General features: G+C 38.2%; 47 protein-coding genes and 1 riboswitch (2 of these 48 running past the window's edge). Of the genes, 31 read left to right on the top strand and 16 right to left on the bottom strand.

The window, feature by feature from the left end; genetic code table 11:
- From BME96_RS17370 to rarD, 3 genes are all read right to left on the bottom strand, one after another.
- Positions 1-344, bottom strand: the 5' portion of a protein-coding gene (locus tag BME96_RS17370) for an SGNH/GDSL hydrolase family protein (RefSeq protein WP_019376716.1). Its footprint begins 547 nt before the window's first position; only the first 344 of its 891 coding nucleotides appear in the window; it begins with the start codon at positions 342-344; the stop codon falls past the left edge of the window.
- Positions 345-574: 230 nt separating this feature from the next.
- Positions 575-2,278 carry an O-acetylhomoserine aminocarboxypropyltransferase/cysteine synthase family protein gene (locus BME96_RS17365; RefSeq protein ID WP_071649757.1) on the bottom strand — a complete coding sequence of 568 codons (1,704 nt, stop codon included), beginning with the start codon at positions 2,276-2,278 and terminating at the stop codon, positions 575-577.
- Between the two features lie 98 nt (positions 2,279-2,376).
- A riboswitch (SAM riboswitch) is annotated at positions 2,377-2,493 on the bottom strand.
- Between the two features lie 55 nt (positions 2,494-2,548).
- On the bottom strand, positions 2,549-3,463 hold the full coding sequence (gene rarD, locus BME96_RS17360; RefSeq protein WP_019376714.1) for an EamA family transporter RarD: 915 nt from the start codon (positions 3,461-3,463) through the stop codon (positions 2,549-2,551).
- Between the two features lie 184 nt (positions 3,464-3,647).
- Between rarD and megL the strand changes: the two genes are divergently transcribed.
- The 5 genes from megL (at position 3,648) to BME96_RS17335 (ending at position 10,472) form a co-directional block, all read left to right on the top strand.
- Entirely contained in the window at positions 3,648-4,835 is a 1,188-nt protein-coding gene (megL, locus tag BME96_RS17355) for a methionine gamma-lyase (RefSeq protein ID WP_071649756.1), read from the top strand.
- A gap of 226 nt (positions 4,836-5,061) precedes the next feature.
- On the top strand, positions 5,062-6,504 hold the full coding sequence (cls, locus tag BME96_RS17350) for a cardiolipin synthase (RefSeq protein ID WP_019376712.1): 1,443 nt from the start codon (positions 5,062-5,064) through the stop codon (positions 6,502-6,504).
- Between the two features lie 122 nt (positions 6,505-6,626).
- On the top strand, positions 6,627-7,148 hold the full coding sequence (locus tag BME96_RS17345) for an acyl-CoA thioesterase (RefSeq protein WP_019376711.1): 522 nt from the start codon (positions 6,627-6,629) through the stop codon (positions 7,146-7,148).
- 163 nt (positions 7,149-7,311) lie between these two features.
- Positions 7,312-8,736: an alanine/glycine:cation symporter family protein gene (locus BME96_RS17340; protein WP_019376710.1), complete on the top strand. Its 1,425-nt coding sequence runs from the start codon at positions 7,312-7,314 to the stop codon at positions 8,734-8,736.
- Between the two features lie 491 nt (positions 8,737-9,227).
- On the top strand, positions 9,228-10,472 hold the full coding sequence (locus tag BME96_RS17335; RefSeq protein WP_019376708.1) for an aminopeptidase: 1,245 nt from the start codon (positions 9,228-9,230) through the stop codon (positions 10,470-10,472).
- Positions 10,473-10,552: 80 nt separating this feature from the next.
- Here the strand turns inward: BME96_RS17335 and recQ are convergent, their stop codons facing one another.
- Together recQ and brnQ are read right to left on the bottom strand one after the other, a co-directional pair.
- Positions 10,553-12,688, bottom strand: coding sequence for a DNA helicase RecQ (gene recQ / locus BME96_RS17330; protein ID WP_071649755.1), 2,136 nt, complete (start codon positions 12,686-12,688; stop codon positions 10,553-10,555).
- A 281-nt stretch (positions 12,689-12,969) separates the two neighbouring features.
- The gene (brnQ, locus tag BME96_RS17325) at positions 12,970-14,274 is read right to left on the bottom strand and encodes a branched-chain amino acid transport system II carrier protein (RefSeq protein ID WP_071649754.1); all 1,305 of its coding nucleotides are present in this window, start codon (positions 14,272-14,274) and stop codon (positions 12,970-12,972) included.
- A 333-nt stretch (positions 14,275-14,607) separates the two neighbouring features.
- Here brnQ and BME96_RS17320 point away from each other — a divergent pair, with 333 nt between their 5' ends.
- A complete protein-coding gene (locus BME96_RS17320; RefSeq protein WP_071649753.1) occupies positions 14,608-16,473 on the top strand; it encodes a cation:proton antiporter in 1,866 nt (621 codons plus the stop codon).
- 39 nt (positions 16,474-16,512) lie between these two features.
- Here the strand turns inward: BME96_RS17320 and BME96_RS17315 are convergent, their stop codons facing one another.
- Positions 16,513-16,692, bottom strand: a complete 180-nt coding sequence (locus BME96_RS17315) for an SE1832 family protein (RefSeq protein ID WP_040956607.1) — start codon at positions 16,690-16,692, stop codon at positions 16,513-16,515.
- 103 nt (positions 16,693-16,795) lie between these two features.
- Here BME96_RS17315 and BME96_RS17310 point away from each other — a divergent pair, with 103 nt between their 5' ends.
- Entirely contained in the window at positions 16,796-17,632 is an 837-nt protein-coding gene (locus BME96_RS17310; RefSeq protein ID WP_071649752.1) for a GNAT family N-acetyltransferase, read from the top strand.
- A 48-nt stretch (positions 17,633-17,680) separates the two neighbouring features.
- On the opposite strand, the gene BME96_RS17305 is transcribed toward BME96_RS17310, so the two are convergent.
- A complete protein-coding gene (locus tag BME96_RS17305) occupies positions 17,681-18,763 on the bottom strand; it encodes an AI-2E family transporter (RefSeq protein ID WP_019376702.1) in 1,083 nt (360 codons plus the stop codon).
- Positions 18,764-18,945: 182 nt separating this feature from the next.
- On the opposite strand from BME96_RS17305, the gene BME96_RS17300 reads away from it, so the two are divergent.
- The 3 genes from BME96_RS17300 to BME96_RS17290 all read left to right on the top strand — a co-directional run bounded on the left by BME96_RS17300 (position 18,946) and on the right by BME96_RS17290 (position 22,315).
- Complete coding sequence (locus tag BME96_RS17300; protein WP_071649751.1) at positions 18,946-20,688, top strand: phospho-sugar mutase; 1,743 nt, start codon at positions 18,946-18,948, stop codon at positions 20,686-20,688.
- Between the two features lie 274 nt (positions 20,689-20,962).
- Complete coding sequence (locus BME96_RS17295) at positions 20,963-21,745, top strand: TerC family protein (protein WP_019376700.1); 783 nt, start codon at positions 20,963-20,965, stop codon at positions 21,743-21,745.
- A gap of 210 nt (positions 21,746-21,955) precedes the next feature.
- Positions 21,956-22,315, top strand: a complete 360-nt coding sequence (locus BME96_RS17290) for a DUF488 domain-containing protein (RefSeq protein WP_019376699.1) — start codon at positions 21,956-21,958, stop codon at positions 22,313-22,315.
- Between the two features lie 80 nt (positions 22,316-22,395).
- On the opposite strand, the gene BME96_RS19695 is transcribed toward BME96_RS17290, so the two are convergent.
- Together BME96_RS19695 and BME96_RS17285 are read right to left on the bottom strand one after the other, a co-directional pair.
- On the bottom strand, positions 22,396-22,563 hold the full coding sequence (locus BME96_RS19695) for a hypothetical protein (protein WP_019376698.1): 168 nt from the start codon (positions 22,561-22,563) through the stop codon (positions 22,396-22,398).
- Between the two features lie 108 nt (positions 22,564-22,671).
- Positions 22,672-23,364, bottom strand: a complete 693-nt coding sequence (locus tag BME96_RS17285) for a Na-translocating system protein MpsC family protein (RefSeq protein WP_019376697.1) — start codon at positions 23,362-23,364, stop codon at positions 22,672-22,674.
- A gap of 198 nt (positions 23,365-23,562) precedes the next feature.
- Between BME96_RS17285 and BME96_RS17280 the strand changes: the two genes are divergently transcribed.
- Both BME96_RS17280 and BME96_RS17275 read left to right on the top strand, forming a co-directional pair.
- The gene (locus BME96_RS17280; protein ID WP_071649750.1) at positions 23,563-24,009 is read left to right on the top strand and encodes an OsmC family protein; all 447 of its coding nucleotides are present in this window, start codon (positions 23,563-23,565) and stop codon (positions 24,007-24,009) included.
- A gap of 958 nt (positions 24,010-24,967) precedes the next feature.
- Positions 24,968-26,362, top strand: a complete 1,395-nt coding sequence (locus BME96_RS17275) for an L-cystine transporter (protein ID WP_071649749.1) — start codon at positions 24,968-24,970, stop codon at positions 26,360-26,362.
- Positions 26,363-26,432: 70 nt separating this feature from the next.
- Here the strand turns inward: BME96_RS17275 and BME96_RS17270 are convergent, their stop codons facing one another.
- On the bottom strand, positions 26,433-28,229 hold the full coding sequence (locus BME96_RS17270; RefSeq protein ID WP_071649748.1) for a DNA ligase D: 1,797 nt from the start codon (positions 28,227-28,229) through the stop codon (positions 26,433-26,435).
- A 144-nt stretch (positions 28,230-28,373) separates the two neighbouring features.
- Between BME96_RS17270 and ku the strand changes: the two genes are divergently transcribed.
- The 3 genes from ku to BME96_RS17250 all read left to right on the top strand — a co-directional run bounded on the left by ku (position 28,374) and on the right by BME96_RS17250 (position 31,819).
- Positions 28,374-29,231, top strand: a complete 858-nt coding sequence (ku, locus tag BME96_RS17265; RefSeq protein ID WP_071649747.1) for a non-homologous end joining protein Ku — start codon at positions 28,374-28,376, stop codon at positions 29,229-29,231.
- A 707-nt stretch (positions 29,232-29,938) separates the two neighbouring features.
- Positions 29,939-30,958 carry an acyltransferase family protein gene (locus BME96_RS17255; protein ID WP_019379199.1) on the top strand — a complete coding sequence of 340 codons (1,020 nt, stop codon included), beginning with the start codon at positions 29,939-29,941 and terminating at the stop codon, positions 30,956-30,958.
- Positions 30,959-30,991: 33 nt separating this feature from the next.
- The gene (locus BME96_RS17250) at positions 30,992-31,819 is read left to right on the top strand and encodes a sugar nucleotide-binding protein (protein WP_071649745.1); all 828 of its coding nucleotides are present in this window, start codon (positions 30,992-30,994) and stop codon (positions 31,817-31,819) included.
- Positions 31,820-31,914: 95 nt separating this feature from the next.
- On the opposite strand, the gene BME96_RS17245 is transcribed toward BME96_RS17250, so the two are convergent.
- Positions 31,915-33,258, bottom strand: coding sequence for a YjiH family protein (locus BME96_RS17245; protein ID WP_019379201.1), 1,344 nt, complete (start codon positions 33,256-33,258; stop codon positions 31,915-31,917).
- A gap of 132 nt (positions 33,259-33,390) precedes the next feature.
- Here BME96_RS17245 and BME96_RS17240 point away from each other — a divergent pair, with 132 nt between their 5' ends.
- The 6 genes from BME96_RS17240 (at position 33,391) to BME96_RS17215 (ending at position 38,821) form a co-directional block, all read left to right on the top strand.
- Entirely contained in the window at positions 33,391-35,037 is a 1,647-nt protein-coding gene (locus tag BME96_RS17240; RefSeq protein WP_231478654.1) for an ABC1 kinase family protein, read from the top strand.
- A gap of 13 nt (positions 35,038-35,050) precedes the next feature.
- Positions 35,051-35,356 (top strand): phasin family protein, encoded by a 306-nt coding sequence (locus tag BME96_RS17235; protein ID WP_019379203.1) that lies wholly within the window; start codon positions 35,051-35,053, stop codon positions 35,354-35,356.
- A 221-nt stretch (positions 35,357-35,577) separates the two neighbouring features.
- A complete protein-coding gene (locus tag BME96_RS17230) occupies positions 35,578-37,152 on the top strand; it encodes an FMN-binding glutamate synthase family protein (RefSeq protein ID WP_139342824.1) in 1,575 nt (524 codons plus the stop codon).
- 127 nt (positions 37,153-37,279) lie between these two features.
- Complete coding sequence (locus BME96_RS17225) at positions 37,280-37,483, top strand: hypothetical protein (protein ID WP_019379205.1); 204 nt, start codon at positions 37,280-37,282, stop codon at positions 37,481-37,483.
- A 655-nt stretch (positions 37,484-38,138) separates the two neighbouring features.
- Positions 38,139-38,432: a YwdI family protein gene (locus BME96_RS17220; RefSeq protein ID WP_019378259.1), complete on the top strand. Its 294-nt coding sequence runs from the start codon at positions 38,139-38,141 to the stop codon at positions 38,430-38,432.
- A gap of 20 nt (positions 38,433-38,452) precedes the next feature.
- Positions 38,453-38,821: a DUF423 domain-containing protein gene (locus BME96_RS17215; RefSeq protein ID WP_019378258.1), complete on the top strand. Its 369-nt coding sequence runs from the start codon at positions 38,453-38,455 to the stop codon at positions 38,819-38,821.
- Here the strand turns inward: BME96_RS17215 and BME96_RS17210 are convergent.
- The 3 genes from BME96_RS17210 to hemQ all read right to left on the bottom strand — a co-directional run bounded on the left by BME96_RS17210 (position 38,816) and on the right by hemQ (position 40,866).
- Positions 38,816-39,067, bottom strand: a complete 252-nt coding sequence (locus tag BME96_RS17210) for a hypothetical protein (RefSeq protein ID WP_019378257.1) — start codon at positions 39,065-39,067, stop codon at positions 38,816-38,818. The two genes, BME96_RS17215 and BME96_RS17210, sit on opposite strands and share 6 nt — an antisense overlap.
- Before the next feature lie 107 nt (positions 39,068-39,174).
- Positions 39,175-39,627: a spore coat protein GerQ gene (gene gerQ, locus BME96_RS17205; RefSeq protein WP_019378256.1), complete on the bottom strand. Its 453-nt coding sequence runs from the start codon at positions 39,625-39,627 to the stop codon at positions 39,175-39,177.
- Between the two features lie 489 nt (positions 39,628-40,116).
- Complete coding sequence (gene hemQ, locus BME96_RS17200; protein ID WP_019378255.1) at positions 40,117-40,866, bottom strand: hydrogen peroxide-dependent heme synthase; 750 nt, start codon at positions 40,864-40,866, stop codon at positions 40,117-40,119.
- 238 nt (positions 40,867-41,104) lie between these two features.
- Here hemQ and pta point away from each other — a divergent pair, with 238 nt between their 5' ends.
- A complete protein-coding gene (gene pta / locus BME96_RS17195) occupies positions 41,105-42,076 on the top strand; it encodes a phosphate acetyltransferase (RefSeq protein ID WP_071649743.1) in 972 nt (323 codons plus the stop codon).
- Between the two features lie 117 nt (positions 42,077-42,193).
- On the opposite strand, the gene BME96_RS17190 is transcribed toward pta, so the two are convergent.
- Positions 42,194-43,045, bottom strand: a complete 852-nt coding sequence (locus BME96_RS17190) for a lipoate--protein ligase family protein (RefSeq protein ID WP_071649742.1) — start codon at positions 43,043-43,045, stop codon at positions 42,194-42,196.
- A 97-nt stretch (positions 43,046-43,142) separates the two neighbouring features.
- Here BME96_RS17190 and BME96_RS17185 point away from each other — a divergent pair, with 97 nt between their 5' ends.
- The 3 genes from BME96_RS17185 (at position 43,143) to BME96_RS17175 (ending at position 45,540) form a co-directional block, all read left to right on the top strand.
- A complete protein-coding gene (locus tag BME96_RS17185) occupies positions 43,143-44,462 on the top strand; it encodes an HD domain-containing protein (protein WP_019378252.1) in 1,320 nt (439 codons plus the stop codon).
- Positions 44,452-44,946 (top strand): YwgA family protein, encoded by a 495-nt coding sequence (locus BME96_RS17180; RefSeq protein WP_060681199.1) that lies wholly within the window; start codon positions 44,452-44,454, stop codon positions 44,944-44,946. The genes BME96_RS17185 and BME96_RS17180 overlap by 11 nt, the downstream gene beginning before the upstream one ends.
- A gap of 72 nt (positions 44,947-45,018) precedes the next feature.
- Positions 45,019-45,540 (top strand): YwhD family protein, encoded by a 522-nt coding sequence (locus tag BME96_RS17175; protein ID WP_019378250.1) that lies wholly within the window; start codon positions 45,019-45,021, stop codon positions 45,538-45,540.
- Between the two features lie 621 nt (positions 45,541-46,161).
- Here BME96_RS17175 and BME96_RS17170 read toward each other — a convergent pair.
- On the bottom strand, positions 46,162-48,183 hold the full coding sequence (locus tag BME96_RS17170; RefSeq protein ID WP_071649741.1) for a transglycosylase domain-containing protein: 2,022 nt from the start codon (positions 48,181-48,183) through the stop codon (positions 46,162-46,164).
- A gap of 197 nt (positions 48,184-48,380) precedes the next feature.
- On the opposite strand from BME96_RS17170, the gene speE reads away from it, so the two are divergent.
- The 6 genes from speE to BME96_RS17140 all read left to right on the top strand — a co-directional run.
- Positions 48,381-49,208, top strand: a complete 828-nt coding sequence (speE, locus tag BME96_RS17165; protein ID WP_071649740.1) for a spermidine synthase — start codon at positions 48,381-48,383, stop codon at positions 49,206-49,208.
- Between the two features lie 13 nt (positions 49,209-49,221).
- Positions 49,222-50,094 (top strand): agmatinase, encoded by an 873-nt coding sequence (gene speB / locus BME96_RS17160; RefSeq protein ID WP_071649739.1) that lies wholly within the window; start codon positions 49,222-49,224, stop codon positions 50,092-50,094.
- Between the two features lie 970 nt (positions 50,095-51,064).
- Entirely contained in the window at positions 51,065-51,499 is a 435-nt protein-coding gene (locus tag BME96_RS17155) for a YwiB family protein (protein WP_040956579.1), read from the top strand.
- Positions 51,496-53,166, top strand: a complete 1,671-nt coding sequence (argS, locus tag BME96_RS17150) for an arginine--tRNA ligase (protein WP_019378242.1) — start codon at positions 51,496-51,498, stop codon at positions 53,164-53,166. The genes BME96_RS17155 and argS overlap by 4 nt, the downstream gene beginning before the upstream one ends.
- A gap of 1,074 nt (positions 53,167-54,240) precedes the next feature.
- Entirely contained in the window at positions 54,241-56,349 is a 2,109-nt protein-coding gene (locus BME96_RS17145) for a (Fe-S)-binding protein (RefSeq protein WP_071649738.1), read from the top strand.
- Positions 56,350-56,543: 194 nt separating this feature from the next.
- Positions 56,544-57,671 carry the 5' portion of an acetyl-CoA C-acetyltransferase gene (locus tag BME96_RS17140; RefSeq protein WP_019378240.1) on the top strand. The gene runs 60 nt beyond the window's last position, so the window shows 1,128 of its 1,188 coding nt (coding positions 1-1,128); its start codon is at positions 56,544-56,546; the stop codon falls past the right edge of the window.

The raw sequence follows: 57,671 nt of genomic DNA, 5'->3' as shown, positions 1-57,671 counted from the left end.
TCTAATATACCAACATAACCACCTTGCTCTGTGCTATCTCCGACACCCTGTGTTAAAGAATCTCCAATTGCTAAGATTTGGGTTTCTTTCGTAGAGAAGAAGTCAACAGTTTGTTTAACAGCCTTTACTACTATTTCTTTTAATGGAGCTGAATTTTCGGAGTCTTCCTCCTGCATATTTTCTTCTTCGTCATTTGCAGGTTGCTGAGTAATTGTTTCCTCATCTTCATCTGTAATCCGTACATTTTTAAAATCGGGCTCAGGTTGATTCATGTTTATTATAATAACTGCAATTCCTATTAGCATGACCACGCCTGTTATTAAAGCAATAATTTTCTTATTCATTCCTACCACACCTAATGTTGTTGTACTATATTTATATGACTGAAATAGCTTGTATTATATCCATTCGTTACTTTATAACTGTATATGTATGTATATTATTATACATTATAAAAGAAAAAATCGCCTTCATATAAAAGGCGATCTTTAACAGGGAAGGGTTAATACAATTTTTCCCCATTTGCTGATTTATAAACATCTAATCTATAAGTTTATTAGCAGAGCGTGTCAGCTTAAACTTCTACCGGAATATTCAATGACCCTCCACTCCTAGTACGGATAGCTTCATTATAAGGGTCGGTTTCCGTAATTACGGTAATCCCGGCAGCTGCAGCATTCTTAACTAGGTTTTCATGTAGAGAAGGTTGCTCCACAAAAAGAATAGCTACTTGTTTATTTATTAACTCTTCTATACTAGTTTTAGTGTTCTCTTTGCCTGGAATCCAAACTGCGTCTATTTTTTCCTCATTCGTGGATAACGAGCTGACTTCAAATCCAAGTGATTGCAGTTTAGCCACTTTTTCCTTCGTTTCTTGTTTTTCTGCACCTGCCACTGTAATAACTTTTTTACGTATTCCTCCATTACTTCGGTCAAAAGGAGAGGAAACAAGCCACTTCACAGCATCATCTTCTTTAAATGTAATTGTTACAGGTTCATCTGTAGCTTTTGCAATGGCTTGATCAAGTGTAAAAAGAATATCATTCGATGATTCAAGCCCTATTGATAGGCGGATTAATTCTTCAGAGACACCACTCTTTACTAAATCTTCTTCTCCCAATTGTTGATGTGTGGTTGAAGCAGGATGAATAATTAATGATTTAGCATCACCTACGTTTGCTACATGGGACCATAATTCAATCGAATCAATTAGTTTCCTGCCAGCCTCACGTCCTCCTTTAATGCCAAAGGTAATAACAGAACCATACCCATTCCTAAAATATTTTTTGGCAAGTTGGTGAGAAGGGTGGTCGGCTAAGCCAGGATAGTTTACCCACTCTACAGCTTGGTGATTTTCCAAGTAATTAGCTACTTCTATTGCATTCTGAGTATGTCTTTCAATACGTAAGTGCAATGTTTCCAATCCTTGCAGTAAAAGAAATGCATTTTGTGGGCTGAGACAAGCTCCGATATCGCGTAATAGCTGTACGCGTAGCTTAATCGCAAAAGCAGGAGCCCCTACATCTATAAATCGTAAGCCATTATAACTTTCGTCTGGTTCTGTGAAACCAGGGAATTTTCCATTATCCCAATTGAACTTGCCGCCATCTACAACAACTCCCCCAATAGCTGTTCCATGTCCACCGATCCATTTTGTAGCAGAGTGAACCACAATATCTGCTCCCCAGCTAAGTGGCTTCGTAATATATGGAGCGAATGTATTATCAATAATTAGAGGAATCTCATGCTTATGGGCAATATTTGCTATATTTTCTACATCAAATACATTTAAACTAGGGTTTGTGATGATTTCTCCATAAATTGCTTTTGTCTTATCTGTTATCGCTGCTTCAATTGCTTTATGGTCTGTACCGTCAACAAAATTCACTTGAATACCATAGCGTGGCAGTGTGTTAGCAAATAAATTATATGTTCCTCCATATAAATTACTATCAGCAATAATTTCATCACCAGCACTGGCAATATTTAATATAGCGAAAGTTATGGCTGCCATACCGGAAGAAGTGGCCACCGCTGCGACACCATCTTCTAGTTCTGCAACCCGCTGTTCAAATGTATCGACAGTTGGATTCCCAATACGAGAATATATATTGCCTGGTTCAGCTAAACCAAATAAATTCTGTGCATGCTCTGTGTCACGAAATACATAGGAAGTAGTTTGATAGATAGGCACAGCGCGTGAACCTGTGGTCGGGTCAGCTGATTGCCCTCCGTGTAGTAATACTGTTTCCGGATTTTGAAAATGAAATTGAGCCATAATAAATTCCTCCTAGGTTTAATTTGTTATCTGGAGGAAGAGGAGATAATCAAAACGCCCTCTTCCTAAGAAGAGGGCGTTTAATTTAACCGGTCCTCCTCTTATCTTCCAGATCTGTTTTGATCTGTAGGATGTAGCACCTTCAAAGCAAGAATTATTGCTTTCAGGTTGCCGGGCTTCACAGGGCCTATTCCCTCCGCCACTCTGGATAAGAGATTAAATTTTCTAAATTATGAATAGTATAGGTCCTTTCTTTTCTTCTGTCAACCATTAATTTAATAATTTTCTATTTTTTCTGGTTTTATTAGGCCGATATGCTGCTCCCATATAATTGATAAGTGCTATCCATATTAATGAGAAAGCAATAAGGTGAGCTGACGTGAACGTCTCTTCATAAAGAAATACACCAAGTAATAGCATAATAGTAGGGGCAAAGTATTGTAAAAAGCCGATCATCCCCAATGGAATATGCTTGGCACCAGCAGCAAATAGGAGCAAAGGAATTGCAGTCATTATACCAGCGCCCATTAGAAGCAGGTTTGTTGCTGTTCCTACCTCCACCCATTTAAAAGTAGTTTCAGGCAATAAAAATAAATAGAGTAAGGCAAAAGGAGTAACAACAAATGTTTCAATTGTCAGGCCGGTCATTGCCCCCACATCAACCACTTTTTTTAATAAACCATACACACCAAAACTAAATGCTAATGCGAGTGAGACCCATGGAAATACCCCGTAGCTGATAGTAAGATAGATCACTCCCAAAGATGCAAGAATAAAAGAAAAGATTTGTCTCCGTGTCATATTTTCCTTTAAAAAAATTATTCCCAAAAGAATGCTGACAAGAGGATTAATATAATATCCTAAGCTTGCCTGGATGACATGGTTGCTGTTAACCGCCCATATATATGTTAGCCAATTTAAGCTAATAACAATGGCTGCTAAAGAAATAAATATGACTTTCTTCTTGCTTTTGGTAAATGATTTACATTCTTTTATAAATGCAGGCCACTTTCCGGTAATAAGTAAAATAATTAGCATAAAAACAAAAGACCAGATAATTCGGTGTGCCAGAATTTCGCCTGCTGGGACCGATTCTACCTGTTTCCAATATATCGGCAAAAATCCCCAAATGATATAAGCACCTATAGCATAAATAATACTGTTTCTTACTTGATTCGTATTCATACAAACCCTCTTTTATGTGAGATTAAATGATTTTGTGTAATTCCATCAAATTAAACTTATTCTAGAAATAAAACATCAATAAATCAATAGAAGTTTAGAAATTTTCTAATTTAAACGCTTTCATAAATTAGGTTAATGGCATAGTATAGGAGTATGTACATCTATTACATAAGGGGGAGAAGTAATGCAAAAAAAGAATAATAGATTTGAAACAGCAGTGATTCATGATGGATACGACGCCAAGGATATGCTAGGAAGCCTGACTACCCCATTGTTTCAAACATCTACATTTACGTTTGAAACTGCTGAGCAGGGAGAAAAACGTTTCGCAGGAGAAGAGGAAGGGTTTATTTACTCAAGATTAGGAAACCCAACAGTGAGAGCCTTGGAAGAAAGAATTGCCACATTGGAAAATGGAGAAAGAGGCCTGGCATTTGGGTCAGGAATGGCTGCTGTATCAGCCATTTTATTCGCATTAACAAAGGCAAATGATCATATATTGTGTTCGTCAGGTTTATATGGCTGCACGTTTGGTTTGCTTCAAATGCTCCATGAGAAATTCAATATATCCTATGATTTTTCTTCCATGGAAACAAAAGAAGAAATTCGTTCACTGATTAAAGAGGAAACAGCTTGTATATACGTAGAAACGCCAATAAATCCAACAATGAAATTGATTGACCTTCAGCTTGTGGCTGAAGTTGCCAAAGAATATGGAATTCCTGTTATTGTTGATAATACATTTTCTTCACCATATTTACAGCGTCCATTGGATTTAGGCTGTGATGTGGTTGTTCACAGTGCTACAAAGTATATTGGAGGACACGGGGATGTAGTAGCAGGACTAGCTGTTGGAAAAAAAGACTTTTTTGACTCTGTTGCTATGACAACGCAAAAGGATATTGGCGGGATAATATCACCGTTTGATGCATGGCTCTTGTTAAGAGGATTAAAAACATTACCAGTGAGAATGGATCGTCACTGTGACAATGCAGAGAAAATAGTTGAGAAACTGGAAAGCCACCCGAAAATTTCAACTGTATATTACCCGGGAAGTAAGAAAAATCCTGATTTTTCTATTTGCGAAAAGCAAATGAAACGTGGTGGTGGAATGATCTCCTTTGCTGTGGATGGGACGAAAGCAGATGCCCAGGAACTGCTGAATAAGCTTAACTTTATTAAAATAGCTGTCAGTCTTGGTGATGCAGAGACGTTGATTCAACACCCAGCAACGATGACCCACTCCGTAGTACCTGAAGAATCCAGAGAGAAAATGGGAATTACAGACCAGCTTATCCGATTATCCGTTGGTTTGGAAGCTTGGGAAGATATATGGAGCGATTTGGAGCAAGCCTTAAACCAATTGAAGTAAGTAAAGTGACATAAACATACTATACAAAACAATAGTCGAACCTAATTCGAACCTTTATACAGGCCTTCGAATTAGTTCGGCTTTTTTAATGGATTTATATTCACTCATGTCTCGTTACAACAGTAATTTTTAACATGATTTGATATTGTGTGCTATATTATGGATAATATAATGATGATATAAATTTCATGGCTAGAGAAACCAGGGCCATAAGGGGGATCTTATATTGGGGATACTTTCCTACTTATTAGGGTTTGTTATTTTCTTTAATATTGCACTAGGTATTTCTATTATATTTCTTGAACGAAAAGATGCTAGTTCAACATGGGCCTGGTTAATGGTGTTGCTGTTCATTCCTATTGCAGGCTTTTTCCTTTACTTGATATTTGGAAAACCCATTAGCAAAAGACGTATTTTTACGTGGGATACAAAAAGCCGTTTAGGGGTGAAGGCTGCAGTACAATCGCAGCTGAGGGCATTAGAGGAACAGCGTTTTGACTTTAAAGATAAACAGATTGCTGAGCATGAAGACCTTGTGTACTTACATTTGCGGAATGATGACGCTATTTTTACACAGGATAACAAAGTTAAGATATTTACAGATGGAAAAGAAAAGTTCGATGCCTTAGCTAAAGATCTTGAAAAAGCGACAGACCATATTCATCTATTGTACTACATTATACGTAGTGATGAATTAGGACAACGAATTGCAGACATCCTAGTAAAAAAAGCCAATGAAGGTGTAGATGTCCGGGTTCTTTATGATGATATGGGTTCAAGAAGCTTAAAAAGATCTTACATCAAACGGTTGAGAGCTGCAGGAGTTCAGGTTGAAGCATTTTTTCCGCCTAAAATACCAAAGATTAATTTTAAGATTAATTACCGAAACCATCGAAAGCTAGCGATTATTGATGGGAAAGTGGGCTATATTGGGGGTTTCAATATAGGAGATGAATATTTAGGGAAGGATAAGAAATTCGGTTACTGGCGGGATACACACTTACGCATTTATGGAGATTCTGTTAATAACATGCAAACACGCTTTATTCTTGACTGGAATCAAGCTTCAAGGAATCATATATTATATGAAGAGCGTTATTACGCCGCAGAACCCGCAGGTGATGTAGGGATCCAAGTTGTTTCCAGTGGCCCGGATTCGGATTGGGAGCAGATTAAAAATGGCTATATTAAAATGATTATGTCGGCAAAGGATTACATTTATATACAAACACCATATTTTATTCCTGATGAGAGCCTTCGAGATGCATTGCGTATTGCAACACTTTCAGGAGTGAAGGTCAAGATAATGATTCCCAACAAGCCGGATCATCCTTTTGTGTACTGGGCGACACTATCGTATATTGGAGATTTATTGAATGCAGGTGCAGAGATTTATATTTATCAGGACGGATTTTTACATGCCAAGACAATTGTGGTCGATGGCGAGATAGCATCTGTTGGAACGGCAAATATTGATGTACGAAGTTTCCGTCTTAATTTTGAGGTAAATGCATTTCTTTATGATAAAGAGGTTGCTGCCAAATTAGAGGATGCGTATAATGCCGATATTCTTCTTTCTACACAAATGACAAAGAAATTATATCAAAAGCGGTCCCTCGGCATTCGATTTAAAGAATCCGTTTCTCGCTTGATATCACCTGTTTTATAAGGTGGTTTTTGGAAGGGATTGTTGATAGGCTTGATTTTACAGTGTAGAATAGTAAGAATTGACAATGTGTATAACGGGAATAAAATAGACCAACATAGAATTTAACAGGAGGAGAAGAAAATATGACAGCAAAACCTTGTTCTAATTCACTTGCAGTAAAAACCTCTCATGTGTTACCACCAGATACAAATTATCATGGGACTTTATTTGGTGGGAAATTGATGGCACATATCGATGATGTGGCAGCAATTGCTGCCGAAAGACATGCAAGAAAACCAGTAGTAACCGCATCAACAGATTCGGTTGATTTCCTTGCGCCAGTCAAGGCCGGGCATTCAATCTGTGTAGAAGCATTTGTTACATGGACACATCAGACATCGATGGAAGTGTTTGTTAAAGTCGTTACGGAGGATTTACTAACCGGAGACAGAAAAGTATGTACTACTGCATTTATGACGTTTGTTGCTGTAGATGATAACGGAAGGCCTGTATCTGTCCCAGAGGTTTATCCGGAAACAGAGCAAGAAAAGACGCTCCATACACTCGCTCCTACACGTGCGGAGCAACGCAAAGAACGTCGAAAGCAATCAAAGGAACTAGCAGCAACGTTTGGCACCAGTTTTCCTTGGAATAAAGGAGTTTAAAAGCCTAACTATAGGCTTTTTTTCTTTTAAATAACAAGTTATAGAAGAATACCCGAATGTTATAAAAAAAGAGAGAAAGGGTATACATAATTATTATTCGGACTTTTACGTTTCTTTATGATAACAAATATTAATGCTAGGTGATAAAGGAGGAGAAGAGAAAGTGGAACTGTTGGAAAAAATGATTGGTGAAGTTAATGATGTATTGTGGACATATGTTTTAATCGCAGTATTACTTGGTCTCGGTTTATTTTTTACGATAAAAACCGGCTTCGTACAGTTTAGATATTTACCGGAAATGTTCCGTGTTTTAGTTGATAAGCGGACAATAAGTGCGTCTGGCAAGAAAGGGACCTCCGCATTCCAGGCCTTTGCTATAAGTGCAGCATCCCGAGTGGGAACAGGAAATTTGGCAGGGGTAGCGACAGCGGTAGCAGCAGGGGGACCTGGAGCATTATTCTGGATGTGGTTGATCGCATTACTTGGTTCAGCTTCTGGATTTGTGGAAAGTACCTTAGCACAGGTATATAAAGTACCAGAGAAAAATCAATATAGAGGTGGACCCGCTTACTATATGGAAAAAGGGTTAAATAAGCGGTGGCTGGCAATTATTTTTGCTGTTACAATAACTTTTACATATGGCCTAGTGTTTAATTCAGTTCAATCCAACACAATAAGCTTAGCCTTTGCAGGGGAATTTGATATTAATAAAAATATAATCGCATTTATATTAGTTATCTTAACTGCAGTTGTTATTTTTGGTGGATTAAAAAGTATAGCCAATGTTACCCAGTATATTATACCGATTGTAGCCATTCTTTATATAGGGGTAGCTTTGTATGTGTTAATCGTTAATATTGAGCAAATACCTGATATGCTTTCTCTTATATTCGCAAACGCATTTGGAATTCAGCAGGTAGCTGGTGGTGGTTTTGCTGCAGCTATTATGATGGGAATTAAACGTGGCTTGTTCTCAAATGAAGCAGGTATGGGTAGCGCACCGAACGCAGCAGCTACTGCGGAAGTATCCCACCCGGCAAAGCAAGGACTTATTCAAGCACTTGGTGTATTTTTTGATACGATATTAATTTGTAGTGCTACTGGATTTATTCTTATTTCAGCAGGAGGGTATGAAGGAAGTAAATCAGACGGGATACAGCTCACCCAGGATGCCTTCTCCTATCACATTGGTGATTGGGCAGGTATATTTATAGCTGTAGCCATCTTCCTTTTTGCATATAGTTCTATTCTTGGAAATTATTATTATGGAGAGAATAACATAGGATTTATTAAGGAAAGTAAAATTGCTTTGTTTATTTATCGCTTGGCAGTCCTTGCAATGGTAGTTTTCGGAGCGGTTGCCTCCTTTGATATTGTTTGGAGTCTAGCAGATCTAACCATGGCAATTATGGCATTAATTAACCTCTATGCCATTGCAAAACTATTTAAGGTTGCCAATAAGGTATTGCAAGACTACAGAGAACAACGGAAAGCGGGTAAAGATCCTGTTTTCTATCGAGATAGTCTGGACAATCAAGAAGGTATTGAATTTTGGGGAAGAGATCAAACAACAGAAAAAGAATCCTAAACAAAAGAAGGACTGCCTAATAACAGGCAGTCCTATTATGATTGGCAAAAAAGATAAACACCGACGGATATTCTTGCTCTGCAGCCGATTAACCCCTTCTACGGCGGATATTTTTGCTCTGCAGCCGATTAATCCCTTCTACGGCGGATATTTGTGCTCTGCAGCTGATTAATTTCTTCTGCGGCGGATATTTGTGCTCTGCAGCTGATTAATTTCTTCTGCGGCGGATACTTTTGCTCTGCGGCCGATTAATCTCATGTGCGGTGGATTGCTCCCAAGCTGGTTCGCAGTTTCAATCACTTCTACTCTGCAAAATCGGAGTAGCTGAATCATGGGTCTTATTCTTTAGTAAAAGTGGTTTTGAAGATGTGTAAGGTATCTCATAATTAAAATTGAAAATTTTTCCCAATTTAAGATATGATAGTTGGTAAATTGACAGAAGTATGAAATAATAAATAGAGATAAAATTCTATTTTTTTGGAGGTCAAATCATGGTTAGTCAACAGATACAAGAGAAATATGCAGAGTTAGCTCTACGAACTGGTGTTAATCTTCAGGAGAATCAAGCATTAATGATTAATGCACCAATTGAAGGAGCTGACTTCACCAGAATCGTAGCTCGGAAAGCATATGAAATGGGAGCAAAAGACGTTCACATAAACTGGGTAGATGATGAGCTTACCCTGCTTAAATACGAAAACGCACCGGATGAAGTGATTGCTGATTATCCGGAATGGAAGGTTAAATTACATGATAGTTTTGCTGAAGATGGGGCAGCAATCTTAAATATTCGTTCGACGAACCCGGACCTATTAAAAGATATTGATCCATCCCGTGTAGCAAAGGCGAACAAAGCAGCTGCAGAAGCAATGAAGAATTTCCGTAAATATACGATGAATGATAAAATTGCCTGGTCAATTATTTCCATACCTACTGGGGATTGGGCGCAAAAAATATTCCCTGAAAAATCAAAAGAGGATGCCATTGAGAGCCTTTGGGATGCAATTGTCAAGATCGTTCGTGTTGACAAAGAAGATCCTGTTGCAGCCTGGGAAGCACATAATGAGACGTTAAAGACAGCAAGAGAGATATTAAATAAAAAGAACTATAAATTGCTTCACTTTAAAGCTCCTGGAACAGATTTAAAGCTTGAACTACCAAAAGGCCATATTTGGAAAGGTGGATCTGCTGTTACAGAAGGTGGTACTACCTTTAACCCTAATATGCCGACGGAAGAAGTATTTTCCATGCCGCATAAGTATGGCGTAAATGGCACAGTAGCAAGTACGAAACCTTTAAATTATGGTGGTAGCTTAATTGATAATTTCCAGCTTACATTTGAAGATGGAAAAGTAGTAGATTTTAAAGCAGAGCAAGGCGAAGCAACTTTAAAACATCTACTTGACTCGGATGAAGGTGCTCGCAGACTAGGAGAAGTTGCTCTTGTACCGGACGAATCACCTGTGTCCCAGTCAGGCTTAATTTTTTATAATACACTATTTGATGAGAATGCATCCTGCCATATTGCATTAGGAAAAGCTTATCCTACCAATATGGAGGGTGGTTCTTCGATGAGTGATGAAGAATTGGACAAGCATGGGGTAAATGACAGTTTAGCACATGTGGATTTCATGATTGGTTCTAAAGAACTTGATATCGACGGAGTTCATGAAGATGGCTCTACAGAAGCGGTATTCAGAAATGGAACATGGGCATTAAATATAAAAGGTGAATAATTTTATTAAAAAACCCACACGAACAGTTGAAATACCAGTCGTGTGGGTTTTCTTATACTTATATTGATGATCTTGTTTAATTACATTATCTCGTTCTTCACAAGCACTGCCTTTATTTTAGTATAATCATATTCTTCGGGCAAGGCTTCTTTTATCGGCTTTAATTTTGGTTCATCCATTTCATTCCAAACCTTCAACACAGCAGCTTCTTCCTTATCGTTAAAGAAGATCCCCCAAGCAATGGGATATCCTTCGTGAAATGCTTTAAATAAGTGTCCTTCTACTGTTTGCTTGGACATATCCCGAATTACGGCAATATCCTTTATGGATTTTCCGGATTGGAACGACTGGTAGCTAATCATATGACTTGGTCTGTCGTCCGTGATTTTTTTCTCTCTTGGTTTTGGTGTGTCCCCAATCCTTATTTTTTCTTTCACATCAGGGTTGTCTTTCCGCCATACTTGGATAACCGATAGAAAAGCCTCTCCGAATTGTTCGTATTTTTTCTCTCCTACTCCTTTAATAGCAAGCATATCCTCTTTCGTTACAGGAAAATAACGGCTTAATTCTTTTAAAGTAGCGTCAGAGAAGAGTACATATGGAGGGACATTTTTTTCGTCAGCAATCCTCTTACGCAGCTCCCGCAATTTTTGAAAGAGATCTTCTTGATAATCCGCCTCTTCTCCAATAGGGAGAGGAGTTGTGTACATCCAAACCTGTCTTTTTCCTTTTAATACTTCTACAGAGTTTTGATTCAGCTTTAATGTAGGAAACCTACTTTCCTCCGTAGAAATTAATTGTTCTGCTATAAGAAAATGAATCCATTCTGTAAGTTCTTTTTCTGTGTAGGCAGATAAAATACCATACGTCGATATTTTATCTAAACGAAAGTCTTTTATTTTTTTGTCCTTTGATCCTTTTAGTACTTTTGCAGTCATACCTACACCAAATCTCTCTCCCATACGTTTGATGCAGGAGAGAATCATTTGTGCTTCTTCTGTTATATCGCTCTTTTCTTGGCGTTCAACACAGTTACTGCAACGTCCGCAAGCTTTCTTCTCTACCGAATCATTAAAATAATCGAGAATAAAGGTTGTTAAGCATCCATGTGTATGGCAATAATTTATCATTGCCTGTAGCTTGCGGTATTCACCTTGTTTTGCTCCCTCTTCCATTAATGATTGTTCAATAAGAAATTTTTGTAATTGGGTATCCTGTGGAGAGAAGAGAAGAATACAGTCACTATGTTCACCATCCCGGCCTGCTCTGCCGGCTTCCTGATAGTAGGATTCTATATTCATCGGCATGGCATAGTGAATTACATAACGCACATTAGATTTGTCAATCCCCATACCAAATGCATTCGTTGCAACCATAATACTCTTTTCATCATGGATAAAAGCAGATTGAGCCTCTTTTCGTTCCTGTTCTGATAAACCCGCATGGTATTTTGCGACATTTACTCCTCGTCTGGTAAGTTGGTCAAATAAACTGTCCGCTTGCTTACGAGTAGCTGTATAAATAATACCGGACTCTTCATTATGCTCATCAATAAATGAACGTACATAGGTTGCTTTGTCTTTTCCTTTGACTACATGAAAAGAGAGATTCTCTCTTTCAAAACCCGTATTTATAACATGGTTAATATGCAATAATTGTTGTATATCAGAAATAACTTCCTCTGTTGCTGTAGCAGTTAAGGCAACAAAAACCGGGATATTATTCAGCTTTTGCAGGTTAGGAACAATAGACCGATAGCTTGGTCTGAAGTCATGGCCCCATTGGGAGATACAGTGGGCTTCGTCAAAAGCTACAAGTGATAATTTAATTCGTTTTACTACATTAATAAAGTACCCGGAGTCAAAACGCTCTGGGGCCACATACACAAATTTATATCTGCCTGCAGAAATATCTTGTAATCTTGTTTGCTGTTCTGCTGACGAAAGTGAACTATTTATGTAAGTAGATGAAATACCTAGGGATTGTAAAGCATCTACTTGATCCTTCATTAGGGAAATTAATGGAGAAATAATAATTGCAGTTCCGTTTAAAGATAGCCCGGGAATTTGATAACAAAGTGATTTACCTCCGCCTGTGGGCATAACGGCAAGTGTGTTATTCATTTGTAATATATGATTAATTGTTTCCATTTGGCCAGGGCGAAACGTTTCATAGCCAAAATATGTTTGCAGTATTTTTTCTTCTTTCGTAGACATTATTGCACCCCTTTATCATTACTTATCCTATCATATTTTCATCGTTTATGAGCATTAAGTTATCGTGAAATAAACTGTAAATGTGGCTATTTACCATGTGAGTGTTGGTTTATGGATAATTCACTACTGTGGAGTATTTGAATAATTGTTTTATATATCAGATGTTTTTATAGCGCAGGCGCTTATTGGGTGAGGAGATTCCCTTTGGAGAGTGAGTACATCAACACGGAGCTTTTATCTTTTTTATTTTAATGTAAAAATATAGAAAGCTGAACGTATGCTCAGCTTTCTATGAAGGGTTTAGATGGATTCTTTGTTAGCAAATAGCCGATGATACCACCAATTATCGCAGGAAGCAGCCATCCTAGTCCAATTTGAAAGAAAGGTAGTTTTTCCATTATTGGGGTAATTGCAGACATATCGAATCCAAATTCCGCCATTCCGTCGTAAAGACTGACAATAGCAGTAAATAGGATACTAATTCGATAGACTCCTTGGTTGCCATGAAATAACTTGTGTAAAAATGTAAGTAAAATTAATACGATCGCAATTGGATAAAGGAATACCAATACAGGCACAGAGATGCTGATGATCGTGTTCAGTCCCTGATTAGCAATTAGAAAACTTCCTATAGTTATTATAAGTACAAGCCATTGATAAGAAATAGGTGTTATTTTTGCGAAAAACTGACCACATGCTACAATAAGCCCTACGGAAGTAGTGAAACAAGCAAGGGTTACAATAACACCAAGCAGTAGAGCTCCAAGTGTACCAAACATAGAGTTAGCAGCTGCAGAAAGAATTTCCCCGCCATTCGTGTAGGTGCCACTGTTCGCCATTTTTGTGCCAATCCATCCGATGGAAGAATACACGGCGATCAGCCCAATACCGGTAATTGCACCAGCTTTTAAAGTAGCTTGTACCAGATCGCTTCTGTTTTCTACCCCACGTTCCTTAAAGGCATTTACCACAATAATCCCAAATGCTAATGCAGCAATGGCGTCCATTGTAAGGTAACCCTCCACAAAACCAGTAAATAGAGGAGATTCTTGATATTTTTTAATTGGAGAAGCTTGTGGTGAATCTAACAGAAAGAAGCCACCAACAATTAACCCGACAATGGAAATAAGTAGTATTGGTGTCAAGTACTGACCGATACGATCAACCATTTTAGAAGGGTTTAAACAGACAATGTATACGAATAAAAAGAAAATACTCGTAAATAGTAATAGTGCAATAGATGAGGTATGACTTTTTAAAAATGGTTCCACACTCATTTCAAAACCCACTGTTGCAGCACGTGGTATTCCGAAAAATGGACCGATAGCTAAATAAATAACAGAAGTAAATATGATCCCAAATGTAGGATGCACCCGGTTCGCTAATTCTCTGGCATCGTTTTTAACAAATGCAATTGCTGTAACTGCCAGAATAGGGAGTCCGACGCCTGTAATAACAAATCCTATGATGGCTCCCGGGTAGGAAGTGCCTGCTTCCATTCCCAGTACAGGTGGATATATTAAATTTCCTGCTCCGAAAAATAGTGCGAATAACATAAATCCAATAATAAAAACATCTTTATTCATAGTAATGTACGCCTCCTGCGTGTTATAGCAAATACATTCAATTAGCATCATTTTCTATATTATCAGAAAACAAAAAAGTTAAATTGTTCAGAAATAATAAACCGAAACGAACTTATATTAACAGTAAGTGATATGAACTGTCAATCTTCTCTGGAATTAATATCTAACATCTTTGTGACAAGATATAAAAAGGAAAAAATAGGTATAATGTTGATTTGAGCGAAATAAAGTAGCTTTACCATTTATAAAATGAAAAGATGTGGAGTAATTTGTTTACAATTTCTTCTTCCACATATAGAATGACTTTATATTTAGTTTCATAGGGGGTATGATATGGTACCATCTCTTTTATTTGAAGTTATGCTTATCGGTCTTTTGGGGATTGGCTCCCAATGGATAGCATGGCGTTATCGGATGCCTGCAATTGTTGTCATGTCCATCACCGGCCTTCTGGCAGGGCCAATTCTTGGTATTCTTAACCCGGAAGAAGATTTTGGTGATTTATATAATCCAATCATATCGGTTGCAGTGGCGATTATCTTATTTGAAGGAAGCTTGAATTTAAGTTTTAAAGAGATTCGTGGTCTTGGTAAGCCAGTTTTTCGTATCTCTACTGTGGGTGCTTTTATTGCCTGGATCCTAGGATCTCTAACAGCTCATTATATTGCTGGTCTTTCTTGGGCAGTTGCCTTCATAATAGGTGCCTTGTTTATAGTTACAGGGCCAACAGTAATTATGCCGTTATTGAGACAGTCCAAATTAAGAGCAAGGCCTGCCAAGATACTTAAATGGGAAGGAATTATTGTAGATCCTATTGGTGCACTGCTTGCAGTTTTCGCTTTTGAGATTATTTCCTTTATGACAGCAACAGACCCAAGTGGAACGAAATTGATTCTCTTCTTTACAGCATCCCTATTTGCCGTGATTTTTGGCTGGGCATGTGGTAGAGGAATTGGCTGGATGTTTGAAACAGGACATATTCCGGAATTTCTAAAATCTCCTGCTGTAGTGATTGTCGTTATTCTATGTTTTACAGGTGCGGATGAAATCATGCATGAAACAGGGCTTTTATCTGTGACTGCAATGGGAATTACATTGGCCAATATGGGGATTAGTTCCATATCAGATATGCGACACTTTAAGGAGAACATCTCCATACTTCTTATTTCTACCATTTTTATTATGTTGACTGCATCTCTACAAGTAGAAACACTACTACAGATTTTTAGTCCACGTATTATTGGATATGTTTTATTAATGATGTTCATTGTTCGCCCACTATCTATTTTCCTGTCCACTATAGGAACTGGGATGTCCCTTAATGAAAAGGTATTAGTTGGTTGGATAGCACCACGTGGAATTGTTGCTTTGACAGTTTCGGGATACTTTGCTTCCATTCTTCAGTCTGCGGGCTACGAAGATGCTGAAATTCTAACCACACTCACCTTTGGGCTTGTATTCTTTACGGTAATAGCTCATGGTTTTTCTATTGGGTGGTTATCTAAGAAACTTCATCTCTCCATGGAAGGAAGACCAGGCACGTTAATAATTGGTGCGAATCGTTTTACAGTGGAGCTTGCTAAGACACTTACAAAGGTGAAGATTCCAGTGATTATTGTAGATTCTTCTTGGGAGCGGCTAAGGGCTGTGAGGGAATCTGGAATTAACTTCTATCATGGGAATATTCTTTCTGAACAGACAGAATATAATCTGGATACTATTCCATATGAATATATGATTGCTATGACAGATGACCATGCCTACAATGCATTAGTATGTACGACGTTTATGCCTGAATACGGTAGAACGAATGTATTTAAAATCAGTCCATACACACATTCTGAAGTCAACAATTCAACGGAAATCGTCTCTAAAGTTGGAGGTAGAATTTTGTTTGATAAAAAGTTCACTATGGACGACTTAAATGATAAACTTTCAGGTGGTTATGTGTTTAGACAGACGACATTAACTTCACAGTACAACTATAAGCAATATGTAGCTGATAAAGATAATTCCACTGTATTTCTGTACTTAATTAAGCCATCAGGACAGTTGAAATTCTATTCAGAAGAAATGCGCACAGTTCCATCTGTCGGAGATACGATTATAAGCCTTACACCTCCAAATAAGGAAAAGGCAAAAATAGAAGCAAAACTGGAAAATCAGCGTAATAGCATAAATGGAAATAATAAAAAGTGAAGCCTCTGATGGCTTCACTTTTTATTTAGGTTTATTATGTTACTCGTACGCTTCAAGCTTTTTGTTGATTTCTGAGATTTCACCCTCCAGGCGAATTAACTGTGCTTCTGCGGAAGAAACTCTCCCACGGACGTATTCTAATTTATCCATATCGCTTTGGATTCTTACATAATCTGATTTTAATTCATCTAATTTAGCTTCCAATTCTTTTTTTGTCATTCGTTGATCACCTCTGCTTTTAGTTTAGCTGAAATTCCCTTTACAAAACAAGAATATCGGTTACCATTATATGAATACAGGTTATAAATACAGGGGGGATTAAGTGGAAATTAGGTTCATAACATCCGTAAGAGAGTATGCGAAAAAGGTGGAATCCTTATTACTACATAAAGAAGCTTGTAACAACTTAATGCTTGGGTTAATTGATCGGATCTTGAAAAACAGGTCAGATTGCCACCTTGGATTAGTAGAGAACGATAAAGGAGCAATTTATGCTTTTATGCAAACACCTCCCCATAACTGGATTTTAGCAGATGTGGAAAACGTAGATAAAAGTGTAGTACAAGAGATAGTGAGATTTCTTAACAGGACAAATATGGACATACCAGGAGTGTTGGGCCCGGATCTGTATGCATCTTATTTTGTTAAAGAATGGAAGGCCATTACAGGCAAAAAGGCCAATATCCACATGAATGAATTAATTTATCAGCTGGACGAGGTCAAAATCACTCCTATTTCTGGAGGTATGTTAGTACCTGCCACTGAAAAGCAATATAATTTACTTGTAAAGTGGCTTATTTGCTTTGGACAGGAAGCGAATGAGGACATTACAAAGTCTTATGCGGAGACACTTGCAAGAAGCTTTATAAAAAATCAATCTGCTTATCTTTGGAAGAAAAACGGTAGATTTGTATCGATGGCTAACAGATCTCGTACAACTAAGCATGGGGCTACGATTAATGCTGTTTACACACCAGATGCTTATAAAAGAAATGGGTATGCTACAGATCTTGTGGCGTCCTTAAGTACTCAATTCCTTGAAGAGGGTTATCAGTTTTGCAGTTTGTATACAGATAAATCAAATAGTACTTCAAATCATATATATCAAATGATTGGGTACTATGAAGTGGGTTCATCTACTGTTTACTCCATGGAATAATAGGAGAGAAAAAGGCTGGGACACAACTAAGTTGTCCCAGCCTTTTTTTTAGATTAATGCATCATTTTTATCTTTTTTTGTATCCTGGTAGGTGTGGTAAAAATGCACAATGATTGTTTTAGCTACTGCATAAAATGGAACTGCGAAGAGAATTCCAAGAAATCCTGCAATACTGCCAGCAGCAAGAATTACGGTGATTACAGTTAATGGGTGAAGATCAAGTGCCCGCCCCATAACATTTGGAGAGATTAAGTTACTCTCAATTTGCTGGGCGGCTACCATGACAATTGCTACCCAAAGTATCATGATCGGATCCTGAATAGCGCCAACAATTAACGCAGGTACTACAGCAATAAACGGCCCCAGGAATGGGATAACATTCATTAGCATACCAAACAAAGCAAGTGTTAATGAATATTTCAGTCCAATAATTAAATACCCAATGAACAGCAACACACCAACAGCAAAGCTGACAATAAGCTGTCCTTGAATAAACGCTGTTAACGTATCATCAATTTTTCCAAGCAAACTCTTAATATTGGATGCCTTTTTTGGTGAAAAAATTCTCGTTACAAATGGTACCAATTTATCCCCATCCTTCAGCATGAAAAAGAGGAAGAAAGGTACTAAAATAAGTCCTGTTAAAATTCCAATAAGCTGACTAATAAAACCAAATACGGAATTCAAAATGTTTTCTACATAGGCTTGAATATTATCCGTGAAGTCTTGTACTGCCTCTAACACTTGGTCTGGAAGAGCAGTATAGTTATTCTGCCAATATGTAATAAAATCTTCTATCATTCCCACCATACCGGGTATGTTGTCAATTAAATTATTAAACTGTGTCTGCGCAATTGGAGCAATGTAATTAATAAACAAATAGACAAGCAGAATAATAACCAGGAAAACAAGTACAATGGAAAAAATCCGATTAATTTTAAGCCGTTCAAACAGGTGCATAAGTGGTTTCGACAAATAGTATAGAATGCCAGCTCCCACTATAGGAAATGCAACCGCACCAAGATATTGAAAAACGGGTGTAAAAATAAATTCTGTTTTAGAAATGAGCCATATTAATAGAAAAACTAATACAAAGAATACTAGTATTTGAAACCAGCGTTTGTTTGCCACATTTACCCCAACTTTCGTAACCATAGTTAATTATTATTATTATTTTAACGTTTTATCTTCATTATAGGAAGTATTCTTATTATATCCTTCAATAAAAAAACCTAAACTACCCCATTATATAGAATATTGTATGAAAATATGCTAGAATTTGACCATATATACATAGTTGTGGAGGTACTAGAATGGCTAGTTGGCAAAAGGTGTATGAAAAATGGCTCGGATACCAAGATCTTGATCCGGATCTCAGGGAAAATTTGGAAAAATTAAAAGATGATCATGAAGCATTAGAAGATGCGTTTTATAAGGAATTAACTTTTGGTACAGGTGGAATGAGAGGCGTACTTGGGCCTGGTATAAACCGAATGAATATTTATACCATTCGTAAAGCTGTTAACGGGTTGGCTAATTATATTCTTGAAAACACAGTGAACGTTAAAGACCGTGGTGTGGTAGTAGCGTATGATTCACGTTATATGTCTCAGGAATTTGCAGTGGAAGCAGCAAAAGTATTGGGTTCTTATGGGATTAAAGCATATGTATTTGAATCATTAAGGCCTACTCCACTACTTTCCTATGCTGTACGTTACTTAGGAACTGTAGCCGGGATAATGATAACGGCAAGTCATAACCCACCTGAATACAACGGTTTTAAGGTATACAATGAAGACGGGGGGCAAATCACACCAGACCAGGCTGCTGATATTGTTTCTTATATTCAGAATACGGAAGATGAGCTACTTGTTCCTGTAATGGAAAGAAGCGAATTGGAACAAAAAGAACTGCTAAATTGGGTAGGCCAGGAAGTGGACCACGGTTACTTAGAGAGACTTCAGTCCATTACCAAATTGGATGAAGAAGCGCGAAAGAAGGAGAAAGATCTCCGTATTGTGTTTACACCGCTACATGGCACAGCACATGATCTTGTGATGAGCGGCTTGGAACAATTGAACTTCACCAATGTGGAGGTTGTGAAAGAACAGGCAAAACCTGACCCGGAATTCTCAACTGTAGCTTCTCCAAATCCGGAGGAACACCAAGCGTTCACTATGGCAATTGAACAAGGGGAAAAAACAGATGCTGCAATACTACTTGGTACTGATCCCGATGCTGATCGACTAGGTGTGGCAGTTAAAAATAAATCAGGCGATTATCAGGTTTTGACCGGAAATCAACTCGGAGCTCTCATGCTTGATTATATTTTATCCCACAGTGATCCGATGGTGTTAAAAAGTGCACGTATGATTAAAACAGTTGTCACTTCAGAGCTTGGCCGCGCGATTGCAGATGCGTACAATGTTAAAACAATAAATACATTGACAGGATTTAAATATATTGGTGAAAAGATCCATCAATTTGATGCCACGGGTGAAACCTTTGTATTTGGCTATGAAGAGAGCTATGGCTATTTGATCAGCACCTTTGTGCGAGATAAAGATGCTGTACAGGCAGCGGTAATGGCCAGTGAAATGGCATATTATTGGAATGGAAAAGGTAAAACATTGTTGGAAGCCTTAGAGGTATTGTATGAAGAACACGGCTACTATATGGAAGGGATGTCTTCTCTCACATTAAAAGGGAAAGAAGGTACGGAGCAAATTGCAGCAATTATGGAAGCTGTTCGAAATAACCCAATAACGAAAATTGCTGACCTTAAAGTAGAAGTGGCAGAGGATTACTTACAAAGTGAAAGGAAATTTCTAACAAGCAAAGCAGAAGCTGAAACAATTCAACTGCCAAAGGAGAATATGATAAAACTGATATTGGAAGGCGAATGTTGGGTATGCCTCCGTCCATCTGGTACAGAACCTAAAATTAAATATTATTACGGTGTTTGTGGAGAATCAAAACAAGATAGTGAAAGAAAACTAACCTTGATTAAGCTTGCCATGGACGAAATGATTGAGCAAATTAGAACAAAAAGATGAATATAGATATTCAAATAAGGGTATCCTACTTAAAAAATATGTAGATCGGTAAGGTCCTTAGTTGACATTTTTTCATTTATAGTTTTTAATTAAGGAATGTAATATTCCTAAAGGGGAGTAGCTGTACAATTAAAGTCGTCATTACGAGAATTTATTCTCCGGCTTTATTGGCAACGGACGTTGTTTGCGAGACCTTTACCGTTAACAGGTAAGGGTCTCTTTTTGGTTCTTACCTGTTGGTAGGAACTTTTTTATATTGAGGAGAGGTTAAGTAATGGGTGCAGATTTATTGTTGGAATACCTATGGGTGCTCGTTGTCTTAGTTGGTTTAGAAGGGCTTCTAGCTGCAGATAATGCATTAGTTTTGGCTATTATGGTAAAGCATCTTCCTGAAAAGCAGCGGAAGAAAGCACTTTTTTATGGACTGGCAGGAGCGTTTGTATTGCGGTTTGGTTCCTTGTTTATCATTTCATTTCTCGTAGATGTATGGGAGGTACAAGCACTAGGTGCCGCTTATCTATTATTTATTTCTATAAAGAATTTGTATGGAAAGTTAAAGTCCGGGAAGAAAGAAGAAGAGGAAGCAGAGGAAAAGGCAAAGGTTGCGAGAGGCAATGGCTTCTGGATGACTGTTTTAAAGGTCGAGTTTGCTGATTTAGCCTTTGCCGTTGATTCAATTTTAGCGGCAGTAGCTTTGGCAGTTGCTCTGCCACCAACAGATCTTGGCCATGTAGGAAGCCTTGATACAGCACAATTTGCTGTAGTTTTTGCTGGCGGTATGATTGGTCTGATTATCATGCGTTTTGCCGCAAACATCTTTGTTGATTTGCTTCATAAGCGACCAGGACTTGAGATAGCAGCTTTTGTGATTGTAGGTTGGGTTGGAATTAAGTTAGCTGTTATTGTAATGGCACATCCGGATGTAGCTTGGATTCCTGAACACTTCCCACATTCTACAATATGGAAATTAACTTTCTATATTGTGTTAGTAGCTATTGCGGTTATCGGATGGTTTGCTTCTGGGGTAAAAGAGAACAAAGACGAACAATCAAGCTAATAGAAAAACATCTACCTGACAGGTAGGTGTTTTTTTATTCAGAACCACATAGGAGGAAATTCCTTTATTATTGATTTAAATAGTCTCCGACGATTTCTACTTTATTAGAAGAAACTATCTTTTAAAAGAGACGTTCTAAAATGGCTGAAAGCTTGCTTCGTGTTTCCGTTTGCTATGCAATGGGTAATGGGATAGTAAGGAGGAGATAGAATGCCTGTACAAATAAAGCGTATTTATAATGAAGAGGATCAAAACGATGGCTTTCGCGTACTTGTGGACCGTGTATGGCCTCGCGGTATGTCTAAAGAATCAGCCAATCTGGACGAATGGATGAAAAATATCGGTCCATCCAACGAACTCCGCAAATGGTTTAACCATGACCCCGAAAAGTTTTCTGAGTTTAAGAAGAAATATAAAGACGAACTTCAAAATGGAGACCAAAATGAGGAACTAGAAGAACTAAAAGATTTAACTAAAAAGCATAACAAGCATATTACTTTATTGTTTTCAGCGAAAGATGAAAACAATAATCAGGCAGCTGTTTTAAAAGAAATTCTCGATAGACAGTAATCTCTATCAACGCTACTGCACTCTCGCTATGCTGGGTAGATACCCCAGCATAGTTTAATGCGCGAACGGCTTCGTCTCACTTATTCTTTTTTTATAACAAGTTTATAGTTATCTGGAAGAAACACTTTCTGTTGAGACTCTTTTAAAAACAACTCAGCTTCTTCATAGGAATGAAAAGTAATTACCTTTCCGTCGAAGGCCATATCTGCATTTACTTCATTTGTTCCAATAGCCACTACTTTATACATAATTTCTAAATCCCCCTTCCCCTGAAAATAAAACAAAAAAATAGCCGAAAAGAGAATTTTCTCTTCTCGGCTTATGCCCAGGCGCTATTGTCCTGACATTCCCACCAACTATTTAGTTGTTTTTAAAATAAATACAACGTATCCAGCATCCTCAGCAAAATCCCAGTCTACAAATACATCCTGGATTTCCTGTTTTAAGACACTCTCTATATAATCTATATTTATTAAGGATTTCTCCAATTTTCTTTTTGATAATCTTAGCTGTTCAGAAAAACCTGATTTAATAAGCTCTTTCTCAATTAATACTAAAATTTGTTCTCGCTTTGAAATGATCGTACGTTCGTTTAGCTTGTAAGAAACTAAGTGTTTTGGGGTTTTTTGCGCTTTTTCTGTAAAGCGTCTAACCTCCTCGTGAAGCTTCTCTTTTGCTGGATAATCAAGGTCTTCCTCTTCAACTTCACTTTCACTTGATTCTAACTCAGCAAAAATAATTCCGGATTTTCTTTCCAATTCCCAATCATAAAGAATTGAATTTACATTTGTTTGTAATTCTGAAGTAAGAATCCATTTTATTTCAGGAATAAGCTCTCTCATCAAGAGATCCCTGGTCTCTTGGATTTTTAAATTATTTTTTTGGTTTAACAAAATACGTTCCATTGGGGCTAAAAAGTTTTGCAGATACATTGTGACAAACCCTTTGCTGATGGAAACATAGATAGACCCGGGGCCCTTCCCGAAGTTGTCTCGCAATAATTTACCAACAGAGCTTGCAATTATAGAAGCTTGACTTTTAGAATTCAATTACTCTCATCCTTTATTGGAGGAACGTACATTATTTTACATTCCCTGTTTTTAGTCTAACATTACCACCAATGAATGAAAACCAAACATGGCTAAATAATAGTGTTTGTAATAAAACAATAATTAATCTTTATTTTTACCTCGCTTTTTACTCTAATTTTCCTACCGTTTCTGCTATTCTGAGACAGAGGTGATAAAATGGCAGAACATCATTTTCATTTAAAGGCTACTTGGTCTGGTGGACGGAATAGTGATGGTTTTATTGAGTCTACAAACTTAAAAACAAAAATATCGATCCCTCCTGAAATGGATGGACCGGGGATTGGTACAAATCCAGATGAAATGTTACTTGGAGCAGCTGCAACTTGCTATGTAATAACGCTTGCTGCAATGATAGAGCGCGCTGAACTCCCTTTAGAAAATATGGGATTAAATTCAGAAGGTATTGTAGATGTGACAAAAGGAGTATTTACGTATAAGAAGATCATACATCGGCCTGAGGTTACGCTTAAGGAAAATGCGACTGAGGAACAAATTAATCAACTTAAAAAGCTAGTGGAAAAGGCAGAAAAAAGTTGCATGATCTCCAGAGCGATTCAAGGAAACGTAGAAATCGAATTGGAAGCAGATATTAGAGTAGGATAAGGGAAGCCCTCTCTTTTCGTTAATTAACGGAAGAGGGGGTTTTTAATTGGTTCTGATATATATGTTAAGGTTATTCAGTGATTCGGAATATAGATAAACTGCGACGTAACTTGGTTGTTTGTAAATGACCGTTTCGGAAAATACACTTCGCTTTCCGTGGGCAACGCTTCAGCTTCCTCGGAAGAAAACCACTTCCTGCGGGATCTTCAGCTGTTGCTTTTCCCACAGGAGTCTTCGTGTTTTTCCTTCACTGGTAAAGTGGTTAGATAATAACCCGTTATTTATGGTACAAAGCAGATACAAATTGATTGGAGTGGAGGGCGGCAATCTAAGAACGCCACGTCCTGGGACTGGGGCTGCGCTAACTCGCCCCATCGAAAACATTTGTGGCAACAATTGTATGACCAACGTCCTTGAAAAAGAAACCCGCTTTTTCTGCGTGCGATGTTTCTCTTAGAAGCTTTCCTTGTCCTGTTGGCCCGCGACTCCTGCCGGAATAGCATGAGGCGAAGACCCTGAACGGAGCGTAGCGGAGGAAGCGGCTGAGGCCATGCCGGTGGAAAGCGTCCGCCTGAAACGGAAATCAATGGGGCACTTCTTCTCAAATATTTCACTGAGCTTTTCATCAATAAAGTTACTTCGCAGTATACTCCTACTATGAATGAACAAAATACTATGCTTGTATCCCAATGTCTGTAGCAAAACTTCTTAATTTGAAAAATATATCTCATATATGGATATGTCTTTCTAATCCTCGCTCACAGGAAGGTATTATTGACCACTGATTTCTTCAAAAATATATTCGAATTGTTACCAAACTTGCTTGACACTTCTCTTAAATCAATGTATTTTAAATTAAGTCATAGTAAATTTATCGGAATTATATATTTTAGGTCATTTCTATAAACTTATGCATATAATAAATTTACTAAATGATTAACAGGGAGGGGAAGAAGAAATGGATTTACTTTATATATTTCTAAATATTGCCGTATTGTTAGCTGTAATTGGTTTGCTAATTTGGATGCAAAAGAAGCACTATTCTTTTTCTAGAAGAGTGTTTACAGGTTTGGGCTTGGGAATTTTATTGGGGACGGTTTTACAATTAATCTATGGCACGGGGTCTGATGTGCTGACCGCAACAACAGACTGGTACAGCATTGTTGGTAGCGGGTATGTGCGTTTACTTATGATGATTGTTATACCATTAGTACTCGTATCCATTATTCAGTCAATCATTAATTTGGAAAACTCAGCTGAGTTAGGAAAGATGTCAGCATGGATTATCGGGATATTAATAACCACCACGATGGTTGCTGCTTTTGTAGGAATAGGGACTGCTACATTATTTGATTTAAGTGCAGAGCAAATTGAAGCAGGTCAAGCAGAGAGTGAACGAGGGACAATGCTGGAAACAACATTAGGAGAGGTGCAAAATCAATCCACCCCCGATAAGATCCTTAATTTCATTCCATCAAATATTTTTATGGATATGACAGGACAACGCTCTACTTCTGTAATAGCTGTTGTTATTTTCTCTATTATTGTAGGGATTGCCGTACTTGGTGTACGACGTAAAAACCCGGAGCAGGCAGAAATGTTTACGAAGATTATAAACTCCCTGTACGCTGTGGTAATGCGAATAGTGACATTGGTGTTACGTTTAACACCATTTGGTATTTTGGCGTTAATGGCTAATACAGTAGCAAACACAGATTTTGCTGGAATTGTAGAGCTTGGTAAATTTGTAATTGCTTCTTATGTAGCATTATTTGTTATGTTTATCATTCACTTAGTGTTAGTAGGAGTGTTTGGTTTAAATCCATTAACATATCTGAAAAAGGTAATACCTGTACTTGGCTTTGCGTTTACTTCCAGATCCAGTGCGGGAACCATTCCGTTGAACATTCAAGCCCAGAAAAACTCTTTAGGTGTAGATCAAGGAATCGCAAACATGTCAGCATCTTTTGGAGCAACAATGGGGCAGAATGGATGTGCGGGTATTTATCCTGCTATGCTTGCAGTCATGATTGCGCCAACAGTTGGTATTGATCCACTATCACCAGGCTTCATTCTGCAGTTGGTATTAATTATCGGTGTTAGCTCATTCGGTATTGCTGGTGTGGGCGGCGGAGCGACATTTGCTGCATTAATTGTCCTCTCGTCCATGAATATGCCTGTAGCTCTTGCTGGTCTTCTTATATCCATTGAAGCTTTAATTGATATGGGACGTACAGCATTGAATGTTAATGGTGCCATGGTTTCAGGAACAATAAGCTCTCGTATCTTGGAAAAATTGAATCTAAAAACGTTTAATGACAAAACAGCAATTGAAGAAAGCACTTCTTTATAAATAGAAAATCCGTTTTCCTTATTGGGAAACGGATTTTTTAGTAAATATAAATCTCCAGTTTGTTACTGATTTAACCTCGTATAAGTGATAATACTTTATCCAGTTCTTGATTTTCGCCAACCTTAAAGTAATCGTTGAAGGGGCAACCAAGTGTTTGTACTCGTTCTATCATATTTTTTACTGTGAAACACGTTGGTTCTAATCCTTCTTTAACTTCTTCCCAAAATAAAGGGGTAGAAACTGTAGCTTCTTCCGTCCTTCTTGGGGAATATGGAGCAATAATAGTCTTGTCCTTACCATGCTGTACATAATCAATATAGAGCCTTTCATTCCGCTTTTTCTTCATTCGTTCCGTTGTAAATAAGTTAGGATAAGCTGTCTCCACTGTCCAGGCAATGGATTGAGTGATTAATGCCGTATCCTCATAGGATAGCTTATTAGACGGAAGTGGAATGTGTATTTGCAGACCTTTATTTCCGGAGGTTTTTACAAAGGAAGTGAGCTCTAATTCATCAAGCATTGGCTTAATAATATTTGCTGCTTTAATAGCTAAACTAAATCTTTTTCGATCTGGTGGATCTAAATCAAATACAATCTCATGTGGATGTGTTTGTGTAATATATTGAAATGGAACATGATATTCCACAGCTCCATGATTTGCAAACCAAATAAGTGAATCAAGCGAGTCACAAATAATGAGCTTTTCATTTTCATAAAGGCTGGAGTTAATAAAATCCGGTGCGTAGTCAGGTAGATGCTTTTGAAAAAAATGCTCATTGCTAACTCCGTCCGGTGCGCGAATAATTGTAAGAGCTTTACTTTTAATAAACGGAAGCATATAGGGGGCTATTTCCCTTATGTATACAAGTAAATCCCCTTTTGTATAACCGGTACTCGGCCAAAAAATCTTTTCTGTATTCGTAAGCTCCACCTTTTGGGGAAGCATAGCCATATCCAGCTCAAGCTTCTGCTGGGTGCACTCAGTCGCTGATATATTTGGCAACAGTGTGGAAAACTCAGGTTCTCTTAACTCATTTTTATATAAGTCTAGTGTATGAAGAGAGGCACATATGGCCGGAGGAAGTTCATAGCTCTCTCCATGCTCCACACCATTTTTAATGAAGAATTGGGCAATGGAGGAGAACGTGTCTTTATCCAATCCATGCTTACATTTCCCAATAGTGCTTATATTTTCTCCATTAAATACTCCTACAGTAAAGTAATTATTTTTCTTGTCATAGGTCGTAAGAAAACCATGGAAGGTTCGCCAATTTTTTATTTTTAACCAATCATGATGCCCTTTGCCCGGTTGGTAAATACTTCGCTTTCTCTTTGCAATCATTCCTTCTCCCTTATAATTAAAAATTATTTCCCATAATTTATTCGGGTTTTCAAATGCTTTTACGATACGTAGCTGAGGTACCTTAATAGTTGCTAAAAGAGATTCTAGAGCAATTTTCCGTTCAATATAAGGGACTTTTTCCATGTTTTCCTTGCCTTGTTGCCAAAGGTCAAATGCTAAAAAAGATGCAGGTCTGGTCTCAGCTGCTTTGAGGATAGCTGCTTTATTTTTCAGGCGACCTCGTTTCTGTAGAGCGGAGAAATTCCCTTGATAGTCATTGTTTAGAATGACGAGTTCTCCATCTAAGGTTATCGGCAGGACTTCTGTCATTTCTGATTCTACTGCATATAGTGCTTCGACAATTTCTGGAAATCCCTTTGTAAGTTCTTTATTATTTTTACTTACCAGTTTAATTTCTCCTTGATTCCAGTATATAACACAACGAAAGCCATCGTACTTTATTTCATATAACCAATTCTCTCCCTGAGGAATGTCATTACTGCTAATAGGCTTCATCACTGGCATGTCTTTCCGCCTTTCTTCTTTACTAGTACTAGTAAAACGCTTGCGCTTTTATTCATAACTTGGCTTATTTTAAGAAAAATACTCGCTGAGAGGATAAAAAGATATACAACCGACAAACTATGTAGAAAAGGGAGGTACGTATTTATGCACACGATGTGGAAGGGCACCATAAGTTTCGGATTGGTGAACATACCAGTAAAAATGCATGCAGCAACAGAGAATAAGGATGTGAAGCTTCGTCAGCTTCATAAGGAGTGCCAATCACCTGTGAAATATGAGAAGGTTTGTCCTGTTTGTGATCGAAAGGTAGAGAATGAGGAAATTGTGAAGGCATATGAATACGCTAAAAATAAGTTTGTGATTTTAGATGATGAAGAACTGGAAGCCTTGCAAAAGGAACAGGCCGATAAAGCAGTTGAAATTGTAGATTTTGTAAAGCTGGAAGAAATTGATCCGATCTATTTCGAAAAAAGCTATTACTTATCACCAAATGAAGGTGGCGGGAAGGCTTACGGTTTATTACGAAGTGCTTTGAAAGACACTGGGAAAATTGGCGTAGCGAAAATGATTATCCGTTCAAAAGAGCAGCTTGCTGTGATCCGTGTATACGAAAATACACTTATTGTAGAGACGATTCACTATCCTGATGAAGTCCGGAGTGTACAAGATGTGCCAAACGTGCCTGAAGAAGTAGCTGTCGCGAAAAAAGAACTCGACACTGCGAAAATGTTAATTGATCAGTTAACAGCTGAGTTTGAACCTGAAAAATATAAAGATGAATATCGCACCGCATTGCTTGATTTAATTGAAGATAAGAAAAATAATGAGCAAACAACTACGGCGAAGGATGTAAGCACAAGACCGGCTACAGCCACAGGTGCTGATAATTTAATGGATGCACTGCAAGCCTCTTTAGAGAGGGCTAAAAAAGAAAAACCGAAGCCAAAACAACCAAAACGTAAAACAAAAACAACAACACAGAAAAAGAAAACAGCAACGTAAAAGTCTCTATTTTTTGAGGCTTTTTCTTTTTGTAAAAAGTTATGGTAAATCGAGGAGTCCTAGAAAACGTATGCCCTGTAAGAGAGTCATAAAAGAGAAATATTTGTTATTTTAGGTTCTATAGCAAATGTTGAGGTCCAAACATTATCTCGTACATTCATAATAGGGGGAAAACTATTCTTGCGTTAATACAAAATGGCTATAATGGCTTTAGTATTAGATTGAAAAAGCTTGATTACATCTTCAAGGACAAGAAAGAAGCTTACTGGGCATTTGGAATTTTTAAGCTCATACAAATTGATTGGAGCGGAAGGGGGCGACTCCTGCCGGAATAGCATGAGCTGAAGACCCTGCACGGAGCGTAGCGGAGGAAGCGGCTGAAGCCATGCCGGCGGAAAGCGTCCCCCTGAAGCGGAAAACAATGGGACTTCCCTCTTTAACTATTTCAGTGAACTTTCCAGCAAATAATTAAATTATTCACCAAGTCACTTCGCAGTTTATCCATTTTTCGATTCATAAGATAACTTCAATTTAATTCGAACCTCCAAATATAAAAACCTTATTTCTGCCACACATATTACAAATATTCAAGTTATTTTCATTCTGCTAACAAATGGTTAACAACTACTTTAAATAGGATTGAAACTCCGTTTAAACGTGTAAAATAGGGTATAGAATACGTAAATAAAAGTTTAAGGATGAGTGTAATGGAAAGAAACGCCTTCTTTGATAATGCGAAGTTCATTTTAATATTCCTTGTGGTGTTCGGTCATATGATTCAACCATTTACAGATGGTTCTACAACTATAAACACGCTGTATATGTGGATTTACACCTTTCATATGCCTGCATTTATTTTGTTGGCGGGTTTTTTTGCCAAAGGTTCAGGGAACATTTCTTATATACTGAATTTAATAAAAAAACTACTTGTACCCTATTTGATTTTCCAATTAATCTATACAGGCTATTACTTTATGATTGGGAAATCCGGTTGGCAAAATGATTTATTTCACCCGCAATGGGCTCTATGGTTTTTGTTTAGTTTATTCTGTTGGCATCTTTTGCTGTATTGGTTCAAAAAAATACCAGCAGTATTAAGTATTACACTTGCTGTTCAAATCGGCTTGATCGTTGGTTACTTTGGAGAAATTGGACACACATTTAGTTTATCTCGTACATTTGTGTTTTTCCCATTTTTCCTAGCTGGTTACTGGCTAACAGAGAAGCAAGTAATGTTAGTTAAACGAAAAGTATTTAAAGTGATATCTGTTGGTGTAATGGCCGCAATTGCATTTGCTATCTACTACATGCCTGATTTCAACTCAGGTTGGTTACTTGCATCCAAATCTTATGGAGATTTAGGAATGAGTGAGTACGGTGGTTTAGCTCGACTAGCGGTTTATATTACAGCAGCAATTATGGTAGCGAGTGTGTTGGCATGGATACCAAAAAGTAAGCAGACTTTTACTAAACTTGGAACAAGGACATTATATGTGTACCTTCTGCATGGGTTTTTTATTCAGTATTTCCGTCAAATAGATGTATTTAAAATTAATAATCTTGTTGACTTTGTAGGATTGGCAGCTATTTCTATGGGGATTGTTCTCCTCCTATCCAGTAAGCCTGTGCTGGGAATTTGGCAGCCTATAATTGAAGGAAAAGCATCCATTATGAAGAAAGCCTATCACGAGAAAATAAGTAAAAAGCAGCCTGGAACAGAATCATAATTCTAACTGTCTTAAAGAGAGGAAGTGTTAGGTATGAAGGTTTGTGTATTTGGGGCAAATGGTTATGTTGGGTCATCCGTTTATAAAGTACTAAAGGATATTTCTGGCATAGAAGTTAGTGGGACGTTTTTAGAAGAGCCGTCCATGTTTGACGATCTAGTAAAGTTAGATGTAAATGAACCGGAATCGTTTTCTGAATACTTTAAGGAAGAACAGCCAGATGTAGTCGTTTGGTCAGTAATGGCTGGACCAAATGAACATGAATTAACAGATCAAGGCTTAATACACTTAATCACACATCTTACTCCAGAGACGAAGCTAATCTATCTCTCGTCTGATTTTGTTTATAGTGCAGGAAATGGACCGTATAAGGAAGAAGATCCATTATCAACATTGCCTGAGGATCATACGTTTAGTAATTATACAAATGCTAAGGTAAAGGCCGAACGGCTCATTGATAAGGAGTTAACAAATTACGCTATTTTGCGCGCTGGTCCAATATACGGTGAAAATGCAATTGGAAAGCTGGATGAACGAACAGATAAACTAGGCTATCATTTGCGTGCAGAGAAGCCGATAGCATTTCGGGATGATCTCATTCGGTCATTTGTGCATGTAGCGGATTTGGCAGACGTTATTGTAGAGTTCGTCCAAAATGATCTGATCGGTGTTTATAATACTGGACCTGGAAAGACACAAAGCTTCTATGAATTTATGAGGGAAGAAGCAGAAAAAATGGGCTATAATGCAGATTTAGTTGAAAAAGGTTCTGAAGAAGAACGAGTAGATGAAGAAATTCCGAAGAATACTTCTCTGAACACGGAAAAAATTAAAGAAAAATTGAAACTAAATTTCAGATAAAACGTATAGCATATCACCCCTTTTTTTATAAAAGAAAAAGACGGTCATCTATGAGGTGACCGTCTTTTTCGTATTTGCTTATAAACCTGTATGAATTAAAAAATCAGATGAGCAATCAGTGTAATAATAGGCAATGTAATTAATGTTCGAAGTAAGAAAATAATTGCCAGGTCCTTAAATGATACAGGTACCTTGGAGCCGAGTAATAAGCCACCAACCTCAGACATATAAATTAACTGTGTAACAGACAAGCCTGCGATAATAAATCTCGTAATCTCTGCATCAATGGATGAAGCAAAAATGGCAGGTAAAAACATATCTGCAAAACCAATTAAAACCGTCTCGGATGCCTGAGCAGCATATGGTACTTGCATTAGTTCAAGTAAAGGGATAAACGGCATGCCAAGCCACTGGAATACTGGAGTGTATTCGGCAATAATCAAAGCAACTAAACCGAAAGCCATAACTACTGGGGCGACACCCATCCACATATCGAGGATATTTTGTCCGCCTTCTTTGAAAAATTGATATACACTCGTTTCCTTTTTTCCGCGGTCCAATGCTTTTTTATAACCAAATGTAAAAGAGTTGTAGCCTTTAGGAATGTCCTCATTAATTCCTTCTGCATCATCTTTTACAAAGGAATCGGCTTTTCTTGAAAGTGGCGGTATTCTTGGCATAATTAAAGCAGCGATAAATCCAGCTATTAGTACAGTTGCATAAAAAGGAACAAACATATGCTCTAAGCCTACTTCAGAAATTACTACTAGTGTGAACGTAATGGAAACAATAGAAAAGGTTGTCCCAATTACGGCGGCTTCACGCTTTGTATAGTAACCATCTTCGTATTGCCGACTAGTTAAAAGCACTCCAATAGTACCGTCACCAATCCAAGAAGCTAATGAATCAATGGATGCTCTACCTGGTAAGCGAAATAGCGGGCGCATAATTTTTGTCATTAATGTACCGAATAATTCTAGTAAACCAAAATTCATAAGTAATGGTAGAAATAATCCGGCGAATAAAAAGACAGCGAATAGAACATGAAGCAGATCATCCAATAATACCTCACCTGTATTGGGACCATATATTGCTTCCGTACCTAAATCAAAATAAACCATAACTGCAAATACTGCGGCGACAGCCCTTGTAATTGTCCAGAATATGCTTACATGAAATAAGTTTTGAAAAAACGGTGTATTTTTAAAAATAGAACTAAGCCTTGCCATTATTGTCATTATGGCAGTCAGCACAATAATAATCATCATTATCATAGATAGCTGATCAGCAAGCTTATCCTGAACCCAATTTGCTAAAACGGCAATTGGTATCGTTAAACCTTCTTTTGTTTGTACAGGACACATAAATAAAAATATTCCAATGAGGGAAGGAATAATAAATTTAAGATGATCACTCCATTTGTAGTTTTGCTTGTTCATATAATCCTCCCTGAATAACTCTTTTTTGTACTATTATACAGGGGGTTGTATAAATATCCAAGCGTTTTATTTAAGTATACAGACATGTTTTATTTCATATATTACCGGGAAATGGCTATAGAGGTGTTTAATGTGAAAAATGCGTTAACATATAATATGTTTTACCGGTGTACGGTTATCGTATGGATGGTCGTAAAATTTATCTCTCAAATTTATTTTTTTCATCTTTTTCATGGGATTTGGGATGAACAGACGAAACGAAAATGGGAACACCTGCTACATAAACAGGCTGTAGAATATCGGAAAAAAGCCGTTAAAATGGGTGGGGTATTAATAAAGGTGGGTCAGTTTCTTAGTACAAGAACAGACTTTATGCCGGAAGTATTTATTAAAGAATTGAGTGGCTTGGTCGATCGTGTCCCCCCAATGCCATATAGCTATGCAAGTCGTTTGCTTAAAGAAGAGTGGGGAGCGGAACCTGATGAATATTTAGAGGATATAAACAAAGCCTCCATTGCTTCAGCTTCGATAGGGGAAGTCTACTACGCAAGGTTAAAAGGAAGCGGGAAGGAAGTTGCAATTAAGGTTCAGCGGTATCAAGTGGAAAAAATCTTTCATATGGATTTTAAAGCATTACGAGTTGTGTTTTGGATTATTTCTTTCTTTACTTCTTTTGGTAAAAAAGCAGATTTAAAATCACTCTATTTGGAACTAATACGGGTAATGGATCGTGAACTGGATTTTACCCAGGAGTTGCATTATGGAAAATATTTTAAAGAAAGATTTAAAGATGATAAGACGGTATATATTCCGGCGTTTATGGAGGAGCTATGTACAAAAAGAGTGTTGGTTATGGAATGGGCGGAAGGTGCAAAAATAACTGACCTTGAATTTATGCGTAAGCATCATATTCAACCAGAAAGAATTGCAAAAAATCTATTTAACTTTTATAGTGAGCAGTTTTTAAACCCAGGAAACTTTCACGCAGACCCGCATGCAGGTAATTTATTGATTAATAAAAATGGTATAATTACTATACTGGATTTTGGAATGGTGGGAGAAGTTAAAAAGCAAGATACCACTTACTTTAAACACTTGATTCAAGGTGTAATTATTGATGATTACGATCGTGTAATTGAAGCGTTGGAACAAATGAATTTTGTTTTGCCAAATGCAGACACGAATAAACTAAAGAAAATGGTAAAACAACTGATCGAAATGTATCGGGATGGTTCATTTAAAAATATGGATGGACAGTTGCTCGAGCAAATTAAACAGGATATTAAACTGTTTGTAAAAGAGCAACCAATTCAGTTGTCTGCCGAATATGCCTATTTAGGACGGGCGATATCTATTAATATAGGTATACTTTTTGCAATATATCCAGAAACAGACATAGAAAAATGGGCCAAACCTAAAATCAAGAAATGGCTTGGCAGCAAGACGCTAATTGAGTCAATTTATAAACAATACGCGAAAGAATCCATTGAACCTATCTTTTCTTTTCCGAAAGCAATGTTAGGATGGCTGGAAAATGGGGAAAAGGATAGAGAATGGGATAAGGAAAAACAAGAAAAAACATGGAAACATCACTTTTTTCTCGTACTGGAGTCATTTCATTTTATTATGATTCTAGTCAGTATTGCAGCAAGCTGGTATGGCTATGTAGAAGGCTATACTATATTTGGAAGCTTTGGTCTGGCTGGTATTACCTACTTTGTGATTATGTTTACTATACTTGCCAGAAAGCATTACAAGGTAATTCAATCTATAAAATAAAGGAGTGCTAAAAATGAATGAATTACTAAAAAAGGGATTCTTATTAGGACTTGGAGCAGCCGTAACAAGTAAAGAGAAATTTGATCAGAAACTAAAGGAACTTGTAGATAAAAATGAACTGACACAGGATGAAGCTAGGACCGTACTTCAAAGCTTTACAGATAAAGGCGAAATGAAAAAGGATGAATGGAGTGCCAAGCAGTTTGAGCAAACCCAGAAAATGGCAAAGGACCTTGGTCTGGCAACAAAAGAAGATATAAATGAATTGCGTGCACGCATTACGGAGCTGGAAGAAAAACTAGGAGAAAATGAATTATAAAAAACAGGTCATTACTGGCCTGTTTTTTCTTTAAAAATTTTTACTAGACGTTCTTTCTATCGAGATAGCATACTCAAAGAATTAAATATAACTCTTCACCGTAAAGGACAACTACTCAGGCTTGTCCTTTACACTAACGTAGGTGAACTAGTCTAATGTTTAGCATGATTGAAGGAGGGTATTGCTATTATGACGTATATAGACAAAGGGAGGAGATTGAAATGGAAAATGCACTATTAATAGTAATAGTTAGTTTAATAGCTGTTCTTATACTTATTCCATTACTCGTTTTATTGCGGATTTACTTATTTGATGTGAAACAAGATGAGCATTCTATTCTGCGTAATTACCCTCTATTAGGGAAGATGCGGTATATCATAGAAAAGATGGGGCCCGAGTTAAGGCAATACTTATTTAATAATAATAATGAAGGAAAGCCATTTCATCGAAGAGAGTTCGAATTTGTTTATAAAGCGGGAAAATATAATGATCGAATGATTGGCTATGGATCAGAGCGTGATTTCCACGAGAGTGGATTATATGTTGTAAACAATATGTTCCCTAAGCTGCGAGACGAAATAAAGGTTGATCAACAGCCTAAAGTTAAAACTAAATTATATAAAATAGATAATGAGAAGCTATTTAGTCGAAAAGAACATCGGGAAGAGGGAGAGTTAGATCCATTTTATTTAACAGATGATGAAGCGATTGTACTGGGCGAGAACACCGCCCGTCATCCTTTTAAAATTAAAGGCCTGATTGGGCAATCAGCGATGAGTTTCGGATCACTGGGAGATCATGCTATTACAGCACTCTCCGAAGGGCTTGGCATGGCAGGTGGAACATGGATGAATACAGGAGAAGGCAGTGTCTCCCCATATCATTTAAAAGGCGATGTGGATATTATTATGCAAATTAGTCCTGGTCTGTTTGGTGTCAGGACAAAGGATGGGGAGTTTTCATGGGAGGAATTCAAAAAGAAAAGTGATAATAACCAAATTAAAGCATTTGAGCTAAAAGTAGCACAAGGGGCAAAACAGCGTGGCGGTCATGTGGATGGTAAAAAAATTACAAAAGAAATTGCGGAGATTAGAAAGGTTGAACAAGGCAAGGATGTTAACAGCCCTAACCGTTTCCATGGTATTAATAACGGCAAAGAGTTTTTGGAATTTCTAGAACAATTGCGAGATGTCGGTGGTAAACCTGTTGGTATGAAAATTGTTGTAGGTAATCAGGAACAGGTAGAGAACTTAATGAAAGCAATGAAGGAAACAGACATTATACCTGATTTTATTACAGTAGATGGAGGTAACGGAGGAACCGGCGCTTCTTATTATGAATTGGCTGATTCTGTAGGACTTCCAACATTTGCTGCACTTCCTATGGTTGATGAATTGTTAAAAAAATACGATTTGCGGGAGAGAACGCATATTATTGCTTCTGGGCAGTTACTTACACCAGATAAGATTGTGATGGCATTGGCACTAGGTGCTGACATGATAAATATTGCAAGAGGATTTATGCTTAGTGTCGGTTGTATTATGGCCGAAGTGTGCCACACCAACAATTGTCCAACAGGTGTAGCGACAACAGATCCCAAATTACAACAAGCGCTAAGCATTGAAGAGAAAAAATACAGAGTTTGTAATTATTTGTTGGCATTGAGAGAAGGGGTTTTTGAAATGGCTGCTGTAGCTGGAATAGATTCACCTACAAAATTCACAAGAGAGCATGTTGTTCTAAAGGACCAATTACAAGAGGTAAGTAATCGCAAGGATTATTCTTATATAAGCTAAAGATTTTGTCAGTATGAGTAGTTTTCTGTAAATTCAGCATATTTATAAAAGTTTTTATTGAAATAATGGCTGTTTCCGTTTACAATATGAGTAGATTTTAATTTCTCGACTCTACAGGGGGTTGTCGATGACTAGTCTAGGGGAATTTTGCAGAGAGCTACAAACAAATCTAGAGAGGCCTTTCAACAACAAAGAGTTGGAGTTTATTAAGTGGATGTATGAGCAGCATGTAGCTGAACAGAAAGGAAGATTAAAAAAAGAAGTTCTGTTAATGTCTGAAGTAGCTTTTTTAAAGGAAGATAACATCCATGTGAAAAACTTTATACTTTAACCACTTTACTCTGCTTACGCAGGGTTTTTTTTTTTGTTCACTCTTTTTTAATTGTTTTTTTAGATACCTCTTAAAATGGAATAACTGCGAAGTAACTTGGTAGTACTACAAATTCTCGTCTCGGAAAATAACGCATTCTGTTGCCGATTAATTTGCTCTTCGGCGGATAGTTTTGATCTGCTGCCGATTAATTTGTTCACCGGCAGATTACTTCTCTCTGCTGCCGATTAGTTTGTTCACCGGCGGATTATTTCACTCTGCTGCCGATTAATTTGTTCACCGGCGGATTATTTCACTCTGCTGCCGATTAATTTGTTCACCGGCGGATAATATCGCTCTACTGCCGATTAATTTGTTCACCGGCGGATAGTTTTGCTCTGCTGCCGATTAATTTGTTCACCGGCGGATTATTTCACTCTGCTGCCGATTAAATTGCTCTCCGGCGGATAGTTTCGCTCTGCTGCTGATTAAATTGTTCTCTAGCGGATAATCTCCGCTCCGCTACTGATTGCCCCCAGATTACTTCGCAGTTCCCTCCAACTGTGCAGCAACAACTGACATTTGAAAAAATAGGTTGTCCAAACCCTTCTTAAGTTAATTTCATGGAATAACATGATATAATGGCAGATGAATCGATTGGAAGGAGCGATCGTAAGTGGCAGTAGCAAATGAAACGATTATAATTAAAATGAAAGAAGAGTTAGGCCGTGCGGAGAAATGGGCGGATAATCCTGAAAAAATGTCTAAGTCAATAAGTAATATCCGTCTATTATGTGATTTATTGCTGGAAGCGGATGAGACTTCGAAAAGTAATCAAATAGATAGCAATGAAATCTCTCCTGAAGAAATGAAAGCAATGATTGGAAAGGCAAACGCTGGTCAACCTTCAGTAAATAAATCTACAATTGATCATGAAGAAGCGAACGGGGATTCCTTATTTGATTTTTAATATAGAAGGGAAGGATTACAATGAAATTGTTTTTATTACTAGGAGTAATTAATGGCTTTTTGGCAGTAGCCTTGGGAGCTTTTGGCGCTCATGGCTTAGAAGGAAAAATTTCCGAAAAAGCTTTGGCTACTTGGGAAAAAGCGGTTAACTATCAAATGTTTCATACCATGGCGTTACTAGTGACTGGATTGTTAGCAACAAAAATCACCGGGAGCGGTATCAGTTGGGCTGGATGGATGTTTTTTATTGGCATCATTCTTTTTTCAGGAAGTCTATATATTTACTCGACAACTGCAATAAAAACCTTCGCAATGATTACTCCATTGGGAGGAGTAGCTTTCCTGATCGGTTGGATAATCTTAGGCACAGTCATTGTGAAAGCATTATAATTTAAAGATGAAATAAGTAGTAAAAATAAATAATAAGATAGCTCGCAGCACTTGTTTTGCTGCTAGTGGTGCTTGATTTGTATGAATATGGATTAATGCATCTACAATTAAACTGAGAGAAATGAGATATACACATAGAAAAATAAGGGTGATAAAACCTTTAATCAGTGCAAGGGTCCCTATAATTAGCGCACAGATAATCGATATGATTTCTAATCGGATCAATCTAGTGTACGGATGGCGCATAGGGTGGGCTCCTCTCCATGTCTTTCTTTGTTGAAATGGCAAAGGATGGCCTCAGTAATTAAGGTGCCATCCTTTGCCATTTAATGGCTAAACGTTTTCTTCGTATTCTACCTAGGGGAATACATAGCCATTTGACTACCGCCGTCATATGGGTAGGAATAATTTATTTCTTCATCAAATGTCACGTAATCCAAATAAACCATTAATAGTAGATACCTTTTTCCAGTTTGCGGATCACTTAATATAAGATGGTCTCTTCCAGCTGCCTCAATAATTCCTTTAAAAACCTTTGCATTCCACTGATTGTTATTCTCAAATGTCATATAAACAGTTGCCTTTTTTCCTCTATTTAAGCGCAAGATATTTTCAATGTACGATTCTTGTAATGGAAGCATTCCTTGCTCCTGTGTTGTAGGGGCTTGTGGCTGCTGTGGATAGTTAGGGTACTGTCTCTGCTGATTGGCAGGATAGTACGCTGGTGAAGTTTGTGGGTAATAGTAATAAGGGTATGCCTGATACGGATTTCCTGTATACTGTTGCTTATTGTCTTTCTCGCTCATAAAATAACCTCCTTAATTTAAACATACATAGATTAACGAAAGACTGCTGGACACTCCGAAGAAGAAGGGGAATAAAAACAATGTGATTTGTATCTCCCCGAATTTTCCGTGTGTGCAACAACGGCCATCATAACTCCTCATTTCTGCATAAGCATGATGCATGACTCACTAAATTATATGTATGCCCAGAATGATTAAATGATGACAAAATAGTTTAGGTTTAAATAGGTGTTTAAAGGAGGAGGGGCTATTAAATAAACGAAAGCTTTTCTGTGAGAAGGAATTAATCACCAGCAGAACAGGAATATCCGCAGTAGAGCGAGATAATCTGCCGGAGATTAAAATAATTGGCAGGAGAGATTATTTATTTTACTGATCATTGAATAACCCAACAAATAGATTTGAACCTAAAAAAGAGCCGTCTCAACTGAACGGCTCTTTAGCTTATTCTCTTTTACCTTCAATGTGCCCATGCTTTTCACTTGAAAATTAGACTTTTAGGTAGGAAGCGATCTCTTCTTTTGGAAGATAATTTCCGATGAAAAACTCTCCGAATTCACCATAACGGGAACTCACTTCATCAAAGCGCATTTCATATACTATATTTTTAAATTCTAATGGTTCATGGGCGAATAGCGTAACTCCCCATTCCCAATCATCAAGACCAATAGAACCTGTAATAAACTGCTTAATTTTTCCTGCATACTTCCTTCCAGTTTTACTATGTTCATATAAAAGTTTCCCGCGAACATCTTTTTCTAGTGTATACCAGTTCTCTTCTCCCTCACGGCGTCTGTCCATTGGGTAAAAACAGATATGCTCCCATTTTGGTAAGATTGGTTTTAAGCGCGCTTGCGTTTCCGGTAAAGTTTCCGGATCCACACCATCTTTGGCAGGGCGGTATTTTGCTAGCTCAATAATGGATACATAGGAATGTGCCGGGATAAGAAACTCACCCATTTTTGATTTATTTAATTCTGTTTCAATATCATTTAGCTCGTTCATTGTAGGTCGGAGGAACATAAACATGAAATCTGCTTTCTGGCCGACGATTTTATAGAGAACCTGGCTTCCGTTTTTTTCTTCTTCAACCTTTTCCCATTTGGACATCAGCTTCTCCAGGCTGTGAATTGCTTCTTCACGTTCCATTTCAGATGCAAGCTTCCATGCAGTCCAGTCAATAGAGCGGAAATCATGTAAACTACACCAGCCATCCATTGTTTCTACTGCTTCTACCATATGTATCTCTCCTTCATAATTGTAAATAAGTTTCATCTGTTTTTACTATATCATAATTGGGGTAAGATATTCATGAGGTACGATTTTAGTTAAAGGAAAAGAATGTGTGTGTTTTTCCTTTCTGTCACTGGAATGTCATAACTATTTTAAAACACTGCAATGCTAGTGGACTTCGACTTTAAAAAGATGTGTTCTTAGTCTACAATTTAGGTATAAAAATCGATGGAGGGATGAACCCATGAGCCAGTTATTTGATCAGTTGGAAGAAAAAATTACCGGACAAAATAAATCACTCGTATTTCCGGAAGGGCAAGACGAACGGATCTTAAAGGCTGCCAGCCAGTTAGGAGCAGCAGGAATTATAACACCAATTCTAATTGGTAATAAAACGGATATTCGCCATAAAGCAGAAGAATACGGCGTAAACGTATCTTCATGCAAACTAATGGATCCTGCAGAATTTGCGGAGATGGATGTAATGGTTGAAACTTTCGTGGAACGACGAAAAGGAAAGGTAACAAAAGAGGAAGCTCACAAAATATTACAGGATGAGAACTACTTCGGGACGATGCTTGTGTATATGAATCAGGCAGATGGTCTGGTTAGTGGGGCAGCACATTCAACAGCAGATACTGTACGCCCGGCCTTGCAGATTATTAAGACGAAGGAAGGTATTAAGAAAACATCCGGAGTGTTTATTATGGTTCGGGGAGAAGAAAAATACGTTTTTGCTGACTGTGCTATCAATATTTCTCCAGATAGCCAAGACTTAGCGGAAATTGCAGTGGAAAGTGCTGTTACAGGAAAACTTTTTGATGTAGATCCTCGCGTGGCAATGCTTAGTTTTTCTACAAAAGGGTCTGCAAAGTCACCGGAGACGGAAAAAGTAGAGGAAGCACTTGAAATAGCCAAAGAGAAAAATCCTGATCTCATTATTGACGGGGAATTTCAGTTTGATGCTGCCTTTGTCCCAAGTGTTGCTGAGAAAAAGGCTCCTGATTCTGTAGTACAGGGAGATGCAAATGTATTTATCTTTCCTAGCTTGGAAGCGGGCAATATAGGGTACAAGATTGCTCAACGGTTAGGTGAATTTGAAGCAGTTGGTCCTATTTTACAAGGCTTAAATAAACCAGTGAATGATTTATCCAGAGGCTGTAGTGTTGACGATGTGTATAAGCTTGCATTGATTACGGCAGCCCAGGCTGAATAAAATAATTACTTAAGCAATTTATCTGCATTGTTTTTTATTGATGCCCCTCCACAATGCGAAGAAAACAAATAAGGCCGTAGGATGCCTCCAATAATTTAAGGAGGCCGCTCCACGGCTTTATTTTCTTTCTAAAATTTCTGTGATGACTTCATTACGCTTTTTCATTAACGTATATCGTTTGTTGAAGGTCGATATTTCTTCTGTCGTTAAATCATTTTCAGTCATTTCCTCTGTAAAGTCACGGAGTGCGTGATAGACTCGTCGTTTCATATCGTCAACGGAAATTTTTATTCCTAACAGATCAGATAATGAACCCATTACATTGGGGTTTACCTCTGGAAAATTGAAATTTGTTTGCTCTCCACGCTTACTAATTTCGTAAAATTTTTTAATCATAGAAGCCCGCTTGTGATTGTCACCTTCCACATCCAAGTAAATTTGAATAGCAGCACCATCTTTAACCCGTCGCTGAGAAATTCCCGCAAACTTTTTGCCATTAATGCTTAGATCATAATCTCCTGGACAATAGGAGTCCTCTATTTCATATGCCTTAATTTCCTCTGTTAAATCGCGCAGCATATACTGAACAAAACTAACCATCGCCTCATAACAATCATATATGGAGATATGTTTTACATTAGGAAGAACGAGAGAAATATTGAGTACCCCCTCGTCCAAGGCTACAGCGAGTCCCCCGGAATTCCGAACAACGACATTATAGTTTTCACTGGTCAAATACATAACGCCTTCCTCAATATGGGGAAGTTTGGCATCCGGAATGCCTAAGACAATCGTGTTTGGGTGGACCCACAAGCGTACTGCGGGCGGGGATGCTTCATTACTAACCGAAATGGCTAATGCATCGTCTATAGCAAAGGATGTCATTGCATTAGAAGTATATTTTCTATTAACAGAATGGTCTATATAACGAAATGTTGTATGTCGAATAATGTCTTTCCAGTTTTTCATAATGTTCTCCTACTCTGAATACTTGTTATCTCTTTTTTAGTTTCTCCAACTATTATATAATAAAAAGAAATAGTCGAAAAGAAACGGATGGGAAGTCATGTGTTATAAAGAGGAACAATTAATTGAAGAAAAGGTTTTTAAAGATCCGGTGCATAGGTATGTACATGTCAAGGACCGTGTCATATGGGATCTTATAGCTACACCCGAATTTCAAAGATTACGCCGGATCAAACAGCTGGGGACTTCTAATTATACATTCCACGGAGCAGAGCACAGTCGTTTTAACCATTCTCTTGGCGTTTATGAAATTGTTAGGAGAATTATATATAATTTTCAGGAACGTCCTTATTGGAATAATGAAAAACGATTACTCTGCTTATGTGCTGCATTATTACATGATCTAGGACATGGTCCGTTTTCCCATTCCTTTGAAAAAGTATTTAAATTGGATCATGAACAGTATACTCAGGCAATCATCCTGGGTGATACCCATGTTAACCGTATTTTAAAATCAGTGGAACCGGGGTTTGATCAAGCGGTTGCAGATGTCATTGCTAAAACGTATGAAGATAAGCTGGTTGTCAGTTTAATATCCAGTCAAATTGATGCGGATCGGATGGATTATTTGCAAAGAGATGCCTATTTTACAGGTGTCAGCTATGGACACTTCGATATGGAACGCATTTTGCGAGTAATGCGGCCGATGGAGGATCAAGTTGTTATTAAATCAACTGGGATGCATGCAGTAGAAGATTATATTATGAGCCGCTATCAAATGTATTGGCAGGTATACTTTCACCCTGTTACGAGAAGTGCAGAGGTAATATTGTCAAAAATACTTCATCGGGCTAAATTTTTATTTGAAACAGAGGATTTTACATTTAAATTGGAACCAACTCACTTTATCTCTTTTTTCAAGGGGAAGGTAGATTTGCAGGAATATTTAAGGCTGGATGAGGGTATTGTGTCGTATTATTTCCAACTATGGCAGGAAGAGGATGATGAAATATTACAAGATCTTTGTGAGCGGTTCTTAAATCGTCGTCTCTTTAAATACATTGAATTCAATCCCAATCTGCAAATGAATGATTGGATGGAGTTATACCGTTTGTTCCAAAAAGCAGGTATTGACCCGGAATATTACCTCGTGGTCGATTCTTCGTCTGATTTACCCTATGACTTTTATCGGCCTGGAGAAGAGGAAGAACGACTTCCTATCCATCTACTAATGCCTGATGGTAGCTTAAAAGAGTTGTCCAGGCATTCAGATATAGTTGAAGCAATTTCAGGAAAAAAGCGGACAGACCACAAGTTATATTTTCCTAAGGATATGTTGGAAAAGCTAAAGGACGAGCACATTAAAACGCGGATTAAGGATATTTTATACGGTCAAGGAGAGGTAGAAAATGCTAAGTAATCATGCAAAGCTAATGCAGTTTTTTTCTGTTGCTAAGGAAGTAACCGGTCGGAAGAAACTTCAAAAGATGATATACATACTTCAAAAATGTGAAGTGCCTTTTGAAGAGAAATACCAGTTTCACTTTTATGGGCCATACTCTGAAGAACTGACATTGCGCGTAGAGGAACTATGTAACCTCGGCTTTATTGAGGAAGTGAAGGAAGAAAAGAGTAACTATTATCAGTACAACTATGCCATTACTGATGATGGAAAAGGGTTTCTGAATCAATTCCGCATGGATATGCCAGATTTTAGTGAGCAAGTGGGATTACTACAAGGGAGAAGTTCACGGTTTCTTGAACTTGTTTCTACCATGCTTTACTTTGATTATTTGCCAGCTGAGCAGGTCGTCGATAAAGTACATACAGTAAAACCAAAACAAAAATACAGCGAACAAGAAATTCAGGAAGCGAACGAATTTATTCATAAACTGAAGCATTAAGCGAGATATATGAATATAGGTATATACTTATGCTACAATGGAAAACAATAGAAATATAAGGAGGGCATTGAGATGAGTTCGGATCAATCTTCCAATCAAAAAAAGACAAATGCTTTTACCATTATTAAAGATGATTCTACAGATGGCCATGGTGGTTATGGTGCAGGGACAATTAGCTTGGAAAATATGTCACCTGTAATTATAGACCCGGAAGAAAACAATGCTTATGTAGATATGGGTGCTATGCATGCAAGAAGTGATATAGAGCGCCGTGTTAAATATATGCCCAACAGAGAAGACGTTCCTAATGGAAGGTTATACTGGATTGTCTGGGTGAATGTGGAGCGTGGGGAAAAAGGTCCGTATTATGCTGGTGTGGCAGGCAGTGAATTACGTGTGGATCGCCCGAACAAGCGTGCATATAAATCCATGGCACAGCATGTAACACATATGGAGAAATCACTAAAAGGTAAAATAGTTGTAGAGCATATGGATGAGCACTCTAAAAAGCTTCTAAAGGATTTCCTTGTCGATTTTAATGGCGAGATGTGGAGTAATTCTACAAACGAATTAAAAGACGCATTGTCGGAGTGAAATTGGAAAAGTGAACATTTTGTGACTTAATCATGAACATTCTTCTAATATCTTGTACTTTGCGCTATAAATTTGTAAAATATGTGTACATGGGCTACTCATGTATTACTAGGACAAAAAAGAAGCCGACAGGAAGTAAGACGGACCTTACTTATGTCGGCTTCTTTTTATGCTTGAAAATAGTATTAATATATATGGGAGTTATCCAATCATTCGCAAAATGGCTAAACTGTAAAATAACTTGGTTGTAGTTTATCTCATTTTAAGAAAGTGGGTGAACTCATTGATTTTCATTTTTAGAGAGTTAAAATGCAGTCTTTAGCGAAGGAGAAATATGAAGACTCCAGCGGGAAAAGCGAGACCCCACATTCATACAAAGGTTGGAAGGCTAAAGGCGCGACGTCCTGGGACTGCGTAAACTCGTCCCACCAAAGCCCATTGTCGCAACGCCTTCATGACCAACATCCTCGAAAAAGAAGTACACTTTTTCATCGTGCGATGTTTCTCATAGAAGCTTCCCTTGTCCTGTTGGCCCGAAGCTCGCAGGCCGCCCGTGGAAAGCGTAATATTTTCCCGTAGCGAGATTAGAAAATCATATTAACTCGTTTTGTTCAAAAATAATCAGCGGAAGAGGTCGAATAATTTTTCTAATATCCCTTCCTCATCCTGTGCCCCATTATCCTCATAAACATGATCTGTACAATGAATCTGTGGTTCGGTACCTTTTTCAAAATACATCACACGGCTTGTGTCACAATAAGCAGTAGCTCGTTGCCCAGTCGACGGATCTACAGGGACACCAACAACTCCTGCAGGCATATCAAAGGCTTCGTTAGGCAAACCCTTATGTGCTGTCTCCATAAATTGGCTCCAAATAGACTTAGCATAAGACTTTTCGGCAACTGCTTCCATAGGACGGTTGTCATCATACCCCACCCATACCCCAGTTACCAATGACGGACTATACCCAATCATCCAGCTGTCCGAATTTGTTGTTCCGGATTTGCCTGCATAGATGCGTGTCAATCGATTACTTATCGTAGACCCAGTTACTGACATATAACCATCCAATTGGCTGTCGAACATGCCAGTCATTAAATGATTTAACACGGAAACCTTCTTTTCATCTAATTTTTGTTTTCCAAGGGTTTCTTCTCTTTCAAATACAGTTTTTCCGTTTGCATTATCAATTTTTTTAATCGTATGTGGAGACATCTCATAGCCTCCATTTGCAAGCATGGCATAGCCTGCAACCATTTCCTTAACAGAAACAGTGGCTGTTCCAAGTGCAAGAGATGGTACGGCGGGAAGTGGACTTTTGAAGCCAAACTTCCTTGCTGTATCAACGAGTTCATCAACTCCCAAGAATAAGTGTGTTCGGACAGCATATACATTATCCGATAATGCGAGGGCTTGTGCCAATGTGATTGGTTTATTGGCATAATAACCATTATAATTGCTTGGTTTATACTCCTCTCCGTTTTCCAAATGAAAAACAGTTGGCTCACTCATCAATTCTGTTGTCGGAGTAAATCCTTTTTCAAGCGCAGCATAATACAAGAAAGGTTTAAATGCAGACCCAGGCATTCGTTTCGCCTGTGTTGTACGGTTGTACGGACTCTCTGCATAATTTCTTCCGCCGGACATTGCCAGTATTCCTCCAGTATTTGGCTCAATTGCTAGTACACCTACTTCTACTTCACTGGAAGAGCGTACGGTTTGATTAATCTGCTTCTCTAATTGCTGCTGGTAATCTCTATTTAATGTTGTATGGATTTCAAAGCCACCAGAACGAATTGCTTCCACATCTAAATTCAATATTTCAGCAGCTTCTTGTAGTACGGTATCTTTAAAGTGTGCGCCAATTACCTCTTCATTTTCATTTTGGGCAATGTATGTCAGTTCTTCTTCTATTGCTTCTTTGTATTCACTCTCTGTAATTACTTGTTCGTTCCGCATGACCGCTAAAATATGCTGCTGTCTTTTTGTTGCGCGCTCTATATCATTTAATGGCGAATAATAGGTTGGCCCTTTTGGTATGCCTGCTAGCATAGCCGCTTGTGCTAATGTTAATTCGCTTGCCGCGGTTTCAAAATAGTAATTACTTGCGGACTCAATTCCGTAAGCACCATGGCCATAATAAATAGTATTTAAGTAGCCTTCGAGAATTTCATCTTTGGAATAAAACATTTCCAATCTTACCGTGTAAAAAGCTTCCTTTATTTTTCTTAACCACGTCTTTTCATGGGTCAAGTATAAATTTCTTGCGTATTGCTGGGTAAGTGTACTTGCACCTTCCTTAAGAGATAGACTTTTTATATCTTTGATAATGGCACCCATAATTCGCTTGTAATCAAAACCATGATGTTCATAGTAATGCTGATCTTCTATTTGCAGGGTGGCATCAATAAGAAAAGGGGAAATTGCCTTTAATTCTACCCAGTGGCGGCTTTCACTTCCGCTTTCTTCACCAATAATCTCTCCATCATTGCTGTAATAGACAGTATTTTGCTGATTTGATAAGGGCGGCGGTCCCATTATATAGCTCACCAAATAAACACCGCCAATTAGGCAGCCAATCGCAAAAAAAGATCCGACCAAGACCCCAAATATCCATTTTAATCTTTTAAACTTTTTTCTCATTATAATGGCTCCAATATGTGTGCATTAGTACCATTATGGGAAAAGATATAAAGATATAAACAAAAAGTGCTTGTCTTTTTATAAAAAAAAGCATAAAATGTTGCTCTATTAAGTTTCATAACGGAAACAAAGGAGAGCTTCTTCGTTTTTGTGTGCAATTTATTTTATAGGTAACAACACCAAGAGGAGTGTTTATATTGAGTATGTGGTTTACGGAAAAACAGACAGCAAACTTTGGCATTACTGCAAAGGTAAACAAAACTTTAGCCGCACTTCAAACTGACTATCAAGACTTGAAAATGGTAGAGACAGTTGAATGGGGAAATATGCTTTTATTAGATGATATGGTTATGACAACAGAAAAGGATGAGTTTGTATATCATGAAATGGTTGCACATGTACCCTTGTTTACCCATCCAAGTCCCAAGCATGTACTTGTAGTTGGCGGGGGAGATGGTGGTGTTATTCGTGAGGTACTAAGGCATCCATCTGTCCAAAAAGCGACGCTTGTGGATATTGATGGGGAAGTCATTCACTATTCAAAAAAATATTTACCAACCATTGCCGGATCTTTAGACGATGAACGCGTGGAAGTAAAAGTGGATGATGGTTTTATGTTTATAGCCAACAGTGAAAAAGCATTTGATGTCATATTGGTGGATTCCACTGAACCAGTTGGACCAGCAGTAAACCTGTTTACCCAAGGTTTTTATGCAGGAATTCATAAAGCTTTAAAAGATGATGGGATTTTTGTAGCCCAGACAGATAATCCATGGTTTAAAGCAGATTTGATTCATCAGGTTTTTCATGATGTGAAAGAAATATTTCCGGTAACTCGATTGTATACAGCAAATATACCAACATATCCAAGTGGTTTATGGACGTTTACTATTGGGAGTAAAATTCATGATCCGTTGAAAGTGAAGCAAGAACGTTTTCATGAAGTTGATACAAAGTATTACACGCCAGAAATTCATTTTGCATCATTTGCCCTTCCAAGATTTGTGAAAGAATTGACAGAATAAAGGGGGAAGCAATATGCGATTTGATGAAGCGTATTCCGGCAAGGTGTTTATCATGTCAGGAAATGACTTTGAAAAAGCAAAAGCGGTTATTTATGGAATGCCGATGGATTGGACAGTGAGCTTCCGCCCGGGTTCCAGATTTGGTCCGGGAAGAATTCGTGAGGCCTCGATTGGTTTGGAGGAATATAGTCCTTATATGGACAAGCATTTGGAGGAAGTCGCCTTTTTTGATGCAGGTGATATTCCGTTGCCATTCGGTAATGCGGAAAGAAGTCTTCATATGATTCGTGAATATATTGGCAAGCTGCTTGCACAGGGAAAGTTTCCAATCGGACTCGGCGGTGAGCATCTGGTAACATGGCCAGTGATTCAAGTAATGTATGAGAAACATCCGGATATGGCGCTGATTCATATTGATGCACATGCTGATTTACGTGAGGAATATGAAGGTGAGACGCTTTCCCATTCTACACCAGTACGTAAAATATGTGATTTAATTGGAGCAGACAATGTATATTCCTTTGGTATCCGTTCTGGTATGCGTGAAGAATTTCAATTCGCCAAGGAAAGTGGCATGCACATGTCGAAATTTCAAGTGGCAGAACCATTAAAAAGAATGCTGCCGGAATTACAAGGAAGAAAGGTCTACGTAACGATTGACATCGATGTACTTGATCCGGCTTTCGCTCCTGGAACCGGTACAGCAGAGGCAGGGGGAATTAGCTCCACAGAATTATTGGAAGCTATTCAACTGATTGCGGAATCTGATATCCAGGTAATCGGCGCCGATCTTGTGGAAGTGGCTCCAGTATACGACCATTCTGAAAAAACCGCCATTGCAGCTAGCAAATTCATCCGGGAAATTTTATTGGGCTGGGTGAAATAATGAAAGCGCGCTTCTGTTTTGAAACAGGAGTGCGTTTTTGTTTTGACTCTAATACGCATCTAGGGTTACTCAATGATTCGGAAAATATATAAACTACGAACTAACTTGGTTAGGATATGAAAATTAACTTTCTTGTTGGAAAGCTTTCTGAAATAATGAATCTGGTTACACCACCGCTACGGAAAACACTTCGCTTTTCGGGGGCGGCTGATGAGCCTCGGGCCAACACGATGTTGGTCATGAAGGTGTTGAGACAATGGGTTTCGATGGGGCGAGTATGCGCAAACGGTCTTTGATGGGACGAGTAATCGCAGTCCCAGCCCCAGGACGTCGCGAATTTAGCCTTCCAACCCTATAACGGATTCCGGGGTCTCACCTATGCCTCATCTCCCCCAGAAGTCCCGTATTTTCCTCCACTTAGTTTTACTTTTTTAGCAATAAATGACTTTAGCATTAGGTGAGAAAAGCTCGCTTAACATCTTAAAAGACAGGTGGAAGGACCATTCCGCATTTGGAATTTTAAAGCTGATACAAATTGATTGGAGCGGAAGGGGGCGACTCCTACCGGAATAGCATGAGCTGAAGACCCTGCACGAAGCGTAGCGGAGGAAGCGGCTGAAGCCATGCCGGTGGAAAGCGGCCCCCTTCAGCGGAAATCAATAGGGTTATCCGCTTCTACAAGGGGCTAAAATTTTCAGTAGTTCGCATTTTACTCTAACTATGAATGAACAAAATACGGTTGTACCCCAACATTTGCAGTAGAACCGTTAGTCAAATGGAAGAGGTTCTGTAGTCTGTATTTTTTTACTTATTATTCTATTTCTATAACCGAAACCAGCACGACAAAAATAAAGCATTTTAAAAAGATAATGAACGAGATAGTGAGTTTTACGAGAAAGATATTGATTATCCTATTCATTTAAAGATATAATAGTAAATTATATGAATTAATATAAGTAGAGGGATTAACATGAACGCACTACACAAAAACGTATCCATTGAACTCCAGACCATGATTGAAGAAGATGGGGCGAAGGAATCAAATAAACAAAAACATACAGGGAAATACTATAAGAGAAATAATCTGGATGTACTTACATATGAGGAAACATCTGATGACAAATCTGTCATTCACAACCTGATTACGATTCAACAAAATAAGGTGAGTATTAAGCGTTCAGGAAATGTAAAAATGAATCAGCAGTTTCGAGAAGGTCAGATTACGGAGAATGTGTTTTACCACCCGCATGGTGGTATCCATATGGAGACATATACAGAAACTATTCACTACCAGTCGAATGAGGAGTCAGGTTCATTAACGATTGATTATAAAGTCAAGCTAAATGGGCAAGAGGAACGGAATCAGGAAATAAAGTTGAGTTTTAAAGAGGAGGAATCCCAATGAACGTATTAGTTCAAACGGAAGAAACGTTAAAACAAGAAATAGCAGCAGCAGTGATCCAGGCAAAATTGGCTACAGCTGAAGAGCTTCCTGCGGTCATTTTGGAAAAACCAAAGGATAAAGCACATGGAGACTTTGCATCCAATATTGCAATGCAGCTTGCTCGTATAGCTAAAAAAGCACCAAGGCAAATTGCTCAGGACATTGTAGATCATTTGGATCAAACAAAAGCCTCCATTGAAAAGGTGGAAATAGCAGGACCAGGGTTTATTAACTTTTTCATGAAAAATGACTTTTTGGAGTCAATTATTCCTACTATTTTGGAGGCGGAAAGTACATACGGCCAAACAAACGCTGGAAAAGGTGAAAAAGTCCAAGTAGAGTTTGTTTCTGTAAACCCAACTGGTGATTTGCACTTAGGGCATGCTCGTGGAGCAGCTTTTGGAGATGTGCTTTGCAATGTTTACGCGGCTGCTGGTTATGATGTAGAACGTGAATATTACATCAACGATGCGGGTAACCAGATTGATAATCTGGCCTTATCAGTTGAGGCACGTTATCTGCAGGCACTTGGACAGGAAACGCCTATGCCTGAAGACGGTTATCATGGTGCAGATATTATTGAAATAGGTAAAAAGTTAGCAGAAGAAGTTGGTGATAAATGGGCCAACACGAATCGAGAGGAACGGCTTGCTTACTTTAAAGAATATGGCTTGAAATACGAATTAGGAAAAATTGAAGAGGATTTGGAGGCCTTTCGTGTTAAATTCGATAATTGGTTCTCTGAGCGTTCCCTTTATAATGATGATCAAATTTCGAAAGCATTGGAAAAGCTGCAGCAGGGTGATTATATTTATGAAAAAGACGGTGCTACCTGGTTCCGCACTACTGCATTTGATGATGACAAAGACCGCGTCCTTATTAAACAGGACGGCAGCTATACGTACTTAACTCCGGATATCGCGTACCATAAAAATAAACTGGACCGTGGCTTCAATAAGATTATTAACGTATGGGGTGCTGACCACCATGGCTATATTCCGAGAATGCGTGCAGCTATCCAAGCGTTAGGCTATTCTGCAGATAAGTTTGCTGTAAAAATTATTCAAATGGTAAACTTGTTTGAAAACGGTGAAAAACTTCGTATGAGTAAACGTACGGGGAAAGCAGTTGCTTTACGTGAGCTAATGGATGAAGTAGGTATAGACGCTGTTCGTTATTACTTTGTCACTCGTTCCAATGACTCTCAATTGGATTTTGATATGGATTTAGCACGCTCTCAATCTAATGACAATCCAGTCTTTTACGTTCAATATGCGCATGCGCGTATTTGTACAATGCTGAAACAAGCGGAAACGAAAGGGTTTGCTGTTGACGGAGAGTTTGACACAACCTTGCTGAATGCGGAAAAAGAAATGGATTTATTGAAGAAGTTAGGTGAATTTCCACAAACAGTAGCAGATGCTGCGGAAAAACAGACACCTCACAAAGTAACACAATATGTATATGATCTTGCCACATTGCTGCATAGCTTCTACAATGCAGAAAAAGTATTGGATGCAGATAATAAAGAATTAACCCAATCGCGAATTGCTTTAATGAAGGCTGTAAGAATTACATTACAGAACGCTCTTGATTTAATTGGTGTATCTGCACCAGAAAAGATGTAACCAAATCTGTTCATATGCCGGTTTAAAAGCTAGCTTTCTAAACCGGCATATTTTTACCTCGGTTTGAAAGCGATTTCTTTTTTGACCTAAAAAATATGTTGAGGTTATTCAATATTTGGAAAATGAATAAAGTGCGAAGTAACTTAATAGTACTTTAAGCGGGTTTCTAAAAATACACTAGCAAAAAGGTTACTTTAAGACGTTTAGAAGATCACCTATCGCCATTGATTTCCATTGCAGATGAACGCTTTCCGCCGGCATGGCTTCAGCCGCTTCCTCCGCTACGCTCCGTGCAGGGTCTTCAGCTCATGCTATTCCGGCAGGAGTCGTGGGCTAACAGGACAAGGAAAGCTTCTAAGTGAAACATCGCACGCAGAAAAAGCGGGTTTCTTTTTCAAGGACGTTGGTCATGCAATCGTTGCCACAAATGTTTTCGATGGGACGAGTTAGCGCAAACGGTCTTTGATGGGGCGAGTTAGCGCAGCCCCAGTCCCAGGACGTGGCGTTCTTAGATTGCCATCTTCCATTTCAATCAATTGATGTTGTTAACCCTTTAAGTATATGTTTTATCAGTGAATTACGTACCAGTAATTAATTTTCTCTTGAAAAACAAATCTTAGCGAAGGGGAAATATGGAGACTCCTGCGGGAGGAGAGGCCTCGGTGAGACCCCGGAACGCGTAGCGTGAGGAGGCTCAACAGCCGCCCGCGGAAAGCGGAATATTTCCCCGTAGCGGTGATTTACGTAGCCTCTATATTCTTAGTTAGTGTGCAGTTCCCTCCAACTATGAAAGAACAAAATACGTTTGAATCTTAACATTTACAGTAGAAAATCTTTTTAGAGTCATGAGAAAATACAGGGTTAACCGTTGTTATTATTACAACTGTTTGGGTTTAAGTAATTAGAATTATTTCTAGAAACAAAAAAGAAGTTGACTGAATGATCATTCATAATTTATAGTATAGGTAGGTGTCCTATAAAAACGTCTTACTTATCAGAAAAATGCAATCGTTATCATTGTTAGTTATACTATTAAGATAGAAGGGCAGCTAAATTTTTAAGGGGGAGCGAGTAATGAATACTTTTTTGCTGATCAATACGCTGGCATTTGTGGCAATAACCTTATACGGGTTCTATTTATTCGGAAGAGTTGTTGCAACACGAGTGGCTTACATTAGGCTGGGAAAGAAATCAGAATTTGACCGGGACTTTAAAGAGCGGCTCCGCCGTGTGGGGAAAATTGTTTTCGGGCAATCCAAGCTTTTAAAGGATAAAAAATCAGGAGCAATTCATGTCATGATGTTCTATGGATTTATCCTTGTGCAATTTGGAGCAATTGATATGTTTGTCAAAGGATTGTCACCAGGAAATCATTTACCTTTTGGTGTTTTTTATCCAGGATTTGTTTTCTTTCAAGAACTAGTAACGTTAATGATTCTAGTTGCAGTAGCCTGGGCATTCTACAGACGTTATATGGAAAAACTGGTGCGTTTGAAACGTGGGTTTAAAGCAGGACTTGTCCTCCTTTTCATTGGCACCCTGATGATTTCTGTGCTTGTTGGAAATGGAATGGCACAAATCTGGCATGGTCATGAAGCCACTTGGTTGGAGCCTGTAGCTAGTTTAATAGCTTTAGGATTTGGTTGGATGTCTCCAGCAGCAGCGATGGTTGTATTTTATATTGCATGGTGGGTACACACGATTACAATTCTAACGTTCCTCGTTTATGTGCCACAATCGAAGCACGCACATTTAATTGCTGCACCAATTAATGTATTTTTAAGTAAGCGGGTACCAGGTAAATTAAAGACGATCGACTTTGATATTGATGAAGACAACGTGGAGAACGAAGAAGAAATCTCCTTTGGGGTAGGAAAAGTAGAAGATTTTGATCAGTTTCAGATGATCGATTTTTATGCTTGTGTGGAATGTGGTCGATGTACTGATGTTTGTCCAGCTTCTGGGACAGGGAAAATGTTATCCCCGATGGACATTATGGTAAAGGTTCGCGACCATTTAACAGAAAAAGGTGCCGCGGTTACAGGAAAGTCCCCATGGGTACCAACATATGCGTTTGCTGGTACACAAGGGAATCAGGCAAGCGGGCAAAATGAGGCAGCTGCTACGGTACAGAGCAGAAGTTTAATTGGTGATGTAATTACAGAGGAAGAGCTTTCAGGTTGTACAACATGCCGTAATTGTGAAGAAGCTTGTCCCGTAATGAATGAACATGTAGGAACAATTATTGACATGCGCCGTTATCTTGTAATGACAGAAGGAAAAATGGATCAGGATGTCCAACGAGCAGTAATGAACATTGAACGTCAGGGTAACCCTTGGGGATTATCTAAAAAGGATCGGATTAAATGGCGTGAATTGGATGAAACTGCCTATATTCCAACAGTAAAGGAACTTAAAAAAGAAGATAAGGAATTTGAATATCTTTTCTGGGTAAGTTCTATGGGTGCATATGACAGTCGCAGTCAAAAGATTGCTGTTGCTTTTGCTAAACTAATGAACCAAGCTGGTATCAGCTTTGCTATTCTTGGAAATAAAGAAGCTAACTCTGGAGATACTGCGCGCCGTATTGGTAATGAGTTTTTATTCCAGGAAATCGCCGAGAAAAACATAAAGGAATTTGAAAAAAATGGTGTAACTAAAATTGTAACTATTGATCCGCATGCGTACAATATTTTCAAAAACGAGTATCCGGACTTTGGTTTTGAAGCAGAGGTTTATCACCATACTCAAATGCTTTATGACCTAGTGATGAATGGGAAGCTTAAACCCCAACGTGAAATTAATCAGCGTTTGACCTATCACGACTCTTGTTATCTAGGAAGATATAACGGTGTTTACGATCCACCAAGGGAAATTTTGCAATCCATACCTGGCCTAGAATTAGTGGAAATGGCCCGAAGTAAGGAAAATGGCATGTGCTGTGGTGCAGGTGGTGGGCTTATGTGGACAGAAGAAACTACTGGAAACCGTATAAACGTAGCCCGTACCGAACAAGCGCTAGCTGTAAAACCGACCATGATTTCCAGCGCATGTCCATATTGTTTAACAATGTTAAGTGATGGAACGAAAGCAAAAGAGGTAGAAGAGGATATAAGTACGATGGATGTAGCTGAAATCCTTGCTTTATCAGTATTTGTTGAAGAAGAAACAAAATCTGCTTAAAATGAATCTACCAAACTGCTATATTTAAATTCTGTATAATTTTTAGAAAAAAACAAATGAGTATGTTAGACTAATAGAGGGGTATCCATATGCCCCTCTAATTTTTGAGGCATGATTGAGCGAGCGTTCAATCATTATAATTTCATTAAAAAGAAAGCGTTAACAAAAATATAAAATAAGGGGTGCTGGTAAGTATGAGAAAAACGGTTATTGTTTCAGGTGCGAGAACACCTTTTGGCAAATTTGGCGGTTCTTTAAAATCATTCACAGCTTCACAGCTTGGTGGAAAAGCAATAGAAGAAGCGTTGAAACGAGCTCAAATGGATGGCGAACAGATAGATGAAGTAATTATGGGAACTGTATTACAGGGAGGACAGGGACAGATCCCTTCCAGACAGGCAGCAAGAGAAGCAGGTATTCCTTGGCATGTAAAAACGGAAACGATAAATAAAGTATGTGCTTCCGGACTTCGAAGTGTAACATTGGCTGATCAGTTAATCCGTCTGGGCGATGAAGAAGTAATTGTTGCTGGAGGAATGGAAAGTATGAGTAACGCTCCTTACTTCCTGCCAGATGCTCGTTGGGGAAATCGTATGGGTGATAAAACCGTTAAAGATATGATGATTCATGATGGATTGACATGTTCTTTTAAAGGCGTCCATATGGGCAACTATGGTAACTCTACTGCAGAAGAATATGAGTTAACTAGAGAGGCACAGGATGAATGGTCATACAGGAGTCATCAACGTGCTGGAGAAGCGATTGAAACTGGTAAATTTGCCGAAGAAATTGTTCCACTTGAAGTTCCTCAGCGCAAAGGCGATCCAATTGTAGTAGATACAGACGAAGCACCAAGAAAAGATACAAGTGTGGAGAAACTGGCTAAATTAAAGCCTGCTTTTGATCCAAATGGAACTATAACTGCGGGTAATGCGCCTGGCGTGAATGATGGTGCTTGTGCTTTTGTGGTGATGTCAGATGAGAAAGCAAGAGAGCTAGGGAAAGAACCTATGGCAACAGTGTTGGGACATGCTGAGGTAGCTGTTGAAGCAAAGGATTTCCCGCAAACACCTGGGCTCGTCATTAATAAGCTTTTAGAAAAAACTGGACATAAAAAAGAGGACATTGACTTATTTGAAATCAATGAAGCATTTGCTGCTGTTTCCTTAGCAAGTGGAAAAATCGCAGGTATTGACCAAGAAAAGGTAAATGTGAATGGTGGAGCTGTTGCATTGGGACATCCAATTGGAGCTAGTGGAGCCAGGATTATTTTGACATTAATTCATGAATTAAAGCGACGCGGTGGCGGACTTGGTATTGCT

It is taken from the genome of Virgibacillus halodenitrificans, from assembly GCF_001878675.1.
GTDB classification, from domain to species: Bacteria; Bacillota; Bacilli; order Bacillales; family Amphibacillaceae; genus Virgibacillus_Q; species Virgibacillus_Q halodenitrificans.
Note: the sequence above shows the minus strand (reverse complement) of the source record. Positions and strands in the feature narration are given on the sequence as shown.

What these genes read in the sequence shown, in the direction of transcription:
- BME96_RS17365 (WP_071649757.1), bottom strand. Translation starts at nt 2,278, where the DNA reads ATGGCTCAATTTCATTTTCAAAATCCGGAAACAGTATTACTACACGGA.
- rarD (WP_019376714.1), bottom strand. Translation starts at nt 3,463, where the DNA reads ATGAATACGAATCAAGTAAGAAACAGTATTATTTATGCTATAGGTGCT.
- megL (WP_071649756.1), top strand. Translation starts at nt 3,648, where the DNA reads ATGCAAAAAAAGAATAATAGATTTGAAACAGCAGTGATTCATGATGGA.
- BME96_RS17345 (WP_019376711.1), top strand. Translation starts at nt 6,627, where the DNA reads ATGACAGCAAAACCTTGTTCTAATTCACTTGCAGTAAAAACCTCTCAT.
- BME96_RS17335 (WP_019376708.1), top strand. Translation starts at nt 9,228, where the DNA reads ATGGTTAGTCAACAGATACAAGAGAAATATGCAGAGTTAGCTCTACGA.
- recQ (WP_071649755.1), bottom strand. Translation starts at nt 12,688, where the DNA reads ATGTCTACGAAAGAAGAAAAAATACTGCAAACATATTTTGGCTATGAA.
- brnQ (WP_071649754.1), bottom strand. Translation starts at nt 14,274, where the DNA reads ATGAATAAAGATGTTTTTATTATTGGATTTATGTTATTCGCACTATTT.
- BME96_RS17320 (WP_071649753.1), top strand. Translation starts at nt 14,608, where the DNA reads ATGGTACCATCTCTTTTATTTGAAGTTATGCTTATCGGTCTTTTGGGG.
- BME96_RS17315 (WP_040956607.1), bottom strand. Translation starts at nt 16,692, where the DNA reads ATGACAAAAAAAGAATTGGAAGCTAAATTAGATGAATTAAAATCAGAT.
- BME96_RS17300 (WP_071649751.1), top strand. Translation starts at nt 18,946, where the DNA reads ATGGCTAGTTGGCAAAAGGTGTATGAAAAATGGCTCGGATACCAAGAT.
- BME96_RS17295 (WP_019376700.1), top strand. Translation starts at nt 20,963, where the DNA reads ATGGGTGCAGATTTATTGTTGGAATACCTATGGGTGCTCGTTGTCTTA.
- BME96_RS17290 (WP_019376699.1), top strand. Translation starts at nt 21,956, where the DNA reads ATGCCTGTACAAATAAAGCGTATTTATAATGAAGAGGATCAAAACGAT.
- BME96_RS19695 (WP_019376698.1), bottom strand. Translation starts at nt 22,563, where the DNA reads ATGTATAAAGTAGTGGCTATTGGAACAAATGAAGTAAATGCAGATATG.
- BME96_RS17280 (WP_071649750.1), top strand. Translation starts at nt 23,563, where the DNA reads ATGGCAGAACATCATTTTCATTTAAAGGCTACTTGGTCTGGTGGACGG.
- BME96_RS17275 (WP_071649749.1), top strand. Translation starts at nt 24,968, where the DNA reads ATGGATTTACTTTATATATTTCTAAATATTGCCGTATTGTTAGCTGTA.
- BME96_RS17270 (WP_071649748.1), bottom strand. Translation starts at nt 28,229, where the DNA reads ATGCCAGTGATGAAGCCTATTAGCAGTAATGACATTCCTCAGGGAGAG.
- ku (WP_071649747.1), top strand. Translation starts at nt 28,374, where the DNA reads ATGCACACGATGTGGAAGGGCACCATAAGTTTCGGATTGGTGAACATA.
- BME96_RS17255 (WP_019379199.1), top strand. Translation starts at nt 29,939, where the DNA reads ATGGAAAGAAACGCCTTCTTTGATAATGCGAAGTTCATTTTAATATTC.
- BME96_RS17250 (WP_071649745.1), top strand. Translation starts at nt 30,992, where the DNA reads ATGAAGGTTTGTGTATTTGGGGCAAATGGTTATGTTGGGTCATCCGTT.
- BME96_RS17245 (WP_019379201.1), bottom strand. Translation starts at nt 33,258, where the DNA reads ATGAACAAGCAAAACTACAAATGGAGTGATCATCTTAAATTTATTATT.
- BME96_RS17235 (WP_019379203.1), top strand. Translation starts at nt 35,051, where the DNA reads ATGAATGAATTACTAAAAAAGGGATTCTTATTAGGACTTGGAGCAGCC.
- BME96_RS17230 (WP_139342824.1), top strand. Translation starts at nt 35,578, where the DNA reads ATGGAAAATGCACTATTAATAGTAATAGTTAGTTTAATAGCTGTTCTT.
- BME96_RS17225 (WP_019379205.1), top strand. Translation starts at nt 37,280, where the DNA reads ATGACTAGTCTAGGGGAATTTTGCAGAGAGCTACAAACAAATCTAGAG.
- BME96_RS17215 (WP_019378258.1), top strand. Translation starts at nt 38,453, where the DNA reads ATGAAATTGTTTTTATTACTAGGAGTAATTAATGGCTTTTTGGCAGTA.
- BME96_RS17210 (WP_019378257.1), bottom strand. Translation starts at nt 39,067, where the DNA reads ATGCGCCATCCGTACACTAGATTGATCCGATTAGAAATCATATCGATT.
- gerQ (WP_019378256.1), bottom strand. Translation starts at nt 39,627, where the DNA reads ATGAGCGAGAAAGACAATAAGCAACAGTATACAGGAAATCCGTATCAG.
- hemQ (WP_019378255.1), bottom strand. Translation starts at nt 40,866, where the DNA reads ATGGTAGAAGCAGTAGAAACAATGGATGGCTGGTGTAGTTTACATGAT.
- pta (WP_071649743.1), top strand. Translation starts at nt 41,105, where the DNA reads ATGAGCCAGTTATTTGATCAGTTGGAAGAAAAAATTACCGGACAAAAT.
- BME96_RS17190 (WP_071649742.1), bottom strand. Translation starts at nt 43,045, where the DNA reads ATGAAAAACTGGAAAGACATTATTCGACATACAACATTTCGTTATATA.
- BME96_RS17185 (WP_019378252.1), top strand. Translation starts at nt 43,143, where the DNA reads ATGTGTTATAAAGAGGAACAATTAATTGAAGAAAAGGTTTTTAAAGAT.
- BME96_RS17180 (WP_060681199.1), top strand. Translation starts at nt 44,452, where the DNA reads ATGCTAAGTAATCATGCAAAGCTAATGCAGTTTTTTTCTGTTGCTAAG.
- BME96_RS17175 (WP_019378250.1), top strand. Translation starts at nt 45,019, where the DNA reads ATGAGTTCGGATCAATCTTCCAATCAAAAAAAGACAAATGCTTTTACC.
- BME96_RS17170 (WP_071649741.1), bottom strand. Translation starts at nt 48,183, where the DNA reads ATGAGAAAAAAGTTTAAAAGATTAAAATGGATATTTGGGGTCTTGGTC.
- speB (WP_071649739.1), top strand. Translation starts at nt 49,222, where the DNA reads ATGCGATTTGATGAAGCGTATTCCGGCAAGGTGTTTATCATGTCAGGA.
- BME96_RS17155 (WP_040956579.1), top strand. Translation starts at nt 51,065, where the DNA reads ATGAACGCACTACACAAAAACGTATCCATTGAACTCCAGACCATGATT.
- argS (WP_019378242.1), top strand. Translation starts at nt 51,496, where the DNA reads ATGAACGTATTAGTTCAAACGGAAGAAACGTTAAAACAAGAAATAGCA.
- BME96_RS17145 (WP_071649738.1), top strand. Translation starts at nt 54,241, where the DNA reads ATGAATACTTTTTTGCTGATCAATACGCTGGCATTTGTGGCAATAACC.